Raw genomic sequence first — 56,788 nt, forward strand, 5'->3', positions numbered from 1 at the left:
GGGTTCCGGGGGGGGCCCCCGCCCCCCCCCCGGCCCCCGCCGCGACGGCCCGCTGACGTTGGTACGACGCGCCGCGATCGAGGAGGTCGTGCACCGATGAGAGCTCATCGAGGCATCCCAACCGCGCCGCGGTCGGTTCGAGTCGGACCAGCAGGTCGGCCAGGTCGTCAGTGACCAGCCGCTCCTGGCAGGCGCCGTCGAGGATCACGATGGCGTCGAGGCCGTAGCGCGCGGCGCGCCACTTGTTCTCCTGCACGTGCCACGGTGCGAGGTGGACGACGGGCTCGCCGCGCGCCACCCGGGTATCGAGGTCGACGACCAGGCAGTGCATGAGCGCCACCAGCGCCTGGAGGTCGAGCAGTGACGAGACGCCGTCGCAGATCCGGTTCTCCACGGTGCCGAGGTGGGCGGCGGGCCGCAGATCCCAACGGATCTCGGAGAGACCGTCGATCACTCCGGTGGTGAGCTGGTCGGACGCGAAGGACTCGAACTCCTCCCAACGCTCGAACTGGAAGGGGAGTCCGGCGGTCGGCAACTGCTGGAACATCAGGGCGCGGTTGGAGGCGTATCCGGTGTCGACACCCGCCCAGATGGGGGAGGAGGCCGAGAGCGCTTGGAGGTGCGGGTAGAAGGTCAGCAGCGCCGAGAGCACCGGCAGGACCCGATCTCGCTCGGGAAGGCCCACGTGCACGTGCACGCCCCAGATCAACATCTGTCGCCCCCACCACTGGGTGCGGTTGATCAGCTCGGCGTAGCGGTCGCCGTCGGTGAGCTGCTGGGCCGACCACGCGGCGAAGGGATGGGTCCCTGCGCCGAAGAGGTCGATGCCGAGGTCGTCGGCAGCCGCGACGACACCGGTCGCCGTCGCACGGAGGTCGTCGATGGCGTCGCCCACGCGTCGGTGCACGCCCGTGACGATCTCGACGGTGTTGCGCAGCAGCTCCTTGTGGACCCGTCCGGGTTCGGGCACGCGCGGCTTGGCCCGGGCGAAGAGGTGGGTGGCGTCGTTGCGCAGATCGCGAGTGCGACGGTCCACGAGCGCAAGCTCCCACTCGACGCCGAGCGTCGGCTCCGGCGAGGCGTGGAAGTCGATCCGCACGGCGTCAGCGTCGCACATCGAGGGCCTGCCAACATGGGCGGCATGGCACGCGAGGCGGAGGGTGAGCTCACCACCCGGGAGCTCACGCTGACGCTGGACTTCTGCCTCCGCGTCGGCGAGCTGCTGCTGTCGTCCGGCGCCGGCGCGGCGGACGTCACCGCGACGATGCTCTCCTTGGCGCGGGGACTCGGTGCGCGCGAGGCAGCGGTGGACATCACGTTCACTTCGCTGTCGATGAGTCACCAGTCCGATCCCGAGGAGGTGCCGCTGCTCGCGACACGGCAGGTCACCTCGCGGGTGATCGACTACCAGGACCTCACCCGGGTCGACCACCTCGTGCGTGCCGTGATCCGCGGCGACCTCGGGCTGCTCGACGGGCGCGCCGAGCTGCGTCGCATCGTCTCCACGGGCCACGACCGGCACCGCTGGGCGGTGACCGCCGCCTGGGGCGTGATGTGTGCGGCCATCGGAGTCCAGCTCGGGGGCGACTGGCTCGTCGCGTTGCTCGCGATGACCTCCGCGGTGCTGATCGACCGGCTCCAGCTCCGGATGGCCCGTCGTCGGCTGCCGACGTTCTACCGGCAGGTCGCCGGCGGAGGGGTGGCCACCCTCGTCGCGGTGGCGGGCGAGGCGTCCGGACTGGAGGTGCGGGTCTCCCTCGTCGTGACGGCGAACATCATCATGCTGCTCTCCGGCATCGGCTTCATGGGCGCGCTGCAGGACGCACTGACCGGCTTCTACATCACCGCCGGGGCGCGGATCACCGAGGCGATGCTGTCCACGGCCGGCATCATCGCGGGGGTCAGCGGTGGCCTGAGCCTCGCAGGCGCCGTCGGCGTGGACCTGCCGACGGTGCGCCCCGGGGCGATCGGCATCCAGGACGCCGGTCTCGCGGCCGCTGGGGCAGCAGTGGCGGCCGCCGCGTTCGCGTTCGCCTCCTACTCGCCCAAACGGGTGCTCGTGCCGATCGCCGTGATCGCCGCGGTCGCGATCGGCATCTCGACCTCGATCCAGGAGCCAGGTATCGGGGGCGCGTGGTCGGTGGCGTTCGCCGCGCTGTTCGTGGGTCTGGTGGGCTACGCCGTCTCGTCGCGACTCCGGGTGCCGCCACTGATCGTGGTGGTCTCGGCGGTGGTCCCCCTGCTGCCCGGTGTCGCGATCTATCGCGGACTCGCGCTGTTGAGTGGTGGTGAGCCCGCCAACACCGCGGAAGGTCTGGCCGCCCTGATCGGTGCGGCGTCCATCGCGCTCGCGCTCGCTGCCGGCGTCATCCTGGGGGAGTACGTGGCTCAGCCGCTGGCTCGGGAAGCACGTCGGGTGGAGAGCCGGTTGGCCGGCCCCCGGCTGGTCGGGCCGGTCAAGAACCTCGGACGCCGCGCGGTGCCGCGGAGGCGTTGACCCGTCTTCAGTTAAAGACGGGTCAACGCTCAGACGACCTTGGCGGGCAGGACGCGCTTGGCGCCCTTGGCGATGACGTCCTGGTAGCGGGCACCGGTGAGCTTGGCGAACTGGTGGAGCAGGTGGGCATCGATGCCGACGAGCACCCGGGGCTGGTTCTTCAAGATCCCGCGCACGATGATCTCGGCGGCCTTCTCCGGCGTCATCCGGGCGAGCTTCTTGTCGAAGAGCTTGGCCGTGGCCGCCTGGTCCTCCTTGGCCGAGACCCGGGCGTTGCGGGCGATGGCGGTCTTGATGCCACCGGGGTGCACGGCCGTGACGCCGACGGGGTGGCCGGCGATCAGCATCTCCTCGCGCAGCGCCTCGGTCATGCCGCGGACGGCGTACTTGGAGGCGTTGTACATCGTCTGCCCCGGCATCGAGATGAGGCCGAAGAGCGAGGAGAGGTTGACCAGGTGACCGTCGCCGCTGGCGATGAGGTGCGGCAGGAACTCCTTGGTGCCGTGGACGACACCCCAGAAGTTGATCCCCGTGATCCACTCGATGTCGGAGTACTCCAGGTCGACGAAGTCGCCGGCGAGCGCGACGCCGGCGTTGTTGACGACCACGTTGACGCGGCCGAACTGCTGCACGACGTCGAGGGCGTAGCGGCCCATCGCGTCGCGGTCGGAGACGTCGACGCGGTCGCTGCGCACCTGGGTCGCCCCGGCGCGCGAGACCAGTTCGACGGTCTCGGCCAAGCCGGCCTCGTCGACGTCGGAGAGGGCGAGCAGCGAACCGCGCTCGGCACAGTTGACGGCGAGGGCGCGGCCGATGCCGCTGCCGGCGCCGGTGATGACGACGACCTTGTCGCGCAGGGTCTTCATGCGAGGGATTCCTCTCGATCGGTGGAGCTCGGGGTGGCGTGGGAGGGCGTGGTCGCCGCGACGCGGTACGAGCCGGCGTCGAAACGGGCCAGGGCGCCGCGGAAGGAGAAGGTGGAGCGCGGCCACAGAGTGGTGTTGTTGCCGTGCTTGTCCAGGTACCAGCTCGCGCAGCCGCCGGTGCTCCACACGGTGCGCTTCATCCGCTGCTGCAACGACGCCGACCACGCACGCTCGACGTCCTCGCGGACCTCGACGCTGCTGTAGCCGTTGCGTCGCATGGAGCGGATCGCGTCGACGATGTAGGTCACCTGCGACTCGATCATGAAGACCATGCTCGAGTGCCCCAGGCCGGTGTTGGGGCCGACGATGAAGAACAGATTCGGGAAGTCGGCGACGGCGGTGCCCTTGTAGGCCGACATCCCCGTCTCCTCCCATCGATCGGCCAGCGTGGTTCCGGAGCGGCCCACCAGGTGCTCGGTGATCGGCAGCTCGGTGGTGTGGAACCCGGTCGCCACGATGAGGACGTCGATCGCGCGCTCGGTGCCGTCCGACGTCACGATCCCTGACGGCGTGATGCGCGCGATCGGGTCGGTGACCAGGTCGGTGTTGTCGGCCGCCAGCGCCGGGTAGTAGGTGTTGGAGATCAGGATGCGCTTGCAGCCGATCTGGAAGTCGGGCGTGACCTTCGCACGTAGCGCCGGGTCGCTGATGCCCTTGCGGATGTTGGCGAGCGCCATCTGCTTGGCGGGCGTCGCGAGCTTCGGAGCGCGGGTGAACGCCGGTACGTAGCCTTCGCGACCCCAGTAGATCGCCGTGCGATAGAGGTCCTGCAGGCCGGGGACGTGACGCAGGGCCGCCCGCTCGAACGCGGGGTAGCGCCGATCGTTGCGGGGGATCACCCACGGCGCCGTGCGCTGGTAGACGTCGAGATGCCCGACGGTCGGTTGGATGGCGGGCACGATCTGGATCGACGAGGCGCCGGTGCCGATCACGGCCACGCGCTTGCCCGCCAGGTCGACGTCGTGGTCCCACCGCGCCGAGTGGAAGATCTCGCCCGCGAAGTCCTCGATGCCGTCGATGGCCGGCAGCTTGGGTGCAGACAGTCCGCCGGCCCCGCTGATGACGACCCGCGCGGCGTAGGTCGCCCCACTGGTGCTGACCAGCCAACGGTCCTGCCCGCCGTCCCACCGGGCGTTCTCGACGGTGGTGTCGAACACGAAGCGGTCCAGCGTGCCGGAGTCGCGCGCGACCCGCTCGAGGTAGGCGAGGATCTCCGGCTGCGGCGAGAACGACATCGACCAGTCGGGGTTGGGGGCGAAGGAGAACGAGTACAGCTGACTCGGCACGTCGCACGCGGCACCGGGGTAGGTGTTGTCCCGCCAGGTGCCGCCGACGGTCGAGCCCTTCTCGATCACGACGAAGTCGCGCTCGCCGGCCTCCTGCAACTTGATCGCGGCGCAGAGGCCGGCGAACCCGGAGCCGATGATGAGAGTGTCGACGTCGACGGGGGAGCTCATGCCACGACGGTACTTCCCTTATTGAATTCACGTCAATAGAATGGGCCGCGTGACGTCCAGCACCCGGATCCGCCTCAGCCCCGACGAGCGGCGCGAGCAACTGCTCGACCTCGGCGTCCGACTGCTCGCGACCCGCTCGCTCGACGAGCTCTCCATCGACGTGCTCGCCGAGGAGGCCGGTATCTCGCGTGGCCTCCTCTACCACTACTTCGGCAACAAGCACGCCTTCCACGAGGCTGTCATCCAGCGCGCGGCGAACGACCTCATCGCGCAGACGGCGCCTCCGGCCGATGCCGACCCCCTGGCGCGCCTGGCGGCGTCGATGGCGGCCTACCTCGACTACGTGGTGGCCAACCACGAGGGCTACCTGTCGCTGGTCAAGGGTGCGGCCAGCGGCAACGAGTCGCTCCGCGCCATCTACGAGGAGACTCGTGCCGCGCTCGCCGAGCGGATCTTCACCGAGGATGCCCAGGCCGACCTGATCGCCGACACGCCCGCCACCCGACTCGCCGTGCGCGGGTGGGCGGCGATGGCTGAGGAGGTCGTACTCGCCTGGATCGCCGAGCCCGACGGCGTCACGCGCGCCGAGGTGCTCGACCTGCTCGCGAACTCACTGCCGGCGCTGGTGGACGCCACGACGGGTGGAACCGCCGCTAGCTGATCACCGCCGCGAGCTGGTCCAAGCCCCACGAGAGGTCCTCGGGGTCGATCACCAGGGGCGGGGCGAGGCGGATCGTCGAGCCGTGAGTGTCCTTGGCCAGGACGCCGCGCGCCAGCAGCGCCTCGCAGACGTCGCGACCGGTGCCGACGGCCGGGTCGACGTCGATGCCCGCCCACAGGCCGCGCGTGCGGACGGCGAGCGCGCCGCTGCCGACCATCGCCTCGAGGCGCTCGCGCATCGCCGTGCCGAGTTCGAGGGCGCGACGTTGGAGATCGCCGGTCGCCAGCATCTCGACGACGGCCTGGCCCACGGCGCACGCGAGCGGATTGCCGCCGAACGTCGACCCGTGCTGGCCGGGGCGGAGCACGCCGAGGACGTCGCGGTCGGCGACGACCGCCGAGACGGGCACGATCCCGCCGCCGAGTGCCTTGCCGAGGATGTACACGTCGGGCACGACGTCCTCGTGGTCGCAGGCGAAGGTACGTCCCGTACGGCCGAGCCCCGCCTGGATCTCGTCGGCGAGGAAGAGCGCCCCGTGCTCGGTGCACAGCCGCCGGACCGCGCGGAGGTAGCCCGCCGGCGGGATCACGACGCCGCCCTCGCCCTGGATCGGCTCTGCCAGCACGGCCACGGTGTGCGGTCCGAACGCTGCAGCGAGCGCCGCCTCGTCGCCGTAGGGCACCGGGACGAAGCCGGGGGTGAACGGTCCGAAGCCGTCGCGGGCGTCGGGGTCGTCGGAGAACCCGACGATGGTTGTCGTCCGGCCGTGGAAGTTGCCCGACATGACGATGATCTCGGCGCGGTCCGCCGGCACGCCCTTGGCCTCATATCCCCACTTGCGGGCGACCTTGATCGCCGTCTCCACGGCCTCGGCGCCGGTGTTCATCGGCAGCACGAGCTCCTTGCCGCAGAGCGCGGCGAGGGCGGCGGTGAAGTCGGCGAAGCGGTCGTGGACGAAGGCGCGACTGGTGAGGGTCAGCGAGTCGAGCTGTTCATGGGCGGCCCGCAGCAGGCGCGGGTGGGAGTGACCGAAGTTGAGGGCGGAGTAGCCGGAGAGCAGGTCGAGGTGACGGCGGCCGTCGACGTCGGTCATCCAGGCACCCTCGGCGTGGGCCACGACGACTGGCAGCGGATGGTAGTTGTGCGCGGTGTGCGCCTCGGCACGGGCGAACTCCGCCTCGGTCCGCTGGCCTGTCGTGCTCGCGGCGGTGCGGCTCTGAGTGCCGGCGGCCTCGGTCGTCAACGACGTCGTCACGCGTCTCTCCTCCCGTTCGTCGCGACTCCGCCCGATCGGTGCCGCGTCCTGTCTGCCACCGTAGGGCGTCCGCCCAAGATTGTCAGACAATATCGGTCGGGTGTTGCTCGCCAGCGGCAAGGACGACGTCGACACTGGTGTCGCCCGGCCGGCTGGACAGCCGCACGGCCCCTCCGTGGGCGGCCACGATGGCCTCCACCAACGACAGGCCGAGACCGACCCCGCCCTCGCGGTGTCTTGCGGCGTCCCCACGGGCGAAGCGCTCGAAGGCATGGGGGACGAGCTGCGGTGGAAAGCCCGGCCCGTCGTCGTGGACGGCGAAACCGTCGACCCGCACGCTCACGGTGACGGTCGTCCCCGGCGGGGTGTACTTGCGGGCGTTGGCCAGGAGGTTGGTGAGCGCTTGGTGGAGCCGCTGTTCGTCGCCCACGACCTCGACGGCCTCGTCCGGCAGGTCGAGCTGCCAGCGGCGTTGGGCGTCGAGGACACGCGCGTCCGCGACGGCCTCGAGTGCAAGACGGGTCAGGTCGACGGGCTCGCGGACCAGCGGTCGCCCCGAGTCGAGTCGTGCCAGCAGCAGCAGGTCCTCCACGAGAGCCGTCATCCGCGACGACTCCTCGGCCACCTTCGCCACGGCCGTCGCCTGCGCTGCGATGTCGTCGGGGTGGCGCCCGGCCAGCTCGGCGTATCCGGCGATCGTGGTCAGCGGTGTGCGCAGTTCGTGCGAGGCGTCGGCGACGAACTGTCGGACCCGCTGCTCGCTCGCGTGGCGGGCGTCGAGCGAGGTCTCCACGTGGGCGAGAAGGCTGTTGAGAGCGGCGCCGACCTGCCCGACCTCGGTGGCCTCGTCGGTGAGGTGGTCCGGCACCCGCTCAGTGACGCCGATGCTCCCGGAGTCCAGCGGACGTGCGGCCACCGAGTGAGCCGTGGCCGCGACCTCGCGCAGCGGTCGCAGCTGTCGCCGCACCAGCAGCAGCCCGGCAGCGGCGGCGAGCGCCCCGCCGATCGCGATGAGCAGCGCCTCGCGCAGCACGAGGGCGGAGACCGCTCCGCGGACGTCGTCGTCGGGGAGGCCGCCCAGGACGATCCCGCCTGAACGGGTAGTGAGGGCGAGGACGCGGTAGCTGCCGAGTCCGGGCAGCTCGACGGCGTGTGCCTCGCCGTCCGCGGGCACCGTGCGCAGAGCGTCGATCACCCCGTCGTCCAACGCGGTCCACGTGCCGGCTCCGCGATCGGAGTCCAGCAGCACCTCGCCGGTGAGTTCGCCGTCGGAATAGCGCGCCGACACCGTGCCCACGCCCTGCCCCACCGGGCCCGCCTCGTCGGGCCGCGGTCGGTCCAGAGGCGACCGGAACGGATCGTTCGCACCGTCGGGTGCGAAGGCGACGTCGAACTGGGCACGCCGGGCGGCCGCGGCGACGTCGTCGTCCAGTTGGTCGGTCAGGTAGGCGCGCATGGCCAGGGTGGTCACGCCGCCGACCAGCACGGAGACGACGACGACCAGGCCCACGGTCGCGACGACGAGCCGCGCCGACAAGGATGCGAAGAGGGTCTTCACGACGTCGGCTTCAGCACGTATCCCGCACCGCGCATCGTGTGGATCATCGGCTCCCGCCCGGCATCGATCTTCTTGCGCAGGTAGGAGATGTAGAGCTCGACGACGTTGGCCTGGCCGCCGAAGTCGTAGTTCCACACCCGGTCGAGGATCTGCGCCTTGCTCAGCACACGCCGCGGGTTGCGCATCAGGAACCGCAGCAACTCGAACTCGGTCGCAGTGAGAGTGATCTCGACGCCGGCACGCGCGACCTCGTGGCTGTCCTCGTCCAACGTCAGGTCGCCGACCCGGAGGACCGAGCTCGTCTGCGCCTGGTGCGCGCCGGAGCGGCGCATCAGAGCGCGGAGCCGGGCGACGACCTCCTCGAGGGAGAACGGCTTGGTGACGTAGTCGTCGCCGCCGGCGGTCAGGCCGGCGATGCGGTCCTCCACGGCGTCGCGTGCGGTCAGGAAGAGCACCGGGATGTCGGCGTCCGCGGCACGCAATCTGCGCAGCACCTCCAGGCCGTCGAAGTCGGGCAGCATCATGTCGAGCACGACGGCGTCCGGACGCTGCTCCTTGGCTGCGGCGACGGCCTTGGAGCCGGTGTGAGCGGTGGCCACCTGCCACCCCTCGTAGCGCAGTGCCATCGAGATCAGCTCGGCGATGTTGACCTCGTCGTCGACGACGAGGACACGCAGAGGTGAGCCGTCGGGTCGCGTCAGGTTGAGATCGGGCGCCGATGCCATGGGACCACTGTGCCGTGGTTGGCTGTGCGCTGGCTGTGAGATCGGTCAGGCGCTGGGCTGCGCACCCCGATCGCGGTACTCGCTCGGAGGCATGCCGACGAGCCGGGTGAAGTCGCGACCGAAGTGCGCTTGGTCGAACCACCCGAACGTCGCGGCGAGATCGGCGAGCGCGCCGTCGTATCCCTGGTCGATCGCCGCCACGACGTCGTGCATCCGGTATCGGGCGAGCACCCACTTGGGTCCCACTCCGACGTAGTGGGCGAAGAGCCGCTGCAGACGTCGAGCGGAGATCCCGTGGCGCTCCTCGATCTCGGTGACGCGGATCAGTGCGCGGTCGGCGAGCATGTCGGCGACCACGTCGAGCACGATCTGGTAGTCGGAGTCGCCGGGGTCGGGTGTGAAGGAACGCATGGCGATCTCGGCGACGGCGACCACCTCGTCGACCGGGCGGGGGTGGGTGAGGCCGTCGAGGGTGGCGAGCGCGGCCCGGACGTCGCTGGGGAGCAGACCGTCGGCGGGCGCGGTCCGGTCGGTCACGGCTCGCGCGGGCACGCCGGTCAACGCCGTGAATCCACCGGGCCGGAACTTGGCTCCGTAGACCCAGCCCCGGCGGGCCAGGGTGACGTCGAAGCGCCGCGTCACCACGCCCGTGACGAGCACACGTTCGGCGCCGACGCCGGCGCGCGGGTGGCCGCGCTCGACGCTGATCGTGCATGCCGGATGCGGGAGGGTCTGGCTGGAGTAGGTCGCGCCGTCGGGAAGGTCCCAGGTGAGCAACCAATGGTTCTCCACCCACTCGGTGAGGTCGGAGGACGCCGATGGCCGCGCCACCGTGGCGTGAGCGGCGAACTGCTCCGGTCGGAGGATCCCGGCTGTCGTCGAGGTCGGTGTCGCATTTGTCCTAGCCCGCACGCCGCCAGCCTAGGAAGGATCACCGACATGACCTCTGCCCCGACCCTGAAGATGATCAGCCTGGACTGCTCCGACGTGCGTGCGCAGGCGCGGTTCTGGTCCGAACTGCTCGGTTACCCGATCGCGCACGTGCAGGACGAGTACGCGATGCTCGTCGGCTCCGACGGCGCTCCTGCGGTCGGATTCGGCCAGGTCGAGGGCTTCGAGCCGCCGGCGTGGCCCGACCCAGCCGGAGGCAAGCGATTCCACTTCGACCTCGCGTGCGACGACGTCGCGGCGGTCGAGGAGCGGGCTGTGGAACTCGGCGCAACGCTGGCCGAGCCACAGCCGGGCGAGACCTGGCGTGTTCTCCTCGACCCGGCCGGACATCCGTTCTGCCTGACCGCCGCCGCGAACTGGTAGGTCAGGCACGCCGGAAGCACAGCGCGGACACAGCTTCGCGGCGTGTGCTTCCGGCATGACCGAGAACCCGCAGCACTCCCAGAATCCCGACGCTTCGCCCGCCACCGAGGCGGTCGTCGATCCGGCCGCGCCGGCGGTCGCGACTCCGTCGGGCGCAGCGCCTGATGCTCCGCGCACAGGCATGCGAGATCGGCTCTTCGGTATCCGCAGTGTCGCGGCGGTCGCGGCGGCGTCGCTGATCATCGGCGCAGGAGGTGGTGCCCTGGTGGGCGTCGCCGTCTCCGGTCACGACCGCGACGGCGGGCCGGGGGGCCGCGGCGGCGACCGCGGCTCGTTCTCCGACCAGCGTCCGGGCGGCGACGGGCCACAGGGATTCCCCGGCGGTGGCCCGGGGAAGCAGGGCGGTCCGGGGATGGCTCCGCCGGGAGACCAGCAGCCGCCGAGCACCGCGCCCGAGGACGACACCGCTCCGGACTCCGACTCGGGTGCGACGACGTCGCTGTACCTGGCCTGACCGCAACGCTCGACGAGCACCTCGCTGGATCGTGCTCGCGGGCGCACCGCATCCTTGAGATGTGTCGATGCGGACCACTAGCGTGCCTGGACCGTTCCCGCTCCAGGAGGCAGTAGTGCGCACCACGATTTCCAGCGCTCGTGCTCGTGCTCGTGGTCGCCGCGTCGCGATCGGGTCGGCAATGCTGCTCGGACTGTCGCTGACGACCCTCGGCCCGTCGGCGCAGGCTCAGGAGGACTCGGCCGGGTCGCGTGCCGCGGCTCAGGTGGTGATCTGGCCTCTCCCCACGCTCTACCCGGTGCGGGACGGCTATCGCGACTCCGACGTCGTCGAGGTGGAGTTCGGCGACCCGGGTGTGCGCGAGGCTCGCATCGACATCCTCGATCCGGCCGGCGCCGTGCTGGCGACGGCGACGGCCGCCACCCCCGAGAGCTTCACGACCGAGCTCACCCTGCCGTGGGGCGGGAGATACGCCGGGCGAGTGGTCGCTGCCGGAACGTACACGGTCCGCGCGAGCGGGATCGACGAGAGTGGGACGGCCGTCGACGTCCGCGCCCCCTGGGTGGTGTCGGGGAAGCGTCTGCAATGGCAAACCTGGAGCAAGAGAGTCGCGCCCCGACGCAGTCTGGCTGCTTGGGTGGTCGGGAACTGCTCGCGGCTGACCAGGATCGGCGCGCGCGGCCTCGGACTCCACTCCCAGACGTCCTGCCGCAACCCCGAGGCGAGCCTGATCTCGACCACCTACGCGGCGACCCTGCCGCAGAGCTTCGACGGCCGTTACCGGTCCGCGCGCGTGGACGTCGTGGGCGGCAAGCGCCGCAACGCCCCCGCAGGGCGTCGGCACTACGCCGTTCTCACCTATCTCGACACCACAGGAGAGCTGACCTACCGCCGGGAGCTGCCCGCGCGACGCGCACGCCACCGCGGGATCCTCGCCGCACCGGGGACCGTCCTCCGTGGTGAACCGGATCGCCCGACGGTCATCTGGCACCTGGGACTGACCGCCGGAAGTCAGTACGACGTGACGGACTTCGTGATCAGCATCCAACGGCGGGTGCTGGCCTGAGCGGAGCCCGAGGCGGCGTCCGCGGACGTCAGCTCACGCGCCGGCAGATCAGTCCGCCAGCAGGTCGCGGACGGCGAGCGAGGCGAACACCATCGCCGAGCCCAGCGGCGCACCGGGGCCGGGGTAGACGGGCCCGAACACCGACGCCGTGGAGTTGCTGGAGGCGTACAGGCCCGGGATGGCGGTGCCGTCGGTGCGCAGCACGCGAGCGGCGGCGTCGGTGACCAGGCCGCCCTTGGTGCCCAGGTCGGAGAGTACGAAGCGGGCGGCGAAGAACGGGCCCTGGTCGCACGGCGTCAGGGCCTTGTTCGGCCCGGTGCCGGCGGTGAAGAAGGTGTCGTACTCGTCGGCGCCGCGTCCGAAGTCGTCATCGGTGCCGGTCTCGCAGAAGCCGTTGTAGCGCTCCACGCTCGCTGTCAGCGCCTCGGCGGGCAGACCGGCGGCTTCGGCGAGTTCGGAGATCGTGTCGGCCTGCACCCAGGTGCCGGCGGCGAGATGCTCGGCGGGATCGCCCTCGGGCATCGCGATGGCGGGCAGCCGGCCGCCCTCGCTGGAGTCGAAGACGAACCACGAGGGGATGCGCTCCGGTGCGGCGGCCATGAGCCGGCCGAACCGGTCGTAGGGCAGGCACTCGTTGCCGTAGCGATTGCCGGTCGCGTCGACCATCAGACCGCTGCGGAATCCGAGGGTGAAGGAGCCGCCTCCGTCGGGCTGCTCGAGGCCGGGGCAGAACCACCCCAGTGCCGAGAAGTCGGTCGCAGCGCCGAGCCCGGCCGCCGCGGTGATCGGCTCGCCCGCGTTGGTGCCGCGCGGGGCCATGCTCCAGGCGACCTCGCCGGGAACCCCGTGCTCGGTGCGCATCGCGGCGTCACCCTCGAAGCCGCCGGCCGCGATCAGGACGGCGCGCGCGGTCAGCTCCACCTCGCCGGACGGCGTCTCGGCACGCACGCCGACGACCCGCCCGTCGTCCCCGGTGAGCAGGTCGGTCATCCGGTGCTCGGTGAGCACCGTGCCGCCGTCACGCAGCACGATGGTGGCGAGTCGCGCGATCAGTGCCTGCCCGCCGCTGAGGGTGCGGCGGCCCGGAGCGCCGACGCGGTCGAGCTCGACGGGCGGTCGCACCAGTGCCGCGACGTCCTCGCGCAGCTCGTCGCGCTTGATGCTGGCCGGCTGGATCGAGCGACCCATCGGGACCCGGCCGGGGGCGTCGTAGTACTCGGAGAACGGCAGCCAGTCGAACGACATCGCGTCGTCCTCCTCGAGCGACGCGACGAGCTCGGGTGAGTGGGCGAGGAAGGCGTCGAGCTTGGCGCTCACCGCGGCGTCCGCGGCGTCGGGGAGGATCGCCTCGAGATAGGCGCGCGCGCCCTCGGTCGAGTCGGGGAGCCCGGCCCGCTGCTGCACCTGGCTTCCGGGCAGCCAGCAGGCACCACCGGAGTAGGCCGAGGTGCCACCGAGATAGCCCGTCCGCTCGACGACGGCGACGGAGAGGCCCGCGCGCGCCGCCACGGCCGCCCCGGTCAGGGCGCCGCCGCCGGAACCCACCACGATCAGGTCGTACTGCTGCTCGCTCACGCGGCTGATCGTCGTACTAGAACGTGTTCTAGCGCAAGCATGGGGGAGACTGTCCCGGTCATGTCGAGCACCTCTCACCCGCGGCCCGAGCGCCTGCCGGACCCTCCGCCGGAGACCGGTCGGGAGGGCGTCCCCGTTGCGCAGCCGGCTCCGCCGTCCGAGCTGAGGATCGTCTTCCCGGACCTGCCGGTCAGCGAGCGGCGCGAGGACATCGCCGACGCGATCCGCCGCCACCAGGTCGTCATCGTCGCGGGCGAGACCGGCTCGGGGAAGACCACCCAGCTGCCGAAGATCTGCCTCGAGCTCGGCCGTGGGATCGAGGGTCGACGGATCGGCCACACCCAGCCGCGCCGCATCGCGGCCCGCTCCGTGGCAGAGCGGATCGCTGCCGAGCTCGGCAGCGAGCTCGGCGACCTCGTCGGCTACCAGGTTCGCTTCACCGACCGGACGTCGAAGCAGAGCCGGGTCAAGGTGATGGCCGACGGCATCCTGCTCGCCGAGCTGCAGCGCGACCGGGTGCTGCGCCGCTACGACACCCTCATCATCGACGAGGCCCACGAGCGCAGCCTCAACATCGACTTCCTGCTGGGCTATCTCAAGCGACTGCTGCCGAAGCGTCCCGACCTGAAGCTGATCGTCACCTCCGCCACCATCGACGTCGAGCGCTTCGCGCGGCACTTCTCCGACCGGCGCGGCGAGCCGGCGCCGATCATCGAGGTCTCCGGCCGGACCTATCCGGTCGAGGTGCGCTATCGGCCGCTGATGGATCTGAACGAAGAAGTCCTTCAAGACGGCTCGTCCCTCACCTCCTCAGGAACCGCCCTTCGAGACGGCTCGTCCCTCGCCTCCTCTGGAACCGGCCCGCAGGACCCGATCGAGGCGATCGTCGACGCCGTCAAGGAGCTCGGCGCCGAGGGAGACGGCGACGTGCTGGTCTTCCTGCCCGGCGAACGCGAGATCCGCGACACCGCCGAGGCGCTGGAGCCGTTGGCACAGGGGCCGCGTGGCGTGGAGATCGTGCCGCTGTACTCCCGGCTCTCCTCGGCCGAGCAGCACCGCGTCTTCGCCCCCCACAGCGGACGCCGGGTCGTGCTGGCGACCAACGTCGCCGAGACGTCGCTGACGGTTCCGGGAATCCGGTACGTCGTCGACACCGGCGTTGCACGGATCTCGCGCTACTCGGTGCGCACCAAGGTGCAGCGGTTGCCGATCGAACCGATCAGCCAGGCCTCGGCGAACCAGAGAGCCGGCCGGTGCGGCCGCGTCGCGCCGGGCATCGCGATCCGGCTCTACTCCGAAGAGGACTACGAGGCTCGGCCGGAGTTCACCGATCCCGAGATCCTGCGCACCAACCTGGCCTCCGTCATCCTGCAGATGGCGTCGCTCGGCCTGGGCGATCTGGGCCGATTCCCCTTCGTCGAGCCACCCGACAAGCGGCAGGTGCAGTCGGGGATGCAGTTGTTGGAGGAGCTGGGCGCCGTCCGAGCGGGCGAGCCCGCGGCGTCGGCCCCTGAGCCTCCGGCGCGGTCGGCGGGCGAAGGCCGCGAGCGGCGTCGTGGCACGCGACCAGAAGGGCCCCGGCTGACCGAGACCGGACGTCGTCTGGCGCGGATGCCGCTGGACCCTCGGCTGGCGCGGATGATCCTGGAGGCCGAACGCCTCGGCTGCGTGCGCGAGGTCATCGTGATCGCGGCAGCGCTGTCGCTGCAGGACCCCCGCGAGCGCCCGGCCGAGCAGAAGTCCCAGGCGGACCAGCAGCATGCTCGGTTCAAGGCCGACGGGTCGGACTTCCTGGCCTGGCTCAACCTCTGGCGGTACCTGCGCACCCAGCAACGCGAGCTCAGCGGCAGCGCGTTCCGGCGGATGTGCAAGCGCGAGTACCTCAACTACCTGCGCGTGCGGGAGTGGCAGGACTTCGAGTCCCAGGTGCGGCAGGTCTGCAAGGAGCTGGGGATCGACCTCGGTCGCCCTGCCGACGTGCCGGATGCCGACGGCATCCATCAGGCGTTGCTCTCCGGACTGCTCTCTCACATCGGCTCGCTGGAGGAGCGGGAGAAGAACCAGCGGGGGATGCGCGAGTACCTCGGGGCCCGCGGTACCCGCTTCGCGATCTTCCCGGGCAGCGGGCTGCACCGGCAGAACCCCGGCTTCCTGATGGCTGGCGAGCTGGTGGAGACCTCGCGGTTGTGGGCGCGCCAGAACGCCGCGATCAAGCCCGAGTGGGCCGAACGGCTCGGAGCGCACCTGGTCAAGCGCACCCACTCCGAACCGCACTGGTCGAAGAAGCGCGCAGCGGTGCTGGCCCACGAACGGGTCACTCTCTACGGTGTCCCGCTGGTGGCCGACCGGCTCGTCAACTACGGCTCGGTCGAGCCGGCGCTGGCGCGCGAGCTGTTCATCCGGCACGCCCTGGTCTACGGCGAGTGGCACACCCGACATCGCTTCTTCCAGGTCAACCGCGACCTCCTCGAACAGGCCGCCGAGCTCGAGCATCGCGCCCGGCGGCGCGACATCGTCGTCGACGAGCACACCCTGTTCGACTTCTACGACGAGCGGGTGGGAGCCGACGTCGTGAGCGGGGCGCACTTCGACTCCTGGTGGAAGAAGGAGCGTCAGCGCCGACCCGAGCTGCTCACCTTCGACCTCGACATGCTGACCCACCGTGGCGTCGACGACGTGCGCGACGTCGACTATCCGACGCAGTGGCTCGGCTCCGCCGACCAGGGTCTGACCTTTCCGATCAGCTACCACTTCGAGCCGGGATCCGACGAGGACGGCCTCACCATCGACGTCCCGGTGGCCACCCTCAACCGGGTCGGGGACGACGACTTCTCCTGGCTGGTGCCCGGGCTCCGCGAAGAGCTGGTGACCAGCCTGATCCGCAGCCTGCCCAAGAGCCTGCGGGTCAGCTTCGTGCCCGCGCCCGACAAGGCGCGGGAGTTCCTACGCGACGTCCCGGCTGGTGACGAACCGCTGCTCGAGGCGCTGGAGCGCTGGTGTCGTGCGAGCGCCGGCGTGGTGGTGCCGCGCACGGCCTGGGACTGGTCGAAGATCGCGCCGCACCTGCGGCCGACCTACCGCGTCGTCGACGACGACGGCGACGAGCAGGCCCGCGGCAAGGACCTGGAGGCACTCAAGGAGCCGCTGCGCCCGCAGTTCGCCGAGGCGATGGCCGAGGTCGCGGGCGAGTCCGGACTGGCTGCGTCGGGGCAGCGGACGTGGACGTTCGAGGAGCTCCCGGCAGCGATCACCCAGCGTCGTGCCGGCCACGAGGTGACCGCGCACCCGGCTCTGCTCGACGAGGGCGACGCCGTCGGGCTGGCGGTGTTCGGCTCGGCCGAGGAGGCTGCCGCTCACCACCGCCTCGGTGTCCGCCGGCTGCTGGCACTTCAGGTGCCCGACCCCACGGCCGACCTGGTCAAGGGCCTCAGCAACGTTGAGAAGCTCGGACTCGCCGGGTCGCCCTACGCGGGCGTCGCGGACCTGTTGGCCGACTGCCGCCTCGCCGTCCTCGGAGATGCCGTCGACGCTCGGCCGCCCGTTCGGGACGAGGACTCGTTCGCGGCGCTGGCCGCGACGCTCAGCGCCGAGCATGCGGACGCCGTCCGTGCGACGTTGGGCGACGTCCTGAAGGTGCTGGAGGCCTGGCGTGTCGCTGAGCGCGCGCTGTCGGGACGCGCCGACATGCTGCAGCTGCCGGCCTTGACCGACATGCAGGCCCAGGTCGCCCGACTGATGGTGGCCGGTGTGATCGGCGAGGCCGGTGCCGCGCGCCTGCGTCGCCTGCCCACCTATCTCTCCGCGGTCGCCGTCCGACGCGAGCGGTTGGACGGCGGCGGTGCAGCGATCGGCCGTGACCGACAGGCCCACGACCAGATCGCGTCGGTACAGGAGGCCTACCTCCACCGGCTCGCCGCCCTCCCGCCGGGAACCCCGCCGACCCAGCGCCTGCGTGAGGTGCGGTGGATGCTGGAGGAGTACCGCGTCTCGCTCTTCGCCCAGCAGCTCGGCACCGATGGGCCGATCTCCGACCAGCGCATCCGCAAGGCGCTCGGCGCCGGGGGTTGACCGACTCCGGCCGTCGAGCTCGTCGGGACCGGGCTGCATCTCGGCGGGCTCGATGACCGGTGCCACGGTGGTCCAGGAGCCTCGCTCTGCGACCGGTCCTCGACCCATCGCGGCGTAGCCTGGCGCGGTGACCTCACCGAGCCCGCGCCCGCATCATCGCCCGCTCGCGCGGTGGTCGGGCTACTTCGAGGAGTTCGAGGGTGGTGCCGATCCGGCCCGGGTCAGCGAGGCTGCCGATGTCGCCGCGACCCTGCTCGTCCGCGGTGCCCGGGGCAGCGACGACGACGCCGTCGCGGGCCGCCTGCTGCGCCTGGCGGACGAGGAGGGCATCGAGACCATCGCGGAGCTGTGGGCCGGTGCCCCCGCCGACTCGCTCGCGGGCTGCCTCTGGCGGCTCTACGCGCTCCGCTCGTGGGTGCACGCCGACCCGCACGGCGCCGCCCGTGAGTTCGCGGCCGGTCGGCGCATCGCCGAGGTGCACGAGGTCGTGGCCGGCGTGGCCGATCCGCCTGGGCCCGACGAGTTGCGCGTGATGGTCGACCAGGTGCTCACCGGTATCGCCACCGCCGACTTCGCCGATGTGCTGCTCCGCGCCGCGGCGTTCGCCCGCGTCGTGGCCGCGGGGCGGGCCGACCTCGCGCTCGATCCGCACGTCGTCGCCCCGATGCTGCGGATGGCCGAGCAGGTCGAGGCGGCCGGCCATCTGGAGCTGGCCGGTCGGCTGGCCTGAAAGGTCGCGCGGAGAGGGGCAGGCCCGGTGGGCGTCGGCCCGGTGCTCAGGTGCATGCGGGGGCGGGGCCCGGCCGGCACCTGCCCTCGTCGTGCGATCTAGGCCCCGGGGACATCCGCCGAACTGCCTGGTGTGTCAGGAGGAACGGCGTACGCTGGCCGATGAGCACGTCGGGCCGCGGCAGCCCCGGGTCCCACAATAAGCCGCTACGAGCGGCCTCGCGCCGTGAGGCGCTCCCGGTCCGGCGTGCTCGCCCTCGGCTCCTCGGTAGGCTGTGCGCCGCCGGCGGTTCGACAGCGTCGGCGGCCGTACGCGCCGGTAGGAGAGTCGGGGCAGAACAGTCAGGAGGGCCGATGAGCCGCTGGAATCGACGACGTCGCACGGTCGCGGCGTCGCTAGCGGTGACAGCCCTGGTACTCGCCGGATGCACCGACGAGCCGCAGGAGCCCCCAGCGCCACCGCCCCCTCCGCGTCCGGTCACCCTCACGTTCGGGGTGTTCGGCTCAGCACCCGAGGTCGCGGCCTACCAGGAGCTCGTCGACGACTTCAACGCCGCCGCGGAGACGATCAGCGTCGAGGTGGAGTCGTGGCCCTCCAGTGCGGAGATGGTCGCCGACATCCAGAGCGGCACCACCGTGCCGGACGTATTCCTGCTGGCACGCGCCGACCTCGCCACGGTCGTCGAGAACGAACTGAACGTGCCGCTCTTCGGGCTGCTCGAGGAACGTGACATCAGCTACGGCGACGGCTACGAGCACGATGCGCTCGAGGGCTTCTCGGCCAACAACGACCTGCAGTGCATGCCGTACGACGTCTCGCCGATGGTGGTCTACTACAACACCGATCTGGTCGACTTCACGCGGATGCGCGAACGGGGTCTGCCGGTGCCGTCGGAATCGCTGACCAGCTGGGACTTCGACCAGTTCGAGGCCGCTGCACGATTCGCGAGCCGTCCGCGGCTGGGTACGAAGGGGCTGAGCCTGGACCCGACGCTGCGCAGCATCGCTCCGTTCCTCTACACCGGCGGCGGCTCCCTCTTCGACAACGACAGCGACCCGCGCTCCCTGGCCCTCGCCAGCGATGCCAACCAGGAGACGCTCACGCGCGTGTTGGAGCTCGCCCGCAACCCGCAGTTCACCCTCAACGACGCCCAGCTGCGCAAGGCGTCGCCGCTCGCGTGGTTCAAACGCGGCAAGCTGGCGATGATCGAGGGATACCGGTCGCTGACGCCGGAGCTGCGGCAGGTCGACGGGCTGAGGTTCGACGTCCTGCCGATCCCGAAGCTGGACGACAAGGCGACCATCGGTCAGATGACCGGCCTGTGCATCGGCAAGGGTCGCAGCGTGCAGCGCGCGGCGGACTTCCTGGTGCGCGCCATCTCCACCGACGGCGCCTCGATCGTGGCTCGAGCCGGCTACATCGTGCCGGCCAATCTGGCGGTGGCCCGCTCGGAGGCCTTCCTCCAGCCGCAGGAGCAGCCGCAGCACGCCGGTGTGTTCAACGCCAGTGTCGACTCGATGGTGACCCTGCCGATGCAGGTCGACTACCAGGCGCTCCAGATGGCGGTCGCGCCTGCGCTTCGGCGGCTGTTCGTCGACCCGGTCATCGACGACCTCGGCGCTTCGGCGGCGCTGATCGACGAGAGTTCGCGCCCGATCATCGACCCGGACTACGTACCCGACAGCCCGACGGGTTCGCCGAGCCCGTCCCCGTCGCCCTCGTCGCCGGGCTCGCCGTCACCGACGCAGGACTGATCCGAGCCTGATCCGCCGGAGGTCGCGCCGGACGCGGCGGCCGTGGATTCCGGCGCGGTCTGGGTTCGGGTCGAGGTCCGGCAGGTCGCCCGAACCCGGGGCGGGCCCTTCTGCGAGTGCGCCGACCCCTCAGGTCTCGGCGGAGAGGATCGCGTCGGTGATCAGCGGTGCGGTCAGCGCGATCTGCCAACCCCGGGCGCCGAGGTCCTGGAGCTGGGCGACGACGGCGTCGACGAGCTCGCCGGGCATCCGGGTCTGTGGCGGGCGCCAGAGCACGCGCCGCAGCGTGTCGGGAGTGAGCAGGTTCTCCGGCGGCACCGACTGCGCCTCGGAGAGTGCGGCGACGGCTTCGCGTGCAGCCGACAGCCGGCGCGCGGCGACCGGGTCCTTGTCGGCCCAGGCGCGCGGCGGGGGGACGCCGTCACCGCGCGGGGAGCGCTCGGGCATCTCCGACTCACCCATCTCCGCAGCACGGGTGAGCGCTTCGACCCATCGCGCGGCATAGCGGTCTGCGCCGCGGCCGTGGAAGCCCTTGGTCGCGCGCAGGCTGTCGCGATCCGTCGGGTGAGCGGTCGCCGCGGCGACGATCGCGGAGTCGGGAAGGATGCGCCCCGGGGTCACGTCGCGCTCGCGCGCGATCGCGTCGCGGGTGAGCCAGAGCTCGCGGGCCGCGGTGAGGTCGCGCAGCCCGCGCATCCGGTGCACACCCGACATGCGGCGCCAGGCATCGACCCGCACGGTGGGCTCGAAGTGCCGCAGGTGCTCGAACTCCTGCCGCGCCCACTCGGCCTTGCCGGCCACCTCGAGCTCGACGGCGAGTCGATCGCGCAGCTCCACCAGCACCTCGACGTCGAGTGCGGCGTACTCCAACCAGGCTTCCGGCAGCGGGCGCGTCGACCAGTCGGCGGCCGAGTGCTCCTTCTTCATCCGGTGGCCGAGCAGGGTCTCCACGAGCGTGGCCAAGCCGACGCGCGGGTAGCCCAGGAGGCGGCCGGCGAGCTCGGTGTCGAAGAGCGCCGAGGGCCGCAGTCCCTCCTCAGCGAGACAGGGCAGGTCCTGGGTTGCCGCGTGCAGGATCCACTCGGTGCCGGCCAGGGTCTCTTGCAGGAGCGAGAGCGAGTCGAGACCGATCGGGTCGATCAGCGCGGTGCCCGAACCCTCGCGCCGAAGCTGCACGAGGTAGGCGCGGTTGGAGTAGCGGTAGCCCGACGCCCGCTCGGCGTCGATGGCGACCGGCCCCGTGCCGCTCGCCAGACGAGCGCAGACGGCGGCGAGCTCGTCGGGTGTCTCGGTGACGGGAGGCAGACCGTCGCGCAGGACGAGCAGCTCGGCCAGCGGCTCGACGGGAGACTCGACGTCGGGCGCATCGCCTGCGACGTCGTCAGGCTCGGGGGTCGATGCAGTCGATGGCGATGCTGCGGGGCCGCTCATCGGCCCGCGGCGCCCCGTTGGCCGCGCCGGCTCGGAAGGACGGCGACGCCGGCGGGCACCGGCTCCAGGCCGGATGCGGTGCACAGCAGCTCGCCCCATGCCTCGACGTGTCGGGTGATCTGGAGACCCTCGGCGCCGAGCACGGGTGTCCAGGAGGCACGCACCTCGACCTGAGCGGTGCCCTCCTCCTCGCCCATCGTGCCGAAGCTCTCGGTGGCGACCTTCGTCACGGTGCCGGAGGCCGCGGTGAACTCCGCGCCGTGGCTCTCCAGCGCGTCCATCAGCCAGGTCCAGCCGACGTGGGTGAGCATCGGGTCGGTGACCAGGTCGAGCTCGATCTCGCTACGGCAGTAGGCCACGCAGCGGAAGTCGCCGTCCCAGGCGTCGTTCCCGGCGGGGTCGTGGAGCAGGATGATCCGACCGGTGCCGATCTCCAGGCCGTCGACGGTGACGTCGGCGCTGAGCGCCGCGGCGTACGGCGCGATCCGCTGGGGTGCCGGCATCTCTTCGCAGAAGATCTCCGGACGCAGGGTGGCCGAGCGCATGCCGAGCACCGCCTCGCGGAACTCCGCAGGGGCGGCTCCGGCGTCCCGGTTGGACTCCTGCGGCGCGACCATGTCGTCAGCGTAGGTCGGGTCTCCGCGATCCGCCGTCGGAACACGCCGTGGGGGTGTGGGGGCGATGGGGGAGGATCGGGGTGTGACCGCGAGCTCCGATCAGACCGTGCCTGACCCGCGTCAGCCCAGCGAGGGGGCTTTCTGCAAGGCGCTGCGCGGCGAGCCCGTGCCGCACACGCCGGTGTGGTTCATGCGCCAGGCAGGACGTTCTCTGCCCGAGTACCTCAAGGTGCGCGAGGGCGTCGGGATGTTGGAGTCCTGCATGAACGCCGAGCTCATCGTGGAGATCACCCTGCAGCCGGTCAGACGGTACGGCGTCGATGCGGCGATCTTCTTCTCCGACATCGTGCTGCCGCTCAAGGCCGTCGGCGTCGACCTCGACATCAAGCCGGGCGTGGGTCCGGTGATCGAGAACCCGGTGCGCACGCTGGCCGACGTCGAGGCGATCCCCGACCTGACGCCCGAACACGTTCCCTACATCACCGAGGCGGTGCGGGGGCTGGTGGCCGAGCTCGGTCCGACCCCGCTCATCGGGTTCGCCGGAGCGCCGTTCACCGTCGCCTCCTACCTGGTCGAGGGCGGCCCCTCCAAGGAGCACGCCAAGACCAAGGCCATGATGTTCGGGGCACCCGACGTGTGGGAGGCCCTGATGCGCAAGATCGCCGGCATCGCCGCCGCCTACCTCGACGTCCAGGTCGCTGCAGGCGCCTCCGCCGTCCAGCTCTTCGACTCCTGGGCCGGTGCGCTCACGCCCGACGACTACCGCGACCACGTCATGCCGCACTCGGCCGCCGTCCTCGCGCGGGCCGGCGAGCTCGGCGTGCCACGCATCCACTTCGGCGTCGGCACCACCAACCTGCTCGGTCTGATGGGTGAGGCGGGTGCCGACGTCGTCGGTGTCGACTGGCGCACGCCGCTGGGGACCGCGATCGGCGAGGTCGGCGATCGCGGGGTGCAGGGCAATCTCGACCCGACCCTGGTCTTCGCGCCCACCGAGGTGATGACGGCGCGCGCCGCGGCCGTGATCGAGGCCGGCCGGGCCGCGAAGGGTCACGTCTTCAACCTCGGTCACGGCGTCATCCCGAGCACCGACCCCGCACAGCTCGAGCGACTCACCGAGTTCGTCCAGAGCTACCCGCTGGTCTGACGGACGGGCGGGCCGACCTCTCCGGTCAGGTCAGCTCGGCGCGGATCGCCGCGGCGAACGCGTCGACGTCGGCCGGTGTGGTGTCCCACGAGCACATCCAGCGCACCTCGCCGGTGGTCTCGTTCCAGAAGTAGAAGTGGAAGCGCTCCTGCAATCGCAGGGACACCTCGATCGGCAGCGTCGCGAAGACCGCGTTCGCCTGCACCGGGCGCAACGTGAGCCCCGGGAGGCCGGCGACGGCGTCGGCGAGTCGCGCCGCCATGGCGTTGGCGTGCCCGGCGGTCTGCAGGTGCAGGTCGCCCTCGTAGAGCGCGAGCAACTGGGCGGAGACGAATCGCATCTTCGAGGCGAGCTGCATCGACTGCTTGCGCACGAACTTCCAGCCACGTGCTGCGTCGGGGTTCAGTGCTACGACGGCCTCGCCCATCAGCATGCCGTTCTTCGTGCCGCCCAGCGACACCAGGTCGACCCCGGTGGCGCCCACGATGGCGCCGATGTCGACGCCGAGGTGTGCGGCCGCGTTGGCGAGCCGGGAGCCGTCGACGTGGACGAGGAGGTTGCGCTCGTGTGCGGCGTCGACGACGGCCGCGATCTCCTCGGTCGTGTAGACCGTGCCCAGCTCCGTGGCCTGGGTGATCGAGACGACTCGCGGTTGCACGGTGTGCTCGTCGCCGCGGCGGGTGCCCAGGGTGTCGAGGGAGGCCGGTACCAGTTTGCCGTCGACTCCGGGAACGACGAGCAGCTTCACCCCGCCCATCGCCTCGGGAGCACCGCATTCGTCGACGTGGATGTGTGCGCTGTCGGTGCACACCACCGCCTCCCAGCGTTCGCAGGCCGCGCGGAGCGCCACCACGTTGGCCCCCGTCCCGTTGAACACCGGGTACGCCTCGACGGGCTTGCCGAACCGTTCGCTCAGCACCGAGGTCAGCCGTGCGCTGTAGACGTCGTCTCCATACGCCGTCTGATGCCCGCCGTTGGCGACGGCGATCGCCTCCAGCACCTGCGGATGCACGCCGGCGTAGTTGTCACTGGCGAACCCCCGCTGGTCGCGGTCGTGCAGGGCGACCAGAGGTGCGGCGAGAGGAGAGATGCGGTTCACCGGTCCATCATCGCCGCGCCGCCGCGCGATCGGTCAGGGGGTGGCCGGTGACGTCGCGGAGGTGGTCGGGGCGTGCGCGTGCCGGCGGCGCAGGACGGCCCGGCCCGGCACCCACAGGAGCGCCAGCAGGACGGCGAAGGGCAGCACCGCACCGAGTGCGGTCAGCAGACCGACGGTCGCACCGGTGAAGGCATCCCAGCCCTTCTCCAGGCCGGCGACGAAGCCGTCCTCGTCCTTCTTCTCCGTCACCCCCTCCTTCTCGTCCGGTCGTTCGATCGAGACCGTGATGGTCGAGCGCGCGGCCTGGCCGCGCAGGAAGGTCTGCCGCTTCTCCAGTGAGCCGAGGTCCGCCTCGCGCCGCGACAGCTCGCGCTCGATGTTGACGATGTCGCGGATGCTGCTCGCCCGGTCGAGCAGCTCGCTGATCCGGTCGATGCTGCGCCGCTGCAGCTGGACACGCACGCCGGTGTCGATCACCTGGGTCGTGACGTCCTCGACCGAGCTGGTGGTGCTGATCAGGTCGGCGACCTCCTCCAGTTCGCCCATCACGTCGGTGAACGCCGCGACGGGCACCCGCAGCACGAGCCGTGCGCGCTCGGGCTCGCCGTCCTCGCTGGCCTCGGTGGACTCCTCGGCGAGTTCGCCGCGGTAGGTGTCGACGATCTTCTGGACGTCGAACCGCGCCGCCCCGACGTCGTCGGATCGCAGGGCGACGTTGCCCTGCTTGATCAGGGCGCGGGTCGCGCCCGGCGTCGACGGCGTCGTGGGCTCCTCCGCGGTGGCGCTGCTGGCTCCGGCGTCGCGGGCGCTGGAGAGCGCGCTGAACGCATTGTCCGCGTCGCCGTAGGCCAGCTCGCTGCGCGACTCCGTGGCCGCGGCGGGCGCCCCTCCGTCGGTCGTCGCCGCCCGGCCGATCGCGTCGCCGTCGCCTGCCGACGCGCTGTCCGAGGACGACGAGCACCCGGCCAGTGCGAGCAGTGCCAACGCCGCGGCGGCCGCGAGCGACCGGGTGAGCGGCAGCGGACGGTCCGTTCCGGCAACGGGAGCAGAGGCGGGAGACGTCGGTCGCGGGTCCATGCCGTTACGACGTGGCGACCTCGCCCGGGGTTCCGCGCAGTTCGGCGGCGATGCCCGCGGCTGCGTCGGCCGGTGGTGCGGCCATCGATGGGCCCGGCGCGCTCCACTGCTCGAGGAGCGCTCGACGCACCGTGTCGGACGGCGTCGCGTGGCCGCTCGTGCCGCGGCGTGTGCGGATCACGAGCGCGACGGCCGGCTGCGGGCCGCCCAGCGGACGCGCCACGACGGTGCCCGAGAGGAGGAGCGGATCGCCCGCGACGGCATGCTCGGGCAGGATTCCCAGCCCCGCGCCGCGTGCCACGAGCGTGAGCACGCCGGTCGAGTCGTCGACGTGGTGGGTGTGGCCGGTCCGCGGTCCGAGGATGCGCGCTGCGAGCCGATGCAGGACGTGACCCGGCCGCGGGTGCACGAGGACGGCGCGCGCGGCGTCGTCGGGCGTGAGGAACGGGCGGCCGGCCAGCGGATGTGCGGCCGGAAGCACCGCGACGGGGGCGCTGGTCGCCAACTGCACCTGCTCGACGTCGCGTTCGACGGCGGGTGGTTCGTCGAGGAGGTGCTCGACCAGGGCCAGGTCGATCCGTCCGTCGAGGAGAGCCCGCTCGGCCTCGGCTGCGGTCAGCGTCCGCACGTCGACTCGGAGCTCGGGATGGGCGGTCCGGCAGTGCGCGATCGCCGCAGCCAGGCCGGAGTCGCCGGCGCTCGTGCCGACTCGAACCGGCCGGAGCTCGATGCTCGGGTCGCCCGCGGCGACCCGCAGGCGGTCGACGGCGTCCAGGACGTCGACGATGTGCTGGTAGAGGCGGCGGCCCGCGGCCGAGATCCGAGCCCCTGAGCGATGGCGGTCGAGAAGCGCGGTGCCGAGCTCGCGCTCGAGCTTGCTCAGGGCCTCGCTCAGCGCCGGTTGGGAGAGATGGAGCTGCTCGCTCGCGCGTCGCAACGAGCCGTGCTGCACCACGGCGGTCAGGTACTCCAGCTGTTCGATCCTCATGACGCTCCTCGGGCGGGTGGGACGGGGGAGTGGTGCTGCTCGACAGGGGTCGACCGGTGATCGGGGTGATCGGTCGCGGCTCGCTGGGGGTCGGCGACGCCGAGGTCGGGGGACGTGAACGATGCCCTTAAGGGAAGTAAGTTACTAGACAAAGTTCAACACGGACAGGAGACCCCCCGAGATGACCCTGCAAGTCCCCACGCAAGCGCCGGGCAGCACCACGGCGGCGCGGCCCGACGACGCCCTGGCGTCGCCCGACCACTGGATCGAACGTGCGCGGCAGGTCGCCACGACGCTCGCTGCGGACGCCGTCGAGCGCGACCGTGCCAACCAGACGCCGCACGCCGAGGTGCGCCTGCTCAAGGAGTCGGGCCTGGTGACGCTGCTGGGGCCGGTCGAGCACGGCGGCGCCGGGCAGGACTGGACGACCGCGTTGCGGGTGGTACGGGCGGTCTCCGCCGGCGACGGGTCGATCGGCCAGCTGCTCGGCTACCACTACCTGTGGGCCTGGGCGGCACGCCTGGTCGGCACGCCCGAGCAGATCGTCGCGGTCGAGGAGCAGGCCACGCGTGAGCAGTGGTTCTTCGGGGGAGCGGTCAACCCGCGCGATGCCGACCTCTCCATCCGGATCGAGGGCGACGATCTCGTCTACTTCGGCGAGAAGTCGTTCTCCACCGGCGGTCGCGTCTCCGACGTGACCGTGCTCGAAGGTGTCATCGAGGGCACCGATCAGCACGCCTTCGCGATCGTGCCGACCGACCAGGCCGGCATCCGGTTCAAGGGTGACTGGGACAGCCTGGGCCAACGGCTCACCGAGAGTGGCGGCGTCGTCATCGACGGCGTGCGGGTTCCCCGCGCGGCGGCGGCGGGATACGCCGTCGTCGACGGCGTGTGGTCGTTCCAGCCGCGGGTGTACAACACCCTGAACGTGCCGTTGATCCAGCTGATCTTCGCCAACATCTACCTCGGCATCGCCGAGGGCGCGCTGGCCACCGCGGCCACCTACACGCGCGAGCGCACCCGCGCCTGGCCCTACAGCCACGACCTCAAGGCCCGTGCCACCGACGAGTTCTACGTGCTGGAGGCCTACGGCGATCTGCGCTCCAAGCTCTGGGCGGCCGAGGCGCTCGCGGAGCGCGCGGCCGGCCTGATCGAGGAGATCAACGCCCACGCCGACTCCGTGACCGCCGCCGAGCGGGGCGAGGCGGCGGTCGTCATCGCCGCGGCCAAACAGGTGGCGATCGATGTCGGACTGGGGATCGGCACGCGGATCTTCGGCGTCACCGGTGCCCGCGCGACCGCGTCGACGGTCGGCCTGGACATCTTCTGGCGCAACATCCGCACGCACTCCCTGCACGACCCCGTCGCGCACAAGCGTGCCGAGGTGGGCCGGTACGCACTGCTCGGGGAGATCCCCGAGCCGACGTGGTACACGTGAGCGGGCCTGCGATGACCACGGAGTCCACGACGCGAGCAGATCTCGCGAACGCCGACGGTGCGCCCGTCGGGGGAGCAGGGGTCGGGGCGCTGCCGTTCCTCGACCGCCCGGTGCAGCGCACGCCCTTGATCGAGAACCTGCGTACCGAGTTGGCGCCACTTTTCGCGGAGATCGCCGCCGGCGCGGTGCAGCGCGAACTCGACGAGGAGCTGCCGGTGGCACAGGTGCAGCTGCTGAAGAAGGCCGGCTTCGGTGCGCTTCGCGTGCCGCGCGAGCACGGCGGCCGCGGGGCGAGCCTGGTGGGGCTTACGCAGCTCTGGATCGGCCTCGCGGCCGCCGGCGCCAACCTGCCCCAGGCGCTCCGCGGTCACGCGGCGCTCGTGGAGGACCGGCTGTGGCAGCACTCCCGCGGTCGCGACCAGCGGCCCTGGTTCCACCGGTTCGCTGCGGGGGAGATCGCCGGCAACGCGTGGTCGGAGACCGGGGGGACGCGCATCGACACCCAGCGCACCGAACTGCTCCGCACCGATCGCGGGGACTACCGCCTGGACGGCCGCAAGTTCTACACGACCGGCACGATCTACGCCGAGTGGGCCGACGTCTACGCCCGACGGGTCAACCCCGAGGGTGACGACGACTTCGTCATCGCGCTCGTCGACACCCGCCAAGCAGGCGTCAGCGTCCTCAACGACTGGGACGGGTTCGGGCAGCGCGGAACCGGCAGCGGCACCGCGACCTTCCAGGGTGCCCACGTGCCCGCCGTCGACGTACTGCCGTTCGGCGAGCGCTTCCCGTATCAGACCGCGCTCTACCAGGTGAATCTGCTGGCCACGCTGAGCGGCATCGGCCGCGCCGCGCTCGCGGACGCCGTCACGCACGTGCGCTCCCGCGACCGCACCTACTCCCACGGCAACGCGCCTCGGGTGCGGGACGACGCGCAGGTCCTGGCGCGCATCGGCGAGATCGCGGCGTCGGTCTACGTCGCGGAGGCGGCGACCATCCGCGTCGCAGCCGCCCTCCAGGACGTCGCCGACCTCGTCTCGCGCGCCGATTCCGAGCCGGAGCGGGTGGCTGCGGCGAACGAGGCCGCCGAGGTGGAGTCCTCCGCGGCGCAGGTCGTGGTGACCGAGCTGGTCGTGCGTGCGACGTCCGACCTCTTCGACACGCTCGGGGCCTCGGCCACGGGTCGCACCCAGGGGTTGGACCGGCACTGGCGCAACGCGCGCACGGTCTCCTCCCACAACCCGCGCATCTTCAAGGCACGTGTGGTGGGCGACCACGTCGTCAACGGCACGCCGCCGCCGTATGCGTGGGCGATCGGCGCCACCGAGCGTGATCAGGACTGGTCGTCGCGCTAGGGACGCGGTGATCCGACGTCGTGCCGACGCGACGTCCGACGGGGCGGAAGGTGGTCATCGGGTCCACCGACCGCCCCGTCGTCGTTGCCGAGACGGCAAGCGGCGTCCGCCAGGCGAGCCGAGTTGGGTTGATCCGTTTAATCCAATAAAGTCGCTAAAGATAACCCGAATCGCATGACAGGAGTTCCGCTGTGAGCAACGCCCCTCTGCCGGCTTCGTTCCACGAGCCGCTCAAGTTCGCCTACTGGGTGCCCAACGTCAGCGGCGGCCTGGTCGTCAGCACCATCGAGCAGCGCACCGACTGGAGCTACGACTACAACAAGCGGCTCGCGATCCTCGCGGAGAACAACGGCTTCGAATACGCCCTCTCCCAGGTGCGGTACATCGCCTCCTACGGCGCGGCATACCAGCACGAGTCGACCAGCATCAGCCTGGCGCTGGCGTTGGCCACGGAGCGCCTGAAGGTGATCGCGGCCATCCACCCCGGACTCTGGCATCCCGGGGTGCTCGCCAAGTGGATCGCCTCGGCCGACCAGATCACCGACGGCCGTCTGGCGATCAACGTGGTGAGCGGTTGGTTCAAGGACGAGTTCACCAAACTCGGCGAGCCGTGGCTCGAGCACGGCGAGCGGTACCGCCGCTCGGAGGAGTTCATCCGCTACGTCCGCGAGCTCTGGACGTCCGAGCACGCGGAGTTCAACGGCGACTTCTACCGGCTCCACGACTTCGACCTGAAGCCGAAGCCTGCGCAGGTGGCAGGTCGGGCCCACCCCGACATCTTCATGGGCGGCAACTCCACCGATGCTCGCGGCATGGGCGGCCGGGTCGCCGACTGGTACTTCTCCAACGGCAACACCCCCGACGGCATCGCCGAGCAGATCCGCGACGTCAACGACGTCGCCTCCGTCCACGGACGCAGCGGTGCGGTGCGGTTCGGCGTCAACGGCTTCCTGATCGGTCGCGACTCCGAGGCTGAGGCGCGCGAGGTGCTGCGCGAGATCGTCGCCAAGGCCGACCGCGAGGCCGTCGAGGGCTTCGGCTCCGCCGTCAAGCAGGCCGGTCAGTCGACCGGTGACAAGAAGGGGATGTGGCAGGACTCCGAGTTCGCCGACCTGGTCCAGTACAACGACGGTTTCCGCACCGGCCTGATCGGCACGCCCGAGCAGATCGCCACCCGGATGATCGACTACAAGAAGCGTGGCGTGAACCTCTTCCTGCTCGGCTTCCTCCACTATCTCGAGGACGTCGAGTACTTCGGTCGGGAGATCCTGCCCATCGTGCGCGAGCTCGAAGCCGCAGAGCTCGCGGCCGTGTGATGGTCGCGACGATCAACGAACCGCGCCAGGGACGCCGAGGAGTTCCGTACCTGACGGCCGAGTCGGCGGGCGCCGCAGCTGCGGCTCTGGCCGACACCTTCGCCTTGGACGCCGCTCGCCGCGACGCCGAGCGTGAGCTGCCGGCCCGGGAGCTCGCCGAGCTCGCGGCGTCCGGACTGCTCGCGATCACGGTGCCGGCCGCCTACGGAGGCGCCGACCTCACCGTCGAGGTCGTCGCCGAGGTCTTCCGGCTGCTTGCCACCGGCGATCCCAGCATCGCCCAGATCCCGCTCAGCCACTTCGTGTACGTCAACGCTCTCCGGCAGCGGGGGACGGCGAGTCAGCAGCGGTTCTTCTTCGATGAGGTCCTCGCCGGACGCTGGTTCGGCAATGCGCAGTCGGAGGTGGGCAGCAAGCACGTGCGCGACCACGCCACCACGCTGCGCCCCGACGGCGACGCGGGAGACCGCTGGATCCTCTCCGGCGAGAAGGGCTACTGCACCGGTGCGCTGTTCGCGGACTGGATCCCGGTGCTCGCGCACCTCGACGATGACGGGCCGCTGCACATCGCCTGGGTCGAGCGCGGCGCACCGGGCCTGGCGGTGATCGACGACTGGGACGGGATGGGCCAACGCACGACCGGCAGCGGCACCGTCCGGTTGGACGGCGTCGTGGTCACCGACGCGCGGATCACGCCGTACCACCTGACATTCGAACAGCCCTCGACGTACGGCTCGTTCGCCCAGGTGCTGCATGCTGCACTCGATGCCGGCATCGCGCGTGCCGCGCTGACCGAGGCTGCCGCCTTCGTGCGCAGCAGCAGTCGGCCGTACCCCGATGCCCAGGTCGAGCGGGCCGCCGACGACCCGCTGATCGTGCACGCCTTCGGTCAGATGGAGGTGGCCGTCCGGGCGGCTGAGGCGCTCGTGGCCGAAGGAGCTCGCGCCGTCGATCGGGCCAACGTCCGCCTCGACGCCGACGCCGCCGCCGCCGCCTCGCTCGCGGTCGCCGCAGCGCGTGCCGCGACGACGTCGGCGTCGATCGAGGCCTCCAGCCGGCTGTTCGAGGTGGCAGGAACCCGTGCTGCGCTCGACGGGCTCAACCTCCATCGCCACTGGCGCAATGCACGCACCCACACCCTGCACGACCCGGCGCAATGGAAGATCCACCACCTCGGCCGATGGTCCCTCGAGGGCACACGTCCGCCGCGCCACGGTCAGATCTGAAGGAGAAGAAGAGTGTCATCGCTGAGGTTTCACTGGTTCCTGCCCACCAACGGCGGCGACGGTCGGCACATGGTCGGTGGCGGTCACGGCCTGGCCGCCGGTCAGGCGGGACGTCCCGCCAGCCTGGGCTACCTGGGCCAGGTGGCACGTGCCGCCGAGCTCAACGGCTTCGAGGCCGCCCTGACGCCCACGGGCGCGTGGTGCGAGGACGCCTGGGTCTCCACCGCGATGCTGAGCCAGCTCTCGGAGCGGTTGCGGTTCCTGGTGGCCTTCCGGCCCGGCTTGGTCTCGCCGTTCCTCGCTGCGCAGATGGCCGCCACGTACCAGAACCTCACCGGCGGGCGCCTGCTGCTCAACGTCGTCACCGGAGGGGAGAGCCACGAACAGCGCATGTTCGGAGACTTCCTCGACAAGGACGAGCGCTACGCCCGGTGCGATGAGTTCCTCGACATCGTGCGACGACTGTGGGCAGGCGAGACCGTCGACCTGGACGGGGAGCACCTGCGCATCGATGCCGGCCGGCTCGGCCAGATCCCCGACCCGCTTCCCGAGATCTACTTCGGCGGCTCCTCGCCCGCCGCCGGCCGAGTCGCCGCGCGGCACGCCGACGTCTACCTGACGTGGGGTGAGCCGCCCGAGGCGGTGGCGAAGAAGATCGCCTGGATCCGTGAGCTCGCCGCCGAGGAAGGGCGTGAGCTGCGCTTCGGCATCAGGTTCCACACCATCACCCGCGACACCAGCGAGGAGGCGTGGGCCGAGGCCGACCGGCTGCTCGCCGGCGTGGACCCCGCAACCCTGGCCACCGTCCAGGCCGGACTCGGACGCAGCGAGTCCGAGGGGCAGCGGCGGATGCTCGAGCTGCACGGCGGGAGCACCGACGGCCTGGAGGTCTACCCGAACGTCTGGGCCGGCGTCGGCCTGGTGCGCGGTGGTGCCGGCACCGCGCTCGTGGGAAGTCACGAGGAGGTCGCCGACCGGGTCGAGGAGTATGCCGACCTCGGCATCAGCGAGTTCGTGCTCTCGGCGTACCCGCACCTGGAAGGTGCCTACTGGTTCGGTGAGGGCGTCCTGCCGATCCTGGAACGACGAGGTCGTTGGCAGCACCCGGCGCCCGCGCGTCACCACACCACCGCGGTGCCCTTCGCCGCGGCCGGCCGCACGGCGGCGTCATGAGTAGGTCGAACGAGCCGATCGAGGCGAGTACGCGGATCTCGGTCGTCGTCGGGAATCCGCGCCCGGACTCTCGAACCTTGCGGTCCGCGGTCCATCTCGCGCACGCGCTGACCGGACGGGACCCGGGCCTGGTCGTCGACCTGGCGCGGATCGGTGCGGGGCTGCTCGACCCCGACGACGTCGAGGTCACGGGCATCGTGGCCGAGGTCGCGGCCTCCGATCTCGTGGTGGTCGCCTCCCCGACCTACAAGGCGACCTACACCGGCTTGCTGAAACTCTTCCTCGACCGCTTCGCACCCACCTACGGAACCGGCCTGACCGGCATCGCCGTCCCGCTCATGCTGGGTGCCGGCTCCGAGCACGCTCTGGCGGCGGAGTACACGCTGCGGCCCGTGCTCACCGAGATCGGCGGGCTCGTGGTGACCCGATCGCTCTTCGTGCTCGACAGTCGCCACGACGATCCCGAGTCGTACGGGGCCTGGCTCGCCGAGTCGCGCCCCGTCGTTCGAGCGCTGTTGGGTGCCACCCCCGCCAGCAGGCCCGCAACCCCGACAGGAGCCGTCGCATGAGCATCACCAACCCGCCGGTCGGCACGGTCGACTCCTTCGCCACCAACCAGGACCTCGACCCCCGCCGTCTGCGCGACGCCTTCGGCGTCTTCCCCAGCGGTGTGGTCGCCGTCGCGGCCCAGGTCGAGGGCCGCCTCGTCGGACTGGCGGCCTCCTCGTTCACCTCGGTGGGCATCGAGCCGCCGCTCGTCTCCTTCTCGATCGCCCGGGCCTCCAAGACGTGGCCCGACCTGCGACGATCCGCACACGTGGGCGTGACGATCCTCGCCGAGCACCACGGCGCCGTGTGCCGCCAGCTCGCCGGGGACGTCGACCGCCGCTTCGACGGCGTCCCGGTCACCGTGACCGACGAGGGCGCCGTCACGCTCGACGAGGGCATCGCGGCCTTCGACTGCACGGTCTACCGCGAGGTCGAGGCCGGCGATCACACGATCGTGCTCCTCGAACTGCACGCCGTGCGCTACGCCGCCGACGACCCGGGCTCGCCCCTCGTGTTCCACCGGAGCGGCTTCGGGCGGGTGACCGTCGGCGCCTGAGGTCCGGCTCGCGCTGGCCGCCCGCGGTGGTCGAGGAGGTCGCTGTGCGACCGTCACCGGGCCAGGTGAGTCATCACGTCTCTCCGGCCGCGTGGCGGGACAGCGCCTCTGAGACGCTGGTCGCATGCACACCGTGACCGACGCATCTGGCACCGAGGTGCGGCGGGTCGCCGTCATCGGCGCCGGGATCGCCGGCCTGACGGCGGCGCACGCGCTGAGGCGGGCCGGCCGCGAAGTGGTCGTGCTCGACGGCGCGGACCGCGTCGGCGGCAAGCTGCGGCGAGCCGAGGTGGGCGGCGTCGTCGTCGACGTCGGTGCCGAGGCGATGGTCAACCGGCGCCCCGAAGGCGTGGCGCTCGCCGCCGACCTCGGACTCGACGTCGTGCACCCCACCGACGCGGCGGCACATGTGTGGACCCGCGGAGGTCTGCGGCGCCTGCCGCGCACCCTGCTCGGCGCGCCGTTGGATCTCAACGCTCTCGAGGGCGCCGGCATCCTCACCGATGACGGCATGGTGCGGGCGCGACATCAGCACGCGGCGCACCTGGCCCCGGGGGTCGACATCTCGGTGGGCGAGCTGGTGGCGCACCGCTTCGGCGACGAGGTCGTGGAGAGGCTGGTCGAGCCGCTTCTCGGCGGTGTGTACGCCGGGTACGCGCGTGGCATCTCGGCCCGCGCCGCGGCGCCGCAGCTCGTGCCGTTGCTCAGTGCCGGAGGAGTGGTCGGCGAGGTGCCGCCCCCCGTCGATCCGACGCCGTTCTTCGCGGGCATCCCCGGAGGGATGACACGACTGGCCGATGCGCTGGCCGCCGGCCTCGACGTCCGCACGGGCGCGATGGTGCGCGAGGTGCAGCGGGCCGAGCGCGGCTTCCTCCTCGTCACCGGGGCGGCCTCCGCGCCGCTGACCGAGCGCGTCGACGAGGTCGTCGTCGCGACGCCCGCGCATCCGGCGGCGCGCCTCCTGGGCGGCGTCGCCCCCTCGGCCGCGACGGAGTTGGCTCGGTTCCAGTACGCGTCGGTCGTCGTGGTCACCCTGGCCTTCCGGCTGGCGCAGGTGCTCCCCGAGATGTTCCGCGAGTCGGGGTTCCTGGTGCCACCCGTCGACGGCCGGCGCATCAAGGCCGCGACGTTCTCCTTCGCGAAGTGGGACTGGGTGCGCCGGGCCGGGGAGGACGCCGGGGGCCTGGTCGTGCTGCGGACCTCGCTGGGTCGACTCGGGGACGAACTGAGCCTCCAGGCCACCGACGCCGAGCTGGTCGGCTGGTCGCTGGCCGACCTGCGCGAGGCGGCCGGCTTGAGCGCCGTCCCGGTCGCCACGCATGTGCAGCGCTGGGGCGGAGGGCTGCCGCAGTATGAGGTCGGTCATCTCGATCGGGTGGCGCGGGTCCGCGCCGCCGTGGAGTCGGTCGCCGGTCTCGCGGTCTGCGGGGCCGCCTACGACGGCGTCGGGATCGCGGCGTGCGTGGCATCGGGGCAGGCGGGCGCCGCCCGGATCATCGGAACGGGCGCGGCGCTGCCAGACTGAGCACCATGCGCGTGCACCTCGGCTCCGACCATGCCGGCCTCGAGCTCAAGGACCACCTGAAGACCTGGCTCGGCGAGAACGGGTACGAGCCGGTCGACCACGGCCCGTTCGTCTACGACGCCCTCGACGACTACCCCGTCTTCTGCCTGCGAGCTGCCGAGGCCGTCGCCACGGAGCGGGCCGACGGAGCCGACAGCCTCGGCGTGGTCATCGGCGGCTCCGGCAACGGTGAGCAGATGGCGGCGAACAAGGTGGCCGGGATCCGTTCAGCGCTCGTGTGGTCGGAGGAGACGGCGGTCCTGGGGCGCGAGCACAACGACGCCAACGTCATCTCGGTCGGCGGCCGGATGCACACGGTGGAGGAGATGACCCGCTTCGTCGAGGTCTTTCTCGCCACGCCGTTCACCGGCGACGAGCGCCATGTGCGCCGGATCGGCCAACTGGCCGACTACGAGACAAGTCGAGAGCTTCCGCCGCTGCCCGAGTCCGCGATCGGCCACGGTCCGCAGAGCTGAGGCTCGACCATGCCCGAGGGGCACACCCTCCACCGGTTGGCGATCGCGCTGACCGACGTCTTCGCGGGCCGGCGGCTCGAGGTGACCAGCCCGCAGGGGCGGTTCGCCGAATCCGCGGCGCTGCTGGACGGCGCCGTGCTGGAGGATGCCAGCGCCTGGGGCAAGCAGCTGTTCATCCGCTTCGAGGGTGAGCGCATCGTCTACGTGCACCTGGGGCTCATCGGCACGTTCGACGTCTACCCGGGTGTGGCGGCGGTTCCGGCGCCGGTCGGTCAGGTGCGGATGCGCCTGGCCGTGCCCGACGCGTATGCCGACCTGCGTGGTGCGATCGCCTGCGATCTGAAGACGCCCGCGGAGATGGCCACCATGGTCTCCAGGTCCGGGCCGGACCCGCTGCGCGCCGACGCCGACCCCGGCCGCGCCTGGGAGCGGATCCGGCGGAGCCGCAAGCCGATCGGCGCGCTGCTGATGGACCAGCAGGTGCTCGCCGGCGTCGGGAACGTCTACCGGGCCGAGGTGCTGTTCCGGCAGCGACTGCACCCGCTGCGTCCCGGCGGCACCCTGCGCGCCGCGCAGTGGACGGCGATCTGGGACGACCTCAGCGTCTTGATGGCGGAGGGCGTGCAGACGGGGCGGATCGACACGGTGCGCCCCGAGCACACGCCCGAGGCGATGGGACGCGAGCCGCGGCGCGACGACCACGGCGGCGAGGTGTACGTCTATCGCCGCACCGGGCAGCCCTGCTGGGTGTGCGGCCGCAAGGTGGCCACCTCGGCACTGGAGGGTCGCAATCTCTTCTGGTGTTCGCGATGCCAACCCGCGTACCGTTCCCGCGCCGTACGCTGAGCGCGCACCCGGCACGGGAGTGGCGCTGCCGCCCTCGGACCGTCTCGGCCGCACCGCCTCGACCCCCCTCCCGCCCGTCGTCCGAACCGGAGCCTGATGTCCCTCGCCACGTCCTCGCGGACCTCTCGGCCCGCGCGCTCGCGTTTCAGCGTCGGTGCCGTGCGCCGCGGGGTGCCGTGGGAGAGCCGGATCGCCATCGCTCTGTCCGTGCTGACGGTGGTGCTGACCGTGATGGTGGTCAACCTGCCCGATCAGTTCCCCTTCACCAGCCTGATCGTGCCGCTGGTGACGGGCAGCATCGTGCTCGGTCCGCGCACGTTGCCGTGGTTCGTGATCGTGGTGATGGCGATGTTGACGCTCTCGCTCAGCCAGCAGACCGAGCTGACCCAGCGCGTCGTCGGGGCGGCGGTGGTGCAGTTCATCGTGGCGTTGATCGTGCTGCTCGCGAGCGCGCGTCGCGCACGACTCGGCGTCGCCGGCCTGCGCGGGGAGGCGATGTTCGTCGACCTGCGTGACCGCATCCAGAACCAGGGCGGGATCCCCGAGCTGCCGAACGGGTGGACGGTCGAGTCGGCGCTGCAGTCCGCCGGCGGGACGGCGTTCGCAGGCGACTTCCTGGTCGCCTCCCGCGCGAGCGACGGCCGCCATCTGCAGATCGTCGTCGTCGACGTCTCCGGCAAGGGCGTCGAGGCCGGTACCCGCGCGCTCCTGCTGTCGGGTGCCTTCGGCGGCATCCTCGGCGCGCTGCCCGCGGCCTGGTTCCTCCCCGCTGCCAACTCCTACCTGTTGAGGCAGGGGTGGGAGGAGGGCTTCGCGACCGCGATCCATCTCTGGCTCGACCTGGAGACCGGTGACTTCGAGGTGCGCGCGGCGGGGCACCCGCCGGCCGTTCGGCGCACCGCCAGCAGCGGACGGTGGGACGTGCTCCACACCGAGGGCCCCATCCTCGGACTCGTCGACGACGCCACGTTCACCTCGGTGCGCGGCAGGCTCGCGCCAGGCGACGCCGTCCTGCTCTACACCGACGGCATGGTCGAGGAGCGGCATCGCGACATCGACCTCGGGATCGACCGGATGTTGGGGGAGGCCGAGGGTCAGCTGCGTGGGTCCTTCCACGGTTCCGCCGCGCGTCTGGCCCGCACGCTGGGATCCAAGGACGACGATCGCGCGCTCGTCGTCGTCCACCGGGACTGACCGAGACGACGGCACCGTCCGACGGGGCGCGATTGATGCGGCCAGGCTGCGATGTGGCACGATGAGCGACGCCGTCAGCACCTGCTCGACACCGCGGACGGCGCACGCGGATGTAGCTCAATGGTAGAGCCTCAGTCTTCCAAACTGATTACGCGGGTTCGATTCCCGTCATCCGCTCCAAGGCTGCGATCCGGGCGCTGGCAGACGGTCTGGACGCCGCTTTGGCGGGGCGTAGCGTAGTGGCTAGCGCGCCTGCTTTGGGAGCAGGAGACCGCAGGTTCGAGTCCTGTCGCCCCGACCTCCGGATGGTTCGGTGCCGTCTCGGGTGGCGCTGCTGTCGTGTTCTCGGCGTGCCCACCAGCGGTGCCGGTTCGGAGTGCGCCCCGCCGAGGCCGTAGCATGTCGGGTCGGCCGGCGTCACGGCCGCCAGGTCTGTCGGAGTGTCGGACGTCGTCCGCGCCCGCAGGTCGCCACGATCCCGTCACCCATGAGGAGAACACCTGTGAAGAGCGCCGTCGAGACCTTGAGCCCGACCCGGGCCAAGCTGACCGTCGAGGTGCCCTTCGAGGAGCTCGAGCCGAGCCTCGACAAGGCGTACAAGCAGATCGCCCAGCAGATCAACATCCCCGGCTTCCGCCGTGGGAAGGTGCCGCCGATGGTCATCGACCGTCAGGTCGGCCGCGGTGCGGTCCTCGACCAGGCGATCAACGACGTCGTCCCGGCCAAGTACATGGAGGCGCTGGAGGCCAACGAGCTGACGCCGCTGGCCCAGCCCGAGATCGAGGTCACCAAGTTCGAGGACAACGAGACCCTCGAGTTCACCGCCGAGGTCGACATCCGTCCTGAGATCACGATCCCGGAGTACGAGGGCATCGAGGCCACGGTCGACGACGTCGAGGTCAGCGACGCTGACGTCGACGAGCAGCTGCAGGCCATGCGCGAGCGCTTCGGCACCCTCGCCGACGTCGAGCGAGCTGCGGCTGACGGCGACTTCGTCGTCATCGACCTCAAGGCCACCCGCGACGGCGAGGTCGTCGACGGGGCCGAGGTGTCGGGCATGTCCTACCGCGTCGGTCGCGGCGGCATGATCGACGGCCTCGACGAGGCGCTGGTCGGCCTGGCTCCCGGCGAGGAGAAGGTCTTCGAGAGCGAGCTCGTCGGTGGCGACCTCGTCGGCGAGAAGGTCGAGGTCGCCGTCAAGGTGACCCAGGTGCAGGAGCAGGAGCTGCCGGACCTGGACGACGAGTTCGCGCAGACGGCGTCGGAGTTCGACACCCTGGCCGAGCTGTCCGACGACGTCCGCGAGCGCCTGAGCCGCGGCAAGCGCCTGGAGCAGGCCGCCGAGGCTCGCGACGCTGTCCTCGAGGTGCTCCTGGAGAAGGTCGAGATCCCGCTGCCGGAGTCGCTCGTCGCCGACGAGCTCAACGCCCGCCGTCAGAACGTCGAGCAGCAGATGATGTACGCCGGCATGACGATGGAGAAGTACCTCGAGGAGGAGGGGCAGACCGTCGAGGAGTTCGAGGCCGACCTCGACCGCCGCGTGCGCGACGCCGTCGCCGCGCAGTTCCTGCTCGACGAGATCGCCAAGAAGGAGGAGTTCGGCATCGACCAGGCCGAGCTCTCCCAGCACCTCGTGCGCCGCGCCCAGCAGTCCGGTCAGGACCCGCAGGAGTTCGCGAACCACATGTTCGAGCACAACCACATCCCCGACCTCGTGCAGGAGATCCTGCGCGGGAAGGCCCTGGCCCAGATCGTGGAGAGCGCCGTCGTCAAGGACGCCTCGGGCAACGTGGTCGAGCTGAAGAACCTGCGCCCCGACGGCACGATCGGTAAGGCCGAGGCCGAGGCCGACGCCGAGAGCGGGCCCGCCGAGGAGAACTCCGAGGCCTGATTGCTCGAGCCTTCGCGTTGACCCGTCTTCACGTGAAGACGGGTCAACGTCGTTTTCGGTGTTGACCCGTCTTCAAGCAAAGACGGGTCAACGCCTCAGGCGCGGCGCATGAACCCGACGCGGTCGTAGGTGACGCCGGGGAAGACCGCGCTCGTGTCGATGCTGGGGAAGCGGGTCTGCAGGATCTCGGCCATCACGTTGCGGTAGTCCGTCGTGACGGCGAGATCGCCCTCCACCTGCTTGGTGGTGCCGAGGCCGGGCCAGCGGCCGTAGTAGCGGCCGCCACGCACCCCGGCTCCCAGCACGAGGACGGCATTCCCGTAGCCGTGGTCGACACCGGCGGCACCGTTCTCGTTGAGTCGCCGTCCGAACTCGCTCAGGGTCACCACGGTGACACGCTTGCCGACGGGGCCGAGGTCGGTGAAGAACGCGGCCAGCGACGACGCTAGGTCGCTGACGCCCTGGTTCATCGACGAGGTGAGCGCCAGGTGGTGATCCCAGCCGCCGGAGTCGACGGCGATCGCACGCACGCCGACGCCTGAGCGGATCAGCGCGGCGGCGTCGCGGAGCGACCTGCCGAGGCCGGAATCGGGGTACTTCGCGCCGTTGCGGGGAGTCTTCGCCGCCGACTCGGAGTACTGCAGGCCGCGATGCGCCAGGGAGAGCGCGTTCATGCCGGCTTGCTTGACGGGGTGGTTGCCGCCCTCGTACATGGCGCGGAGGCCGCGCCGCAGCGCCGTCCCGGACGGCGTACCGGCGAACGGCGTCTCCAGGTGTGACGGCGAGGCGATGGCCACGGCGTCGGACGGTCCGACCAGCGACGTCGGCACGACGTTGGTGCCGACCGCGACGCCCCGGAAGACGTCCTCGGTGGCGAAGGCGCCGATCATCCGGTTGAGCCAACCGATCCGTTCACGGCTGCCGGGGTCGGCGTCCTCGATCTCCTCCATCGCGCTGAAGTGGCTGCGGTTGGGGATCGGCATCCCGACCGCGTGGATCGCGGCGAACGCGTCGTTGCGCCACATCCGCGAGAGCGGTGCGAAGGAGGGGTGCAGGCCGAAGGTCGAGTCGGCGTGCAGCAGCTGACGCTTGCGCAGTGCCGTGGTGGGCCGCTCCCGGTAGTAGGTGGCCTCGGCGTGCGGCACCACCATCGAGAGTCCGTCGACGCCGCCGCGCTGGGAGACCACCACGAGCACGTTGCCGGCGTTCGCCCCCGGACCAGCCGGGGCGCCGTAGACGGCTGCGGTCATCACGTCGCCGACCATCGACGTCGTCACACCGGCGAGCCCGGCCGCGCCCGCGCCGGCCAGCAGTCCGCGGCGGGAGAGCCCGCGGTAGTCGTCACATCCGCAGGCGTCGACGGGGCTCAGCGAGCCGGATGAGGTCGTGTCGGTCATCGGACGAATCCTGCCGGTGAGTTGAGCACGGTGCCGCGGATGATCTGGTAGTCGCGGTCGGACACGGCGGCCGCGCTGCCGTAACGGTGCGAGGTGGAACGGCCCACGGCCGAGGCGACGGTGGCGATGAGCTCTCGCGTCGCCGGCCTGCCGATCAGACGCTGCGACTGATGCTGGACCACCTCGCTCAGGGTGCGCGGCCAGGACGTCGGCAGCTGCGTGGACTTGCGCGCCACGATGACGTTGCGGAAGAGGTCGCTCCGGGTCGCGGCGAGGGCGTAGTGGTGGTGCCAGCTGCGCAGGACCCGCGTCGCGGAGAGGTAGTCGCTGGAGGTCTCGGGCCAGCCGTCGGGCCGGGGCCACGTCAGAGGCACGTGGCCCATGTCGCGCGCGGTGGTGATCAGGCGTCCGATGAAGGCGTCGTCACCGAGGAGGGCGCCCTGGGGCTGCAGGCCCATCACCCGCGCGGTGCGCACGACGTCGTCTCCGGGCGTCCAGACCTTGGCGCCGCGCGACTTCTGGAATCCCGGGTGTCGCACGAGGGCGCGCAACGTCGCGCGGATGTCGGTGCCGCTCGAGCGGTAGGCGCGCGCGACGGCCTGCACGATGGGCTCCGGCGGGTCGTCGCTGACGAATCTCGTGCACAGGCGCTCGGCGATACGACGCGCGGTGAACGGGTGACGGGCCAGGTAGTCCAGCATCGCGTCGAGCGCGGCGCGGCCGTCGCGAGCGCGGTTGTCGTGTCGGAATCCGAGCACCTTGATCGTGCCGGTGTGATGCCGGTTGGCGTCGTAGGCGGCGTTGTAGTCGCGGGAGAGGTCGACGGTGTAGCCGGTGAGCATCCGGGAGGCGTTGAGGACGTCGCGCTCGGAGTAGCGGCGTCCGACGGTGTGCAGCTCGAGGAGCTCGCGCCCGAGGTTCTCGTTGATGCCGCCCTTGTGGTTCAGGTCGTTGGTGAGGAAGAGCGTCATGGCGGGGTGCTTGATCGCCGCCTTGAGCATCGCGCGGTAGGTGCCGAGCGCGTGCGGCCGGATCGCGGTGAACTCGAAGTCGGCCCGGTAAGGGAACGAGCGGTCCTCGGCGATCGGGACGTAGAGCAGGTTGGACCAGAAGTCGACCATGGACTCATAGACCTGGTGCCTGCTGTGGATTCGGCGCGCGAAGTTGTAGCCGACCAGCTCGCGCCCCTGCGTGCCGGCGGATCGGACGCCGGTGATGCTGGTGGCCCAGTTGACCTGCGGGAGGTTGCGCAGCAGGGGGAACCACAGCGGGATGAGTTGAGCTGTCAGCGACTCGGTGCCCGAGCGCGCCAGCTGGCTCTCGAACCATCGGTCGGCGCCACGCGCCCGCGCGTCGGCGGCCAGCTCGTCGGTCACGCCGAAGCTGAACCGGTCGAGCAGATGGCGTGTCGAGGGGGGAAGGGAGCCACTCACTCCCGCAGGGTAGAGCGTGGAGGCCGCTCTGCGTGGGGGATCACAGCCGAGTCTAGTGAACAATTGTCCACTCAACAGCTAGGCTCGGGCCGTGACCACGACTCTCCCCGCTCCGAGTGGCCCCTCGGTGCTCGATGCGCTGTCGCTGCTCGCCGAGGTCGGCGACCAACTCGTGGTCGGCAGCGCCCGCGACACCCACCGAGCCTGGTCGCGCCGGGTCCACCGCATGACCCGTCGTCTCGTCGGCCCCGCGGCAGCGGCACCCGAAGCCATCCACCGCGGTATCTCCGAGGCCGTCTACGGCGGTCTCGGCCTGGGCCTGCGCGGCGCTTCGACGGGGTTGGACCTGGCGGCGTCTCGCGGGTGGAGCGCACCGCTGGAGGCGACCCCGCGCGGACGCTTCGTCTCCTCCGCTGTCAACGGGCTGATCGGCGACAAGCTGCTCCGCGAGCGGCCGCAGATGGCCATCCCGACGGCCGTCCGTGCCGGAGGCCGCGATGTGGAGCTCGACGCCGCCGGCCTGCGGCGCGCGTTCCCGGACGCCTCGCCACGGCTCGTGATCTTCCTGCACGGTCTCTGTGAGAACGAGTCCTACTGGCAGCACCACCGTGAGCGCACCGGAACCACCTACCCCGACGCCGTCGCGGAGCTGGGGTGGACGCCGGTGCTGCTGCGTACCAACACCGGTCTGTCGCTGCGCGAGAACGGCGTCGCCCTGCACGCCGTCGTCCAGCGCGTGGTGGACTCGTGGCCGGTGCCGGTCGAGCGGATCGCGCTCGTCGGGCACTCCATGGGCGGCCTCATCCTGCGGGCAGCCGGGGCCGTGGCGGCCCAGGCACCCGACGGCGCTCGGGACTGGAACGAGTTGGTCACCGATGTGGTCACGCTCGGCACCCCGCACCGCGGTGCGCCGATCGCCTGGGGCATCGGGCACGGCAGTCGCGGGCTCGCGGTGCTGCCCGAGACCGCGGCCTTCGGTCGGATCCTGGACTGGCGCTCGATCGGGGTGCACGATCTCGTCGTCGGTCTCGACGAGGACGTCGCACCGTTGCCGCACGCCCGGTACCGACTGGTCGCCGCGACCTTGACGACGTCGCCGAGGCACCCGGTCGGGCACGTCGTCGGCGATCTGCTCGTGCGCCCGCCGTCCGCGCACGGACGGCGAGCCGGCCGCGACCTCTTCCCGGGGGCGGACCTGGTGCACGTCGGTCGCACGGACCACTTCGGTCTGCTCAACCACCCAGAGGTGCACACCCGGCTGGGGGAGTGGCTGTCCTGAGGCCGCACCGGGCGACCCGCGGCGGCGCTGCTTCCGCTGTCGGCGAACACCGCCCGATCACCCTCGGGACTGTCGCTGCTTCGGGCTAGTGTCGACGACGTGAACCCGAACTCCACGCAGATGAGCATCGCCGGTGGGCTCAACGTCCTCGACGACCACATCTACCAGCGACTGCTCCGCGAGCGCATCGTCTTCCTCGGCTCAGAAGTGCGTGACCAGAACGCGAACGCGATCTGCGCGCAGCTGCTGCTGCTGTCCGCCGAGGACCCCGAGGCCGACATCTTCCTGCACATCAACAGCCCCGGTGGGTCCGTCGACGCCGGCATGGCGATCTACGACACGATGAACTACATCCCCAACGACGTCGCGACCGTCGGCATGGGGCTGGCGGCCTCGATGGGGCAGTTCCTGCTCTGCGCCGGCACCAAGGGTAAGCGCTACGCCCTCCCGCACGCGCGGATCATGATGCACCAGCCCTCCTCGGGCATGGGTGGCTCGGCGTCGGACATCAAGATCCAGGCCCAGCAGTCGCTGCACATCAAGAAGGTGCTGCTGGAGCTGATCTCCGAGCACACCGGCCAGACCATCGAGCAGGTGACCACCGACGCCGACCGCGACCGCTGGTTCACCGCTCACGAGGCGCTGGAGTACGGCTTGGTCGACAAGGTCGTCACCAGCGCCCGCGAAGCTGCCGATCAGGGCCGTCCGGCCCACGCCAACGACTGAGGGGGAGCCTGCTCATGAACTACTACATCCCGCAGTGGGAAGAGCGGACCTCCTACGGATTCCGCCGGATCGACCCCTACGCCAAGCTCTTCGAAGAGCGCATCATCTACCTCGGCACGCCGATCTCCGACGACGTCGCGAACGCGGTCATCGCCCAGTTGCTCTGCCTGCAGTCGATGAACCCCGACCAGGACATCTCTATCTACATCAACTCTCCGGGCGGCTCGTTCACGGCGCTGACGGCGATCTACGACACGATCCAGTTCATCAAGCCCGACGTGCAGACCGTGTGCCTGGGGCAGGCGGCCTCGGCGGCGGCGATCCTGCTCGCTGCGGGTACGCCGGGCAAGCGCCTGGCGCTGCCGAACAGCCGGATCTTGATCCACCAGCCCTATACCGAAGGCACGTTCGGCCAGACCTCGGACATCGAGATCCAGGCCAACGAGATCCTGCGGATGCGCGAGCTGCTGGAGAAGATGATCAGCGACCACAGCGGTCGTTCGTTGGAGGAGGTGAGCCGCGACATCGAGCGCGACAAGATCCTCACCGCCACTCAGGCTGTCGAGTACGGCCTGATCGACAACGTGCTGGAGTCGCTCAAGGCTCCCGCTCTGGTCTGACGCCCCGCGCGTCGGTACCCCCTCAGATCGCGTCAGGCCCGACCGATGAGCCCGATGACATCCCGTGTCCGTCCCCCCGCGGGGGGACGGCGCGGGGTAGCGTCGCTCCCAGTCCACGCGCCCGCGTGGGCGGCCTCGGCGACGATCCCTGTTCCGAGGTCGTGTTCGACCTTCCCCTCGCCGACCGCGTTCCCCGCGCAGCCGGCCACCATCCGGAGGACCGCCCGTGGCACGCATCGGTGACGGAGGCGACCTGCTCAAGTGCTCTTTCTGCGGAAAGAGCCAGAAGCAGGTCAAGAAGCTGATCGCCGGCCCCGGCGTCTACATCTGCGATGAGTGCATCGATCTGTGCAACGAGATCATCGAGGAGGAGCTCAGCGAGGGCTCCGAGGTCGGTCTCGACGAGCTGCCCAAGCCCAAGGAGATCTTCGAGTTCCTCAACTCCTATGTGATCGGCCAGGAGCAGGCGAAGAAGTCGCTCGCGGTCGCGGTCTACAACCACTACAAGCGGGTGCAGGCCGGCCTGCAGCCCACCGGTGGTGGCAAGCACTCCAAGGAGGAGTCGGTCGAGGTCGCCAAGTCGAACATCCTGGTGATCGGTCCGACGGGCTGCGGCAAGACCTACCTGGCCCAGACCCTCGCTCGGATGCTCAACGTCCCCTTCGCGATCGCCGACGCCACCGCTCTCACCGAGGCCGGCTACGTCGGCGAGGACGTCGAGAACATCCTGCTCAAGCTGATCCAGGCGGCGGACTACGACGTCAAGAAGGCCGAGACCGGCATCATCTACATCGACGAGATCGACAAGGTCGCTCGGAAGGCCGAGAACCCCTCGATCACGCGCGACGTCTCCGGTGAGGGCGTGCAGCAGGCGCTGCTGAAGATCATCGAGGGCACCACGGCCTCGGTCCCGCCGCAGGGTGGTCGCAAGCACCCGCACCAGGAGTTCATCCAGATCGACACCACCAACATCCTCTTCGTGGTGGGCGGCGCCTTCGCGGGCCTGGAGCACATCATCGAGCAGCGGGTCGGCAAGAAGACCCTCGGCTTCACCGCCGAGGTGCGCGGCGTCGAGGAGCGCGCTCAGGAGGACCTCCTCGCGCTCGTCCGCCCCGAGGACCTCACCAAGTTCGGTCTGATCCCCGAGTTCATCGGCCGCCTCCCGCTGATCGCGAGCGTGAACAAGCTCGACCGCGAGGCGCTGGTCCAGATCCTGACCGAGCCACGCAACGCGTTGGTCAAGCAGTACCGCAAGCTCTTCGAGCTCGACGGTGTGGAGCTCGACTTCACCGACGACGCCGTCGACGCGATCGCCGAGAAGGCGCTCGAGCGCGGCACCGGCGCTCGTGGTCTACGCGCCATCATCGAGGAGGTCCTCCTCCACGTGATGTACGACGTGCCCTCTCGCGGCGACGTCGCCAAGGTCGTCGTGACCGGCGAGGTCGTCGAGGGCGAGGCCGCCCCGAACCTGATCCTGCGCGAACCCGAGGCGAAGAAGAAGAAGTCGGCGTGAGGGGACTCGCGCGCGGAGCGCGCAAGTCCCCTGGTCCACGCCGAGGTTGAGGAGCGTCGCTCAGGGCGCGAGGAACGAGCGCACTGAACGGCGCGTCTCGAAACCCGGTGAGGCGCCAGACCGCCGCTATCTCACGCGGTTTTCGAGGCAGTTCGCCAGAGCGAACTGCACCTCAACCACCGAGGGCCTCGAGACCCGGTGAGGCTCAGTCCTCCACGGGCGCCAGCTCGGCGGTGACGCTCAGCTCGGTCGCGGTGTCGTCGGCCACGAACACCAGCTCGCCGGTCACCTTCCCGGCGGCACGCAGGTCGGCCGCCGCCAGCTCGGCCTGGGCGACCAGCGCGGCGGGGCCGCGCACCTCGGCACGGGACAGGGCGGCGCGCATCGACACCTTCGCGGTCGACTTGGCGCCGCGGATGCCCGCGAGCGCCGTCGCGACCGCGTCGACGGTGGTGCCGTCGGAAGCCCCGGCCGAGCCGAGCTCCAGCGCCTCGGGCCAGGAGGCGCGGTGCACCGAGCCCTCGTGCCACCACGACCAGACCTCTTCGGTCACGTAGGGCAGGAACGGCGCCAGCAGACGCAGCTGGACGTCGAGCGCGATGGCCAGCGTCGCGCGCGCGGAGTCGCGCGCAGCCGAGGGCTCCTCGGCGTAGGCGCGCTCCTTGACCAGCTCGACGTAGTCGTCGCAGAACTCCCAGAAGAACTTCTCCGACACCTCCAGCGCGGTGGTGTAGTCGTAGGTGCTGAAGGCCTCGGTGGCGCGGGTGATCACGCCGGCGAGCCGTCCGAGGAGAGCGCAGTCGATCGGTTCCAGAACCTGCACCGGGTCGACGGCGCGGGCGCCGACGTTGCCGAGCACGAACTTGGAGGCGTTGAGCACCTTCATGGCCAGACGGCGGCCGACCTTCATCTGCGACTCGTCGAAGGGCGAGTCCAGGCCGGGCCGGGCGATCGCGGCGCGCCAGCGGACGGCGTCGGCACCGAACTTGTCGAGGATCTCGCCGGGCACCACGACGTTGCCCTTGGACTTCGACATCTTCTTGCGGTCGGGGTCGACGATGAAGCCGGAGATCATCGCGTGCGACCACGGCGCGACGCCGTTCTCGAAGTGGGAGCGCACCACGCGGGAGAACAGCCAGGTGCGGATGATGTCGTGCGCGTGGGTGCACAGGTCCATCGGGAAGACCCGTTGCCAGAGGTCGTCGTCGGCCTCCCAGCCGCCGGCGATGTGGGGGGTGAGCGAGGACGTCGCCCAGGTGTCCATCACGTCCGGGTCGCCGATGAAGCCGCCGGCCTGGCCGCGCTGGGACTCCTCGAAGCCGCGCGGGGCGTCGGTGGACGGGTCGATCGGCAGCTCGGCCTCAGTGGGCAGGAGGGGGTGGGCGTAGTCGGGCTCGCCCTCGGCGTCCAGCGGGTACCAGACCGGGAACGGGATGCCGAAGAACCGCTGGCGTGAGATCAGCCAGTCGCCGTTGAGGCCGCCGACCCAGTTGTCGTAGCGGTGGTGCATGTGCTCGGGGATCCAGGTGATCTCGCGGCCGCGATCGAGCATCTCCCCGCGCAGGTCGGCGTCGCGGCCACCGTTCTTGATGTACCACTGCCGGGTCGCGACGATCTCGAGCGGCTTGTCGCCCTTCTCGTAGAAGTTCGCGACGCGATCGGTGGGCTTGGGGTCGCCGTCGAGGTCACCGCTCTCCCGCAGCATGGCGACCATCTCCTCGCGGGCGGAGAACGTGGTCTTGCCGGCCAGCCGCTCGTAGGCGGCGGAGGCCTCGTCCGTCGCCAGCCATTCAGGAGTCTCGCGCAGCAGTCGGCCGTCGCGACCGATCACGGTGCGCACCGGTAGCGCCAGCTCACGCCACCACTGGACGTCGGTCAGGTCGCCGAAGGTGCAGCACATGGCGATGCCGGCACCCTTGTCCATCTCCGCGGCAGGGTGGGCGACCACCGGCACCTCGACGCCGAAGACGGGCGAGGTGACCGTGGTGCCGAACAGCGGCTGGTAGCGCTCGTCGTCGGGGTGGGCGATCAGGGCGACGACGCTGGGGATGAGTTCGGGACGCGTCGTCTCGATCGCGACCACGCCGCCGTCGGGGCGGTGGTAGTTCACCCGGTGGTAGGCGCCGGCGTAGGGGCGCGCCTCGAGCTCGGCCTGGGCGACGGCGGTCTGGAAGGTGACGTCCCACAGCGTGGGGGCGTCCTGCAGGTAGGCCTCGCCGCGGGCGAAGTTGCGCAGGAAGGCACGCTGGCTCACGACCTGGGCGTCCTTGCCGATGGTGGTGTAGGTGCGGTTCCAGTCGACCGAGAGGCCCAGGGTGCGCCACAGGCCCTCGAAGACCTTCTCGTCCTCCTCGACCAGTTGCTCGCAGAGCGCGATGAAGTTGGGACGGCTGATCGGGATCTGCTTCTTGGGGTCCGGCTTGGCCGGCGGAGTGAAGTCGGCGTCGTAGGGGAGCGTGGGGTCGCAGCGCACGCCGAAGTAGTTCTGCACCCGGCGCTCGGTCGGCAGGCCGTTGTCGTCCCAGCCCATCGGGTAGAACACCGACTTTCCGCGCATCCGCTGGAAGCGCGCCACGACGTCGGTGTGGGTGTAGGAGAAGACGTGCCCCACGTGCAGGCTGCCACTGACGGTCGGCGGCGGGGTGTCGATGGAGTAGACGTTCTCGCGCGGCTGGGTGCGGTCGAAGGCGTAGGTGCCCTCGGCCCTCCAGCGCTCGGCCCACTTCGCCTCGAGGCCCTCGAGGGCCGGCTTCTCGGGTACGACGACGGCAGCGGGCTCGCTGCTCGTCGGGGTACTCGGCTGGCTCTCGATGATCTCGGTCATGGACGTAAATCTAGTTGTGGGGGTCCACGCTTGTCGTATCGGATACCCGTCATGACCAGCGTGGAGATGTTCGACGGCGCGGCCGGCTTCCTCGACGCGGCCGCGGGCTGGCTCGCGATCGACCCGGTGCTCACGACGGTGGTCTCCTCGGTCGCACACCGACATGTCGATGCCGAGGCCGCGGGACGGGGTCGTCCGGACCACCCGCAGTGGTGGATGGCGGCACGCGACGACAGCGGAGATGTGGTCGGTGCCGCGATGCGCGCGGCTCCGTTCGCGCCGTACCCGCCCTATGTCCTGCCGATGCCCGACGACGCGGCAGCGGCGCTCGCGCGGCTGCTGGTCGACCGGGGCGAGCAGGTCGACGGCGTCAACGGCGCGCTGCCCGCCGTCGGGGTCTTCGCCGATGAGATCGCCCACCTGACCGGTCGCGCCGTGCAGACGCGCGAGCACACCCGGCTCTTCGACCTCCCCGAGTTGATCGAGCCCACGTCGCGCCCACCCGGAACGCTGCGAGCGGCCGGGCCAGGGGACGCCGCGCTGTGTGCGGACTGGTTCCGCGCGTTCGCGCACGATGTCGACGTCGCTGGTGGGCGGGTGCCCGAGGCCGGGTCGGGCGACCACGTCACGCTCGACGACGTCCTGGGTCGCATCGCCGAGGGCACGGTGTTCCTCTGGGACGTCGACGGCGAGATCACGCACCTGACGGCTCAGTCGCTGCCCGCCTTCGGCGTCGTCAGGGTCGGGCCCGTCTACACGCCGTCGGAGCACCGGGGTCGCGGCTACGCCGCAGCCGCCGTCGCGCAGGTCTCACGCGCCATCCTCGATGCCGGGCACCGTGCCTGCCTGTTCACCGACCAGGCCAACCCGGTCTCCAACCGCATCTACACCGGGCTCGGCTATCGCCCCCTCATCGACACCGTCAGCCTGCGGCTGGTCCGAGGTTGACCCGTCTTTGTCTGGAGACGGGTCAACCTCGTCGTCAGCGGGCCCGGAGGAACTGAGGAAGTCGCTCGGGGGAGGTCAGCGGGCGACGCGTCCCGGTCGGCGTGGTGATCTCGTCGGGAGCCAGCGTGTGCGGCTCGGCCGTGACAAGGACGCGTTGGCAGCCGTACTCCTCCGTCACGATGCCCGCCAGGTCGCCGTCGGATGCGATCACGAGCATGGTGCGGGGGCCGAGGTCGTCAGGGCAGTCGATGCTCGCTGTTCCCGGGGCTCGGTCTGGGGTGGGCCACAACGTGGCGATGTAGGCCAGAGCCTGGTCTCGCTGGTCGCCCGTGAGGGGGGTCGGACCCTCCCGGCGAGACCAACTGCTTGTGCCGACGCTGCGTGGTCCGCGGAGGCTGTAGCGGCACATCCAGACGGCGTCGACGCTCTCGAGCCCCGAGGTCGTGGGCGCGACCTGCGGCTCGGGGGCCTGGATCGGGCGGGGCAGGTTCTGCGGGCATGGGATTCCGTCGTGCGTGGCCAGCTCGCCCGGCGTCTCGCCATCGGCGTACTCGGCGTCGATGGCCTGCGCGACGATCGCGAGCAGCGCGGGAACGTCACGCATCACGCCGTTGATCCTCACCATCCCGCAGGCCTGGGAGTTCGAGCCGAGCGTGACTGGCGAATGACCGGGGTAATCGATGACCAGTGACCAGGGGGCGAGCAGGCCGACGCAATTGCGGTTGGAAACTTCGGGCAGATCCCGGAGCGCTCGCAGCAGGTCATCGATCCCCCCCACGACGGGTCGAGGTTCGCTCGGTGTTGACGCGCTGCCTTTGTAGGCCGCCGGGCACAGCCGCGCCGACGTCGCGCCGTCGGGCAGGTCCACCCGCATGGTCTCCGGGCCGCTGACGTTCGGCGCCTCCCTCGGACACTCGACGATCGGCGCAGAGGTACGGTGCTCGCGCGCCGCGACCGGCACGTCATCGTTGTGGAGCAGCGCTCGGATGGCGACGCCGAGCCCGGCGACGACCACGAGACCTGCGACCGCGCCTCGGGCGCGACGTCGTGCAGCTCTGCCCCGCCGCTCGACAGCGGCGATCCGCGCGCGGGTCGTCAGCGCGGGCGGGGGCGCGGCGCTGTCGAGCAGGTCGCGCAGTCCCGGAGATTCGGTCGGGTCGGTCATGAGAGGTCTCCTTCGCCGAGGTGGTTCGCCAGTGAAGGGAAGGCACGCAGACTGCGGAGGGCGCGTGAGGCCTGGCTCTTCACGGTGCCGGTCGAGATGCCGAGCGCGTCCGCGGTCTGCTGTTCGGTGAGGTCGTCGAAGTAGCGCAGCACGACCACCGCCCGCTGCCCCCTGGGCAGGGTCGCCAGCGCCGTCATTAGGTCACGGCGAGCGTCGACCCGGGCTTCGGCGGGCAGAGATTCGTCGGCTCGGTCGGGCGGTGTGGCCGACGGCGCCTCGCCGTTCCAGCGCCGCCGCCACCAGTCGGTGTAGGTCGTCGCCATCGCCTTGCGCACGTAGGACTCCACGCCATCACGGCGCGCTATCGAGTCCCAGCGCCGCCATGCCTTGACGAGTGCGGTCTGCAGCAGGTCCTCGGCCTTGTGGGCGTCACCGGTGAGCAGGTACGCACTGCGCCAGAGCGCGGTCGAGCGCGCGGCGACGAACTCCTCGAACGTCATTGCCGGCGCGCGGCCTGCGGTCGTCGTCGGTGTCATGACCTTCTCCATCTCTCACCCCTTCGCCCGTTCAGACGAGGTGGGAGGCAGATCAGGTTGTCGCCGCGCCGTCGCGCCGCTGTCGAGTTCGCACCGCTCGCGGCTGGTTGGGCGGTGGCTTGCTGAGGTCTTGCGTTCGGCAGCGGTGAGTTGCTGAGGTTCTTGCTGCGGCGAAACCCCAGCAGGTCACCGCTCCCGGCGCCGGCACGGTGGCGAAACCTCCGTGGGTCACCGCCCCGCCCACGGCGCCCACGCGACCGCGGACCCTCAGGTCGTCACCAGACGAGGACGGGCTTGACCACCTTGCCGCTGGCGACGTCGTCGATGGCCTGGTTGATCTGCGTGTAGGGATACGTCGTGACGAGCCCGTCGACGTCGAACCGGCCGTCGGCACGCATCTGCAGCAGTTCGGGGATGGTGATCTGAGGGTCGCTCTCGCCCTCGACCGAGGATCGGATGATCTTGCCGTTCTGCAGCAGGTCGATCGCGTCGATCGCGTACTCGGCGGGCCCCAGGCCCAGGGCCACGAGGGTGCCGCGCACCCGCAGCGCCTGCTGGGCCTGCTTGACGACGCTCGACACCGCGGTCGTGTCGATGGCGAAGGAGGCACCTCCGCCGGTGAGCTCCTTGACCCGCTCGACGACCGGGTCGCCGAAGTCGGCGGGGCCGAGGGCGCTGGGGTTCACGGTCAGCGCGCCGTAGGACGCCGCGACCTCGAGCCGGGAGTCCATCAGGTCGACGGCGACGACGGTGCCGCAGCCGACAGCCTGCGCGGCGGCGATCGCGGCGATCCCGACGGCGCCGACGCCGAAGACGACGAGGCTGTCGTCCGCGCCCGGCTTGAGCAGGTTCAGGATCGTGCCGGCGCCGGTCTGGAACCCGCAGCCGTACGGCGCGATCGTCGGCAGGTCCAGCGACTTGTCGACGACGACGCAGTTGTCGGCGTAGGCGATGGCGTGCATCGCCATGCTCGACTGACCGAAGAACGAGCCGTACACCGGCTCGGCGTTGCCGTCGCCACGGTGATGTGTGGTCGAGCCGTCCATCCGGAAGCCCATGTAGTTGAGCACCAGGGTGTTCTCGCAGTAGCCGACGGCTCCCTCCTCGCACGTCGCGCAGGTCCGGCAGGAGCGGAAGCTCATCAGCACGTGGTCGCCGACCGCGACGCCCACGACGTCGGCCCCGACCTGTTCGACGACACCGGCGCCCTCGTGACCGAAGACCCGCGGGAACATCTCCGGCGGGAGCTGCTCCTTGACCGAGAGGTCGGTGTGGCACAGGCCCGTGGCGACGACGCGCACCAGCACCTCGTCGGCGCGCGGCTCGTCGAGCTCGACCTCCTCGAAGGTGAAACCGCCGTGGGGCTCATTGACGATCGCAGCCGTGGTGCGCATCAGGATCGGTCCTCTCGTTCCAGCCAGAAGTAGTAGAGATCGGAGACGCCGAACGCCGCGTCGAGCTTGCCGTTCATGATCCCCATCACGGTGTCGTCGTCGACCTTCTTGAAGTGGTCGAACACGGGCATCCGGTCGTAGACCATCGTCGCGGTGGTCTCGCCTCGGAAGCCGACCTCCCACAGCGACGCCTCGCCCCCTCCGCCGGCGGCGAGGTGGGAGAAGAGGGCGCCGTCGTCGTCGAGACACATCAACGGCTTGACGTCGAAGGGGCCGTCGAAGCGCTTGCCGTGCCAGCGCACCTGCTCCAGGACGGCGCTCGCCGGGTGACCCGTGGCGAAGTCGCCGCCACGCCAGCCTCCGAGCATCTCCTCGATGCTCGCGGGCGCGAGGTCGCGCCAGAGCGCGTCGAGGTCGGCGGGCTCGACGGCGTTCGCTCGGCGGAGTGCGTCGAACCGGTCGTGGAGATCGGTCATGGGTTCAACCTAGAACCTGTTCTCGCATCTGGGGAGTGTCCGCACCGGAACCCGTCGCGTCGACGTCGAGGGCGCACGAAATAGAGTGTCGGGGTGAGTGAGCAGTCCGCGCCCCGGCTGGCGCAGTCGATCGAGGAGGTCACCGACGCCCTCCTGTCACGGTGGCCCGAGACCAGGCTCGAGCCCTCGCTCGACCGCATCGCCGCGTTCTGCGACCTCCTGGGCGACCCGCAGCGGTCCTACCGGTCCATCCACCTGACCGGCACCAACGGCAAGACCTCGACCTCACGGATGATCGACACGCTCGTGCGTGCGCTCGACCTGCGCACCGGGCGCTTCACCTCCCCCCACGTGGAGTCGATGAACGAGCGGATCAGCATCGACGGGGAGCCGCTCGACGACGAGGCGTTCGTGCGCGCGTTCAACGACGTCGCCCCGTACACGCACCTGGTCGACGCCGAGCAGGAGCACCCGCTCAGCTTCTTCGAGACCGTCGTCGGCATGGCCTACGCCGCGTTCGCCGATGCGCCGGTCGACGTCGCGGTCGTCGAGGTCGGTATGGGCGGCTCCTGGGACGCCACCAACGTGATCGACGCCGACGTCGCCGTGGTGCTGCCGATCGCCGTCGACCATGCGCGGTACCTGGGGGACACGCCCGAGGAGATCGCCCGGGAGAAGGCCGGGATCATCAAGGCCGGATCGGTCGCGATCCTGGCGCAGCAGAGCGTCGAGGCGGCTGCCGTGCTCGTCGCCCACGCCGCGGAGGTCGGCGCCACCGTCGCCCGCGAGGGCATGGAGTTCGGCGTGGTGCACCGGGTGCCCGCCGTCGGCGGCCAGGTGGTCTCGCTCCAGGGCCTCCGCGCTCGCTACGACGACGTGTTCCTGCCTCTCTTCGGCGCGCACCAGGCGCAGAACGCGGCGGTCGCCCTCGCTGCCGTCGAGGCCCTCCTGGGTGAAGGTGAGGCACTGTCCGACGACGTCGTGCGCGAGGCGTTCGCCGAGGTCACCTCTCCGGGCCGGCTCGAGGTCGTGCGGCGCAGTCCCACGATCGTGCTCGACGCCGCCCACAACCCGCACGGGGCCGAGGCGACGGGTGCCGCGCTGGAGGACTCCTTCAGCTTCTCGCCCCTGATCGGGGTCATCGGCGTGATGGGCGACAAGGACGCCGAGGGTCTGCTCGCCGCGTTCGAGCCGCACCTGGAGCACGTGGTGATCACCCAGAACAGCACCGAGCGCGCGATGCCGGCCGAGCAGCTGGCCGGGCGGGCGCGCGAGATCTTCGGCGAGCACCGCGTCAGTGTGGAGCCGCGCCTGGTCGACGCCATCGACGTCGCTGCCGCGCTCGCCGAGGCCGGTCAGGCCGAGGGCGGCCCGCTCGGTTCCGGCGCCGTGGTGGTGACCGGCTCGGTGATCACGGTCGGGGAGGCCCGCACGTTGCTGCTGCGGGGGGAGCGTCGATGACCGGCGAACGCGAGAAGTCGCCGCGCCGCGGGATGTGCGCCGCCGTCCTGACCCTGGAGGCGATCACCCTCGGTCTCAGCACGCCGGTGATGGTCGCGGTCGCCGACGTCGAGCCGGCGACCGCGCTGCCGATCGGACTCGGTCTCGCCGTGGCGTGCACCCTGACGGCAGGGATGCTGCGGGCGTCGTGGGGTTACACGCTCGGGTGGGTGCTGCAGGTTGCGGCGGTCGCACTCGGTGTCTTCGTCCCCACGATGTTCGCGCTCGGCGGGATCTTCGCCTTCCTCTGGGCGGCCGCCGACGTGCTCGGTCGTCGGATCGAGGCCGAGCGGGCCGCGGCTTTCGCCGCCTACGACGCGGAAATGGGGAGCGAGGACTCCGTCGGTCCTGCCAGCCTGGAGCCATGACGACCTCTGCGTCCGAGCCGCTCTCCCCGACCCCCCGGACCACCGTCAAGCGCGGGAGCAACCGCTCGGTCGCCGAGCGCGAGGACCTCTTCGCCCTGCTCGACGACGCTCTCATCGCCCACGTCGGCGTGGACGTCGGCGATCATCCGGTCGTGCTCCCGGTGGCCATCGCCGTCGACCGCGACGGCCCGGACGACGGCGGCACGCTCTACATCCATGGCTCGGTCGCGGCGCGCTGGCTGACTCGCGCCGACTCCACGACCGTGTGCGTCACCGTCACCGAGCTCGACGGGCTGGTGACCGCCCGGTCGGCGTTCCACCACTCCATGAACTACCGCTCCGCGGTGATCGTCGGCGACGCCCGAGTGGTGGGCGAGGCCGAGGAGAAGCAGCGGGCGCTCGACCTGACCGTCGACCACATGGTTCCCGGGCGTGCGGCGACCTTGCGGCCCAGCACGCGCAAGGAGCTCGCGGCGACGTCGGTGCTCGCCGTCCCGCTGCGGGAGGCGTCGATGAAGCGCCGCGCCGAGGGGCCCGTCGACGAGGAGAGCGATGTCGCGGCC

General features: G+C 70.9%; 49 protein-coding genes and 2 tRNA genes (2 of these 51 running past the window's edge). 31 read left to right on the plus strand and 20 right to left on the minus strand.

The annotated features are described in order from the left end of the window. Nucleotides 1-1,117: the 5' portion of a glutamate--cysteine ligase gene (locus KSO97_RS02900; protein ID WP_232676384.1), read on the minus strand. The gene continues 122 nt to the left of window position 1, outside the view; the window shows 1,117 of its 1,239 coding nt (coding positions 1-1,117); its start codon is at nucleotides 1,115-1,117; its stop codon lies off the left edge, out of view. A 24-nt stretch (nucleotides 1,118-1,141) separates the two neighbouring features. Between KSO97_RS02900 and KSO97_RS02905 the strand changes: the two genes are divergently transcribed. Then, entirely contained in the window at nucleotides 1,142-2,497 is a 1,356-nt protein-coding gene (locus KSO97_RS02905) for a threonine/serine exporter ThrE family protein (RefSeq protein ID WP_232676386.1), read from the plus strand. Between the two features lie 29 nt (nucleotides 2,498-2,526). Here KSO97_RS02905 and KSO97_RS02910 read toward each other — a convergent pair whose 3' ends face one another. Both KSO97_RS02910 and KSO97_RS02915 read right to left on the minus strand, forming a co-directional pair. Next, complete coding sequence (locus KSO97_RS02910; protein ID WP_232676388.1) at nucleotides 2,527-3,363, minus strand: SDR family oxidoreductase; 837 nt, start codon at nucleotides 3,361-3,363, stop codon at nucleotides 2,527-2,529. Beyond that, nucleotides 3,360-4,880: an NAD(P)/FAD-dependent oxidoreductase gene (locus KSO97_RS02915; RefSeq protein WP_232676389.1), complete on the minus strand. Its 1,521-nt coding sequence runs from the start codon at nucleotides 4,878-4,880 to the stop codon at nucleotides 3,360-3,362. Before KSO97_RS02915 ends, KSO97_RS02910 begins: the two co-directional genes overlap by 4 nt. 40 nt (nucleotides 4,881-4,920) lie before the next feature. Between KSO97_RS02915 and KSO97_RS02920 the strand changes: the two genes are divergently transcribed. Next, nucleotides 4,921-5,541, plus strand: a complete 621-nt coding sequence (locus tag KSO97_RS02920) for a TetR/AcrR family transcriptional regulator (RefSeq protein WP_232676390.1) — start codon at nucleotides 4,921-4,923, stop codon at nucleotides 5,539-5,541. Here the strand turns inward: KSO97_RS02920 and rocD are convergent. From rocD to KSO97_RS18155, 4 genes are all read right to left on the minus strand, one after another. After that, a complete protein-coding gene (gene rocD / locus KSO97_RS02925) occupies nucleotides 5,534-6,796 on the minus strand; it encodes an ornithine--oxo-acid transaminase (RefSeq protein ID WP_308188250.1) in 1,263 nt (420 codons plus the stop codon). The genes KSO97_RS02920 and rocD overlap by 8 nt on opposite strands. A gap of 82 nt (nucleotides 6,797-6,878) precedes the next feature. After that, nucleotides 6,879-8,354, minus strand: coding sequence for a cell wall metabolism sensor histidine kinase WalK (locus KSO97_RS02930; protein WP_232676391.1), 1,476 nt, complete (start codon nucleotides 8,352-8,354; stop codon nucleotides 6,879-6,881). Further along, a complete protein-coding gene (locus KSO97_RS02935; RefSeq protein ID WP_269781867.1) occupies nucleotides 8,351-9,079 on the minus strand; it encodes a response regulator transcription factor in 729 nt (242 codons plus the stop codon). Before KSO97_RS02935 ends, KSO97_RS02930 begins: the two co-directional genes overlap by 4 nt. A gap of 45 nt (nucleotides 9,080-9,124) precedes the next feature. Further along, nucleotides 9,125-9,991, minus strand: coding sequence for a DUF6597 domain-containing transcriptional factor (locus KSO97_RS18155; RefSeq protein ID WP_232676392.1), 867 nt, complete (start codon nucleotides 9,989-9,991; stop codon nucleotides 9,125-9,127). Nucleotides 9,992-10,018: 27 nt separating this feature from the next. Between KSO97_RS18155 and KSO97_RS02945 the strand changes: the two genes are divergently transcribed. The 3 genes from KSO97_RS02945 (at nucleotide 10,019) to KSO97_RS02955 (ending at nucleotide 11,973) form a co-directional block, all read left to right on the plus strand. Beyond that, on the plus strand, nucleotides 10,019-10,393 hold the full coding sequence (locus KSO97_RS02945) for a VOC family protein (RefSeq protein WP_232676393.1): 375 nt from the start codon (nucleotides 10,019-10,021) through the stop codon (nucleotides 10,391-10,393). A 55-nt stretch (nucleotides 10,394-10,448) separates the two neighbouring features. Further along, nucleotides 10,449-10,907: a hypothetical protein gene (locus KSO97_RS02950; protein WP_232676394.1), complete on the plus strand. Its 459-nt coding sequence runs from the start codon at nucleotides 10,449-10,451 to the stop codon at nucleotides 10,905-10,907. A gap of 115 nt (nucleotides 10,908-11,022) precedes the next feature. Further along, nucleotides 11,023-11,973, plus strand: coding sequence for a hypothetical protein (locus tag KSO97_RS02955; RefSeq protein ID WP_232676395.1), 951 nt, complete (start codon nucleotides 11,023-11,025; stop codon nucleotides 11,971-11,973). 48 nt (nucleotides 11,974-12,021) lie between these two features. On the opposite strand, the gene KSO97_RS02960 is transcribed toward KSO97_RS02955, so the two are convergent. Next, nucleotides 12,022-13,548 (minus strand): FAD-dependent oxidoreductase, encoded by a 1,527-nt coding sequence (locus tag KSO97_RS02960; protein WP_232676396.1) that lies wholly within the window; start codon nucleotides 13,546-13,548, stop codon nucleotides 12,022-12,024. 60 nt (nucleotides 13,549-13,608) lie between these two features. On the opposite strand from KSO97_RS02960, the gene hrpA reads away from it, so the two are divergent. The 3 genes from hrpA to KSO97_RS02975 all read left to right on the plus strand — a co-directional run bounded on the left by hrpA (nucleotide 13,609) and on the right by KSO97_RS02975 (nucleotide 20,100). Continuing rightward, complete coding sequence (gene hrpA / locus KSO97_RS02965; protein ID WP_232676397.1) at nucleotides 13,609-17,616, plus strand: ATP-dependent RNA helicase HrpA; 4,008 nt, start codon at nucleotides 13,609-13,611, stop codon at nucleotides 17,614-17,616. Nucleotides 17,617-17,743: 127 nt separating this feature from the next. Continuing rightward, nucleotides 17,744-18,346, plus strand: coding sequence for a hypothetical protein (locus KSO97_RS02970; RefSeq protein WP_232676398.1), 603 nt, complete (start codon nucleotides 17,744-17,746; stop codon nucleotides 18,344-18,346). Nucleotides 18,347-18,699: 353 nt separating this feature from the next. Then, on the plus strand, nucleotides 18,700-20,100 hold the full coding sequence (locus KSO97_RS02975; protein WP_232676400.1) for an ABC transporter substrate-binding protein: 1,401 nt from the start codon (nucleotides 18,700-18,702) through the stop codon (nucleotides 20,098-20,100). 129 nt (nucleotides 20,101-20,229) lie between these two features. Here KSO97_RS02975 and KSO97_RS02980 read toward each other — a convergent pair whose 3' ends face one another. Both KSO97_RS02980 and KSO97_RS02985 read right to left on the minus strand, forming a co-directional pair. Next, on the minus strand, nucleotides 20,230-21,531 hold the full coding sequence (locus tag KSO97_RS02980; RefSeq protein WP_232676401.1) for a ribonuclease D: 1,302 nt from the start codon (nucleotides 21,529-21,531) through the stop codon (nucleotides 20,230-20,232). Beyond that, nucleotides 21,528-22,148: a DUF3000 domain-containing protein gene (locus KSO97_RS02985; RefSeq protein ID WP_232676402.1), complete on the minus strand. Its 621-nt coding sequence runs from the start codon at nucleotides 22,146-22,148 to the stop codon at nucleotides 21,528-21,530. The genes KSO97_RS02980 and KSO97_RS02985 overlap by 4 nt, the downstream gene beginning before the upstream one ends. Before the next feature lie 64 nt (nucleotides 22,149-22,212). Between KSO97_RS02985 and hemE the strand changes: the two genes are divergently transcribed. Further along, nucleotides 22,213-23,295, plus strand: coding sequence for a uroporphyrinogen decarboxylase (hemE, locus tag KSO97_RS02990; protein ID WP_374198436.1), 1,083 nt, complete (start codon nucleotides 22,213-22,215; stop codon nucleotides 23,293-23,295). Nucleotides 23,296-23,320: 25 nt separating this feature from the next. Here the strand turns inward: hemE and KSO97_RS02995 are convergent, their stop codons facing one another. From KSO97_RS02995 to KSO97_RS03005, 3 genes are read right to left on the minus strand one after another with little or no spacing between them, the layout of a single operon-like run. Further along, entirely contained in the window at nucleotides 23,321-24,394 is a 1,074-nt protein-coding gene (locus tag KSO97_RS02995) for a low specificity L-threonine aldolase (protein ID WP_232676404.1), read from the minus strand. A gap of 33 nt (nucleotides 24,395-24,427) precedes the next feature. Then, entirely contained in the window at nucleotides 24,428-25,471 is a 1,044-nt protein-coding gene (locus KSO97_RS03000) for a DUF4349 domain-containing protein (protein WP_232676405.1), read from the minus strand. A 4-nt stretch (nucleotides 25,472-25,475) separates the two neighbouring features. Further along, nucleotides 25,476-26,459: a LysR family transcriptional regulator gene (locus tag KSO97_RS03005; protein ID WP_232676406.1), complete on the minus strand. Its 984-nt coding sequence runs from the start codon at nucleotides 26,457-26,459 to the stop codon at nucleotides 25,476-25,478. 181 nt (nucleotides 26,460-26,640) lie between these two features. Between KSO97_RS03005 and KSO97_RS03010 the strand changes: the two genes are divergently transcribed. The 14 genes from KSO97_RS03010 to tig all read left to right on the plus strand — a co-directional run bounded on the left by KSO97_RS03010 (nucleotide 26,641) and on the right by tig (nucleotide 40,046). After that, nucleotides 26,641-27,897 (plus strand): acyl-CoA dehydrogenase family protein, encoded by a 1,257-nt coding sequence (locus KSO97_RS03010; protein ID WP_232676408.1) that lies wholly within the window; start codon nucleotides 26,641-26,643, stop codon nucleotides 27,895-27,897. Nucleotides 27,898-27,908: 11 nt separating this feature from the next. Then, nucleotides 27,909-29,255, plus strand: a complete 1,347-nt coding sequence (locus KSO97_RS03015) for an acyl-CoA dehydrogenase family protein (protein ID WP_232676410.1) — start codon at nucleotides 27,909-27,911, stop codon at nucleotides 29,253-29,255. A 191-nt stretch (nucleotides 29,256-29,446) separates the two neighbouring features. Beyond that, nucleotides 29,447-30,571 carry a dimethylsulfone monooxygenase SfnG gene (gene sfnG, locus KSO97_RS03020; protein ID WP_232676411.1) on the plus strand — a complete coding sequence of 375 codons (1,125 nt, stop codon included), beginning with the start codon at nucleotides 29,447-29,449 and terminating at the stop codon, nucleotides 30,569-30,571. Beyond that, a complete protein-coding gene (locus tag KSO97_RS03025) occupies nucleotides 30,571-31,797 on the plus strand; it encodes an SfnB family sulfur acquisition oxidoreductase (RefSeq protein WP_232676412.1) in 1,227 nt (408 codons plus the stop codon). The genes sfnG and KSO97_RS03025 overlap by 1 nt, the downstream gene beginning before the upstream one ends. A 12-nt stretch (nucleotides 31,798-31,809) precedes the next feature. Beyond that, a complete protein-coding gene (locus KSO97_RS03030) occupies nucleotides 31,810-32,970 on the plus strand; it encodes an LLM class flavin-dependent oxidoreductase (protein ID WP_232676413.1) in 1,161 nt (386 codons plus the stop codon). Continuing rightward, nucleotides 32,967-33,539 (plus strand): NADPH-dependent FMN reductase, encoded by a 573-nt coding sequence (locus KSO97_RS03035; protein WP_232676414.1) that lies wholly within the window; start codon nucleotides 32,967-32,969, stop codon nucleotides 33,537-33,539. Before KSO97_RS03030 ends, KSO97_RS03035 begins: the two co-directional genes overlap by 4 nt. Further along, on the plus strand, nucleotides 33,536-34,075 hold the full coding sequence (locus tag KSO97_RS03040; protein ID WP_232676415.1) for a flavin reductase family protein: 540 nt from the start codon (nucleotides 33,536-33,538) through the stop codon (nucleotides 34,073-34,075). Before KSO97_RS03035 ends, KSO97_RS03040 begins: the two co-directional genes overlap by 4 nt. Nucleotides 34,076-34,208: 133 nt before the next feature. Then, the gene (locus tag KSO97_RS03045) at nucleotides 34,209-35,600 is read left to right on the plus strand and encodes an FAD-dependent oxidoreductase (RefSeq protein ID WP_232676416.1); all 1,392 of its coding nucleotides are present in this window, start codon (nucleotides 34,209-34,211) and stop codon (nucleotides 35,598-35,600) included. A gap of 5 nt (nucleotides 35,601-35,605) precedes the next feature. Then, entirely contained in the window at nucleotides 35,606-36,115 is a 510-nt protein-coding gene (locus KSO97_RS03050) for a ribose-5-phosphate isomerase (RefSeq protein WP_232676418.1), read from the plus strand. A gap of 9 nt (nucleotides 36,116-36,124) precedes the next feature. Next, nucleotides 36,125-36,961, plus strand: a complete 837-nt coding sequence (locus KSO97_RS03055; protein ID WP_232676419.1) for an Fpg/Nei family DNA glycosylase — start codon at nucleotides 36,125-36,127, stop codon at nucleotides 36,959-36,961. A 159-nt stretch (nucleotides 36,962-37,120) separates the two neighbouring features. After that, complete coding sequence (locus KSO97_RS03060) at nucleotides 37,121-38,155, plus strand: PP2C family protein-serine/threonine phosphatase (protein ID WP_232676420.1); 1,035 nt, start codon at nucleotides 37,121-37,123, stop codon at nucleotides 38,153-38,155. Between the two features lie 106 nt (nucleotides 38,156-38,261). Continuing rightward, nucleotides 38,262-38,335, plus strand: a tRNA-Gly gene (locus KSO97_RS03065). Nucleotides 38,336-38,380: 45 nt separating this feature from the next. Further along, nucleotides 38,381-38,453, plus strand: a tRNA-Pro gene (locus tag KSO97_RS03070). A gap of 204 nt (nucleotides 38,454-38,657) precedes the next feature. Further along, a complete protein-coding gene (gene tig / locus KSO97_RS03075; RefSeq protein WP_232676421.1) occupies nucleotides 38,658-40,046 on the plus strand; it encodes a trigger factor in 1,389 nt (462 codons plus the stop codon). Nucleotides 40,047-40,141: 95 nt separating this feature from the next. Here the strand turns inward: tig and KSO97_RS03080 are convergent, their stop codons facing one another. Continuing rightward, the gene (locus tag KSO97_RS03080; RefSeq protein WP_232676422.1) at nucleotides 40,142-41,443 is read right to left on the minus strand and encodes a DUF1501 domain-containing protein; all 1,302 of its coding nucleotides are present in this window, start codon (nucleotides 41,441-41,443) and stop codon (nucleotides 40,142-40,144) included. Next, nucleotides 41,440-42,876 (minus strand): DUF1800 domain-containing protein, encoded by a 1,437-nt coding sequence (locus tag KSO97_RS03085; protein ID WP_232676423.1) that lies wholly within the window; start codon nucleotides 42,874-42,876, stop codon nucleotides 41,440-41,442. Before KSO97_RS03085 ends, KSO97_RS03080 begins: the two co-directional genes overlap by 4 nt. 91 nt (nucleotides 42,877-42,967) lie before the next feature. Here KSO97_RS03085 and KSO97_RS03090 point away from each other — a divergent pair, with 91 nt between their 5' ends. The 4 genes from KSO97_RS03090 to clpX all read left to right on the plus strand — a co-directional run bounded on the left by KSO97_RS03090 (nucleotide 42,968) and on the right by clpX (nucleotide 47,014). Then, on the plus strand, nucleotides 42,968-44,155 hold the full coding sequence (locus tag KSO97_RS03090) for a triacylglycerol lipase (protein ID WP_232676424.1): 1,188 nt from the start codon (nucleotides 42,968-42,970) through the stop codon (nucleotides 44,153-44,155). Nucleotides 44,156-44,275: 120 nt separating this feature from the next. Beyond that, on the plus strand, nucleotides 44,276-44,881 hold the full coding sequence (locus KSO97_RS03095) for an ATP-dependent Clp protease proteolytic subunit (RefSeq protein ID WP_232676497.1): 606 nt from the start codon (nucleotides 44,276-44,278) through the stop codon (nucleotides 44,879-44,881). Nucleotides 44,882-44,895: 14 nt separating this feature from the next. Then, entirely contained in the window at nucleotides 44,896-45,501 is a 606-nt protein-coding gene (locus KSO97_RS03100; RefSeq protein ID WP_232676425.1) for an ATP-dependent Clp protease proteolytic subunit, read from the plus strand. 226 nt (nucleotides 45,502-45,727) lie between these two features. Next, entirely contained in the window at nucleotides 45,728-47,014 is a 1,287-nt protein-coding gene (clpX, locus tag KSO97_RS03105) for an ATP-dependent Clp protease ATP-binding subunit ClpX (RefSeq protein WP_232676427.1), read from the plus strand. A 205-nt stretch (nucleotides 47,015-47,219) separates the two neighbouring features. On the opposite strand, the gene valS is transcribed toward clpX, so the two are convergent. Continuing rightward, nucleotides 47,220-49,838, minus strand: coding sequence for a valine--tRNA ligase (gene valS / locus KSO97_RS03110; protein ID WP_269781872.1), 2,619 nt, complete (start codon nucleotides 49,836-49,838; stop codon nucleotides 47,220-47,222). A gap of 51 nt (nucleotides 49,839-49,889) precedes the next feature. On the opposite strand from valS, the gene KSO97_RS03115 reads away from it, so the two are divergent. Further along, nucleotides 49,890-50,786 (plus strand): GNAT family N-acetyltransferase, encoded by an 897-nt coding sequence (locus KSO97_RS03115; protein ID WP_232676428.1) that lies wholly within the window; start codon nucleotides 49,890-49,892, stop codon nucleotides 50,784-50,786. Between the two features lie 34 nt (nucleotides 50,787-50,820). Here the strand turns inward: KSO97_RS03115 and KSO97_RS03120 are convergent, their stop codons facing one another. From KSO97_RS03120 to KSO97_RS03135, 4 genes are all read right to left on the minus strand, one after another. Then, entirely contained in the window at nucleotides 50,821-51,951 is a 1,131-nt protein-coding gene (locus KSO97_RS03120) for a hypothetical protein (protein WP_232676429.1), read from the minus strand. After that, entirely contained in the window at nucleotides 51,948-52,499 is a 552-nt protein-coding gene (locus tag KSO97_RS03125) for a SigE family RNA polymerase sigma factor (protein WP_232676430.1), read from the minus strand. Before KSO97_RS03125 ends, KSO97_RS03120 begins: the two co-directional genes overlap by 4 nt. Before the next feature lie 263 nt (nucleotides 52,500-52,762). Next, nucleotides 52,763-53,881: an NAD(P)-dependent alcohol dehydrogenase gene (locus tag KSO97_RS03130; protein WP_232676431.1), complete on the minus strand. Its 1,119-nt coding sequence runs from the start codon at nucleotides 53,879-53,881 to the stop codon at nucleotides 52,763-52,765. Continuing rightward, complete coding sequence (locus KSO97_RS03135) at nucleotides 53,881-54,357, minus strand: DUF4334 domain-containing protein (RefSeq protein WP_232676432.1); 477 nt, start codon at nucleotides 54,355-54,357, stop codon at nucleotides 53,881-53,883. Before KSO97_RS03135 ends, KSO97_RS03130 begins: the two co-directional genes overlap by 1 nt. A gap of 93 nt (nucleotides 54,358-54,450) precedes the next feature. Here KSO97_RS03135 and KSO97_RS03140 point away from each other — a divergent pair, with 93 nt between their 5' ends. The 3 genes in view from KSO97_RS03140 to KSO97_RS03150 are tightly spaced (each overlapping or abutting the next) and all read left to right on the plus strand, a layout consistent with a single transcriptional unit that may run on beyond the window. Then, nucleotides 54,451-55,818, plus strand: coding sequence for a folylpolyglutamate synthase/dihydrofolate synthase family protein (locus KSO97_RS03140; protein WP_232676433.1), 1,368 nt, complete (start codon nucleotides 54,451-54,453; stop codon nucleotides 55,816-55,818). Further along, nucleotides 55,815-56,225 (plus strand): DUF4233 domain-containing protein, encoded by a 411-nt coding sequence (locus KSO97_RS03145; RefSeq protein WP_232676434.1) that lies wholly within the window; start codon nucleotides 55,815-55,817, stop codon nucleotides 56,223-56,225. Before KSO97_RS03140 ends, KSO97_RS03145 begins: the two co-directional genes overlap by 4 nt. Continuing rightward, nucleotides 56,222-56,788: the 5' portion of a pyridoxamine 5'-phosphate oxidase family protein gene (locus tag KSO97_RS03150; RefSeq protein ID WP_232676436.1), read on the plus strand. It continues 126 nt past the right edge of the window; 567 of the gene's 693 nt are visible here — the first part of the coding sequence; its start codon is at nucleotides 56,222-56,224; its stop codon lies beyond the right edge, outside the window. Before KSO97_RS03145 ends, KSO97_RS03150 begins: the two co-directional genes overlap by 4 nt.

The sequence above is a fragment of the Nocardioides sp. R-C-SC26 genome (assembly GCF_021246465.1).
Classification (GTDB): Bacteria; Actinomycetota; Actinomycetes; order Propionibacteriales; family Nocardioidaceae; genus Nocardioides.

Excerpts from the sequence above, each read along its gene's own strand:
- KSO97_RS02905 (WP_232676386.1), top strand. The coding sequence starts at position 1,142 with ATGGCACGCGAGGCGGAGGGTGAGCTCACCACCCGGGAGCTCACGCTG.
- KSO97_RS02910 (WP_232676388.1), bottom strand. The coding sequence starts at position 3,363 with ATGAAGACCCTGCGCGACAAGGTCGTCGTCATCACCGGCGCCGGCAGC.
- KSO97_RS02915 (WP_232676389.1), bottom strand. The coding sequence starts at position 4,880 with ATGAGCTCCCCCGTCGACGTCGACACTCTCATCATCGGCTCCGGGTTC.
- KSO97_RS02920 (WP_232676390.1), top strand. The coding sequence starts at position 4,921 with ATGGGCCGCGTGACGTCCAGCACCCGGATCCGCCTCAGCCCCGACGAG.
- KSO97_RS02935 (WP_269781867.1), bottom strand. The coding sequence starts at position 9,079 with ATGGCATCGGCGCCCGATCTCAACCTGACGCGACCCGACGGCTCACCT.
- KSO97_RS02945 (WP_232676393.1), top strand. The coding sequence starts at position 10,019 with ATGACCTCTGCCCCGACCCTGAAGATGATCAGCCTGGACTGCTCCGAC.
- KSO97_RS02950 (WP_232676394.1), top strand. The coding sequence starts at position 10,449 with ATGACCGAGAACCCGCAGCACTCCCAGAATCCCGACGCTTCGCCCGCC.
- hrpA (WP_232676397.1), top strand. The coding sequence starts at position 13,609 with ATGTCGAGCACCTCTCACCCGCGGCCCGAGCGCCTGCCGGACCCTCCG.
- KSO97_RS02975 (WP_232676400.1), top strand. The coding sequence starts at position 18,700 with ATGAGCCGCTGGAATCGACGACGTCGCACGGTCGCGGCGTCGCTAGCG.
- KSO97_RS02980 (WP_232676401.1), bottom strand. The coding sequence starts at position 21,531 with ATGAGCGGCCCCGCAGCATCGCCATCGACTGCATCGACCCCCGAGCCT.
- KSO97_RS02985 (WP_232676402.1), bottom strand. The coding sequence starts at position 22,148 with ATGGTCGCGCCGCAGGAGTCCAACCGGGACGCCGGAGCCGCCCCTGCG.
- hemE (WP_374198436.1), top strand. The coding sequence starts at position 22,213 with ATGGGGGAGGATCGGGGTGTGACCGCGAGCTCCGATCAGACCGTGCCT.
- KSO97_RS03000 (WP_232676405.1), bottom strand. The coding sequence starts at position 25,471 with ATGGACCCGCGACCGACGTCTCCCGCCTCTGCTCCCGTTGCCGGAACG.
- KSO97_RS03005 (WP_232676406.1), bottom strand. The coding sequence starts at position 26,459 with ATGAGGATCGAACAGCTGGAGTACCTGACCGCCGTGGTGCAGCACGGC.
- KSO97_RS03010 (WP_232676408.1), top strand. The coding sequence starts at position 26,641 with ATGACCCTGCAAGTCCCCACGCAAGCGCCGGGCAGCACCACGGCGGCG.
- KSO97_RS03015 (WP_232676410.1), top strand. The coding sequence starts at position 27,909 with ATGACCACGGAGTCCACGACGCGAGCAGATCTCGCGAACGCCGACGGT.
- KSO97_RS03025 (WP_232676412.1), top strand. The coding sequence starts at position 30,571 with ATGGTCGCGACGATCAACGAACCGCGCCAGGGACGCCGAGGAGTTCCG.
- KSO97_RS03035 (WP_232676414.1), top strand. The coding sequence starts at position 32,967 with ATGAGTAGGTCGAACGAGCCGATCGAGGCGAGTACGCGGATCTCGGTC.
- KSO97_RS03040 (WP_232676415.1), top strand. The coding sequence starts at position 33,536 with ATGAGCATCACCAACCCGCCGGTCGGCACGGTCGACTCCTTCGCCACC.
- KSO97_RS03050 (WP_232676418.1), top strand. The coding sequence starts at position 35,606 with ATGCGCGTGCACCTCGGCTCCGACCATGCCGGCCTCGAGCTCAAGGAC.
- KSO97_RS03055 (WP_232676419.1), top strand. The coding sequence starts at position 36,125 with ATGCCCGAGGGGCACACCCTCCACCGGTTGGCGATCGCGCTGACCGAC.
- KSO97_RS03080 (WP_232676422.1), bottom strand. The coding sequence starts at position 41,443 with ATGACCGACACGACCTCATCCGGCTCGCTGAGCCCCGTCGACGCCTGC.
- KSO97_RS03095 (WP_232676497.1), top strand. The coding sequence starts at position 44,276 with ATGAGCATCGCCGGTGGGCTCAACGTCCTCGACGACCACATCTACCAG.
- KSO97_RS03100 (WP_232676425.1), top strand. The coding sequence starts at position 44,896 with ATGAACTACTACATCCCGCAGTGGGAAGAGCGGACCTCCTACGGATTC.
- valS (WP_269781872.1), bottom strand. The coding sequence starts at position 49,838 with ATGACCGAGATCATCGAGAGCCAGCCGAGTACCCCGACGAGCAGCGAG.
- KSO97_RS03115 (WP_232676428.1), top strand. The coding sequence starts at position 49,890 with ATGACCAGCGTGGAGATGTTCGACGGCGCGGCCGGCTTCCTCGACGCG.
- KSO97_RS03120 (WP_232676429.1), bottom strand. The coding sequence starts at position 51,951 with ATGACCGACCCGACCGAATCTCCGGGACTGCGCGACCTGCTCGACAGC.
- KSO97_RS03125 (WP_232676430.1), bottom strand. The coding sequence starts at position 52,499 with ATGGAGAAGGTCATGACACCGACGACGACCGCAGGCCGCGCGCCGGCA.
- KSO97_RS03130 (WP_232676431.1), bottom strand. The coding sequence starts at position 53,881 with ATGCGCACCACGGCTGCGATCGTCAATGAGCCCCACGGCGGTTTCACC.
- KSO97_RS03135 (WP_232676432.1), bottom strand. The coding sequence starts at position 54,357 with ATGACCGATCTCCACGACCGGTTCGACGCACTCCGCCGAGCGAACGCC.
- KSO97_RS03145 (WP_232676434.1), top strand. The coding sequence starts at position 55,815 with ATGACCGGCGAACGCGAGAAGTCGCCGCGCCGCGGGATGTGCGCCGCC.